Source organism: Peribacillus sp. FW305-BF15, assembly GCF_058783805.1.
The window spans coordinates 200,572-244,237 of record NZ_JBYSYV010000007.1 but is presented as its reverse complement, the minus strand read 5'-3'; the positions used below and the strand labels follow the sequence as shown (position 1 = coordinate 244,237).

The following is a 43,666-nucleotide window of genomic DNA, read 5'->3' as shown; positions in this document are numbered from 1 at the left end:
AAATCAACGTCCAAATTTGTACAAGCCAAAAAAAATGTAGACAAACTCGATTTTCATCGAGTTTGTCTACAGTCTGAATCGGGCTTCTTTTTAAGAGCCCGATTTTTTATTTAGCATCAATAAGTCCATTTTTTAAGGAATTCCTTCGTACACTGCCTGCCTTTATTGATCAATTCACCCTTTTTTTCATCATTCAGATTAAAATCCATTGCAGAAATTCCCTTCATCGGGATGAATACAATATTATGGACGTGTTTCTTGGAAATATACCTAGCATCATGGGCATCTTTCATCGTTTTGAATAGTGCGGAGAACAATTCGACCGCATTATCCACCTCATGCGGTTTCCATATCTCATCGACGCTTAACCGCAGGCCAATGACCGGTCTTTCCTTTCTAACATGATCTGAATTGAATAACCACATTGGAAAATTGCTTAACACACCTCCATCAACAAAAAGGAACTTGCTTTTTCCGACATTAAGTTTGACTGGCTCAAAGAAATACGGAATGCTGCAACTCATTCTTACTGCCTTTGCCACTGGAAAAGCGCTCGGGTCTATTCCATAGTTAGGCAAATCATCAGGCAGTACGACCAATTTCCCATTTGAAATGTCAGAGGTTATGATACGGAGTGATTTCGGCCGAACATCCTTAAAGGTAACTACATTCCTTTCGGCAAGTTTACCGGCGACCCATGCTTCCAAGGCGTTGCCTTTATAAAGGCCCAGTTTCCAGTATAAAAGAAGCCATTTGGCAAATGGGATAGGCAAAAGACCACGCCTTTTATCCAGCAGGCCGCTTAAATCTATATCAAGAAAAAACTTTTCCATTTCTTTTCCCGTGTACCCAGCCGCTACGAATGCTGCAATTATGGATCCTGCACTCGTCCCTGCTGTTCGATGGAATTCAAATCCCTTTTCTTCTAATTCCTGCAGGGCTCCCACTAAACCATAGCCTTTAATCCCGCCTCCGGAAAAAACGCCGTCAATAATCATAGCTGCCCTCCCCTAATCCGGTCTTTACATTTCTAAGCAGGATTAGAGCGATTTATGACAGTTTCAAAAAGAAAATTGCCTTGATTCAGGTAAAATACTGAATTTCCGCTTTCGGGAAAAATTCCGCTATATACCCACGAATGGTCGTTTCCAGTTCTGCCGCTTCCTCGTTTTGATAAACATATTTACCAATTCCATATCGGCCCCATTTATATTTACGCTTCGTTTCGTCCAGTTCCAATTTTGTTTTCGGATAGTTTTTATGAATCACTTTTTTTGCTGGACCAGTGAAACGATGCTGGATTAATTCGAAAGTCAAGTCAGGGATATCCACCCCTTTTAAGGCCTCACTCAACCGTTCGAATAATTCATGGTAGCCCTCCTTCCATGCTTCATGACGGTATATTGGAGCTACGATAAAACCCAGGGGATATCCAGCACCTGCCACTTTACGTGCCGCTTCCATCCTTTCTTCGAAGCTCGAAGTCCCGGGTTCGAAATTCTTTATCACATAACGTGAGTTTATACTGAAGCGAAATCTCGTTTTTCCATTATGTTCAGCATCCAACAGATGATCGACATGATGGAATTTAGTGACGAACCTAAGAACCCCATATTCACTTTTCCCAAAATACTCTATGGCCCTTTTTAACGAATGTGTCAAATGATCAATTCCGACGATATCCGATGTACAGGCTGCCTCAAAACGAGTAATTTCAGGCTTTCTCTCATTTATATATTTTTCGGCTGCCTCGAAAATCTCGTCAAGATTCACATATGTCCGAATATATGGCTTTGATCCGAGTGTCGTCTGTAAATAACAATAGTGACAATGCCCCATGCACCCTGTAGCAAGAGGGATGGCATATTCAGCAGATGGCTTTGAAGAATCGAATTTCAATGTTTTTCTGATTCCTATCACGAGTGTCGATTTGGCGACACGATATTTTTGCAGATCATTTTCTCCAGGAAGATCCCTAATTTGGTTATGCGATGTGGTCTCACGGATTTCAATGTTCAAATCTTCGAATTTCTTCTTCAATTCCCGGCCAAGCGGGTATTCCAATGCCCTTGGCTCGATATATACTAACTGTGGCATAAATGGTTTCATTTCGATCTCCATTCTTTTTTCGATTTGTTCATACTTTCAATCGAACTACACAATCTAATTGATAAGGATAGTTTTTCTTTATTCTTTTATCCTCATGATTGTTTTTACTTGGAAATTCAAAATGAAGGAGATGCAATATGGCTAATAAACGAGACTTCTTGACAAATGGAAGGGGAAAACAAACGATCACCGTTCAAACAGATAATAAATTTCCAAATCCAAGGAATATACCGGGAGACTCTGTCGATGAATTTTCGGTATTGAAAGATGGCAACCAATATCTAGCCGAAAAGGAAATAGGGCAGCAAAATGAAAATGGTTGATTGAACGTGAAAAGAAGACCGAATTTACGATTATTCGGTCTTCACCTATTGGTATATATCACTGCCCTGGATTAATGACTCTAAAAAAAGCCGTTAAGATAGCTTTGCAGCATACTTAACGACTTCCTTTGCATCAGCTTATAGCCCGCATTTCAATTGCGCTCCGCAATTCGTGCACGTATTGCATCCGCCCATTTCCTGAACTTCACCCTTACGGCATACAGGGCAAGTGTTACCCACTTCCGAACCAATTGTAACATTCGTCGAACGCAGCTCATTTATCGTATCGACCAATACAACTTTTTTCTTTTCTTCCACATTTGTCAATTCATCCATTTCAAGCTGCTCGTCCATTTGGTTTTCTTCCGCTTTGAGCGTAAGGACCTGACTGTCACGGCTGCCATCCACATATACCGTTCCGCCTTTTGCTCCGCCTTTGTAAAGACGTTCATATACCTTTTCAACTTGTTCGACAGTATATCCTTTTGGGGCATTGACCGTCTTGCTGATCGAGCTGTCAATCCAGCGTTGAATGATGCATTGAACATCAGCATGTGCTTCTGGAGCTAATTCCATAGCGGAAATGAACCATTTTGGAAGCTCTTCTGTATCGGCTTCTGGATGGCGATCCAAGTATTCCTGTACAATGTCAGCCTTAACTTCAATGAATTTACCAAGACGGCCGCTGCGGAAATACGTGAAGGAGAAATATGGTTCAAGACCTGTTGATACCCCAACCATCGTTCCTGTACTTCCCGTAGGAGCCACTGTCAATAAATGAGAGTTACGGATACCATGTGCAGCAACACTTTCCCTGATATCTTCCGGCATTTTTTCCATAAATCCGGTTTGTGTGAAACGTGTTCTAAGCTCATTGGTTTCTTTGTCCGTTGACCCGATCAGGAACGGGAAACTGCCTTTTTCTTTAGCAAGTTCCACCGAAGCCCTGTAAGCTGTGGTCGCAATCGTTTCAAACACCTTGTCAACCAGGATATTTCCTTCTTCAGAGCCATATTCCGTTTCACAGTAGATCAACAGGTCATGCAGACCCATTACACCTAGTCCAACCCGTCGCTCGCCCAGTGCCTGTTTTTTGTTTTCATCCAAGAAATAAGGAGTTGCGTCAATGACATTGTCCTGCATGCGCACACCGACTTCAACTGTCTGCTTAAGTTTCTCGAAATTAACCGTTTTGCTTTCTTTATCAGCCATTTCAGCCAGATTGACAGCAGCAAGGTTACATACTGAATATGGGGCCAATGGCTGTTCTCCACAAGGGTTCGTGGCTACAACCTGTTGACCGTATGCTTTGGCATTCGTCATTTCATTAGCATTATCGATAAAGAAAATACCTGGTTCAGCAGAATATGTTGCACAAATGTTTATTAAGTTCCAAAGCTCTTTAGCCCGGATTTTACGGTAAACACGGACTTTATGACCCATTTTCCCCCATTCGCGAACATCGCCGACATTATGCCATTCTTTATTGTAAATGGCCATTTCTTCGGCATTATAGCTTTCAACATCAGGAAAACGCAATTCATATTCCGCATCTTGTTCAGCCGCTTCCATAAATTCCTTGGTCAGGCAAATGGAGATATTGGCTCCAGTCAAGAAATCCGAATTATGGACACTGTATGTTCCGCCTGTACGGATCTTTTCCTCTGCATCCCTAATGATTTTCTCGCTGAACCCGCCTTGGCCAGGAATCTCCTTATAATTGATGATCCCTTGATACATAGCCGTTTCCTGTTCCGTGTGCGGCGTGAATTTCAATTTATCCGTGGCATATTTCTTGATTGCTTCATCTTTGGTGTTTTCCACTAGGTAACGCAAAATCCTTGGATTTTGCATTTTGGAAATGATGAACTCTGCAATATCGGGATGCCAATCAGCAAGCATGATCATTTGCGCGCCTCGTCTGCTGCCGCCCTGTTCAACAAGATGCGTCAGTTTTGCAATATCGTCAAGCCATGACACTGAACCCGAGGATTTTCCATTCACCCCTTTTGCCAGAGTGTTTCTTGGACGCAGTGTCGATCCGTTCGTACCCACTCCGCCGCCGCGGCTCATGATTTCCATCACTTGTTTCCTATGTTCTGAAATACCTTCACGTGAATCCGGTACGAATGGCATTACATAGCAGTTGAAATAAGTAACATCCGTATTGGAACCTGCACCGTATAATACTCGGCCTGCCGGGACGAAATTAAGGTTCTTTAATTCTTCATAGAATTTATTGAACCATTCCGTTCTTTTTTCTTCCGTGGTTTCCACTGATGCCAATCCCGTTGCATTACGTTTCGCAATTTGTTCATAGTATATTTCAAGAGGCTTTTCGATTATATCCAACGGACGGTTTACAATTCCCGTCTCGACTTCTTCCGGATTATCCAATACGCCACGGAATTCTTCATCCACCAATACCTTGGCTTTTTTGGTTTCCCAATCAATTTCAACGATGTAACCGAGACCCCTTGCCGGGAATTTCGGATCTTCCTTAATCGTCAACACGACGAAATCGCCTGCCGAGAGTGTGATTTTTTCAGTATCCTTAAAAGAATAGCGGTCAAGCATGACTAGACGGGACACTCCCTTATGCGCCATTTTCATATCAGCAGTTACAGGGTGAACCTGGGGAAATAAAGAAATATCCTTATTCAACCTTTCTAGATCAACCTTTAAAGCTTCTTTTATTACAACCGACATAATTCCCTCTCCTTTATATGTTTCATGATCCGTTCTTGCTGCCGCAAAAATCCTTATGTAGCCTTACATGTCCGTTTCGCTTAACAAGTACCCTAAATTTATCATAGCGAAACTCAAAAATCAACATATAGTGTCGCATTAAATATTTCAACTACTATATATTGTGTTTGTTTTGAATAACTTTTAATTTTGTCAAACGTTAAATCAATTAATATAGTTAGCAAAAGGGAGGAAAATGTCGATTTATAATAATTTTTCATCAGATTTCAATTAATTTGGACCTTGCTTTTTCCCCATCCCTTTTAGGGCTTATCCCTGCAAGGGATGTGTTATTCGGTCAAACAAATCTGAAAAAACTTTTTATTATCCACTCTAATTATGCTTCCTCTATCTCATGAAATTCCATTCATCGCTTTCATATTTGCTTTCTGCTATTGCCTTCACTTCCAGCAATTGCTTTTCGGTGAGGACATATGGCTCTAAATCGACCGAAAGTCCTTCGGCAAAACCTTTTTCGAAAGCTTCTTTCGCTTCAGGGATGGTTATCTTTCTCCCGGCAATGTCATTCATGGCCACAGCTTTGTTTTTTAAGTTTTTTTGCATTCTCTCTTTAACCCTGTCATTTGAGAATTTAAATACGCTAAAGAGCTTATCATCATCAAGCTCAAGCAAAATGGACCCGTGCTGAAGGATGACGCCTTTTTGCCTGGTTTGAGCGCTGCCAGCGACCTTCCTGCCCTCAACGACCAGTTCATACCAGCTAGGTGCATCAAAGCAGACGGAAGACCTGGGCGATTTTAAAGCCGCTTTTTCCTGTTCGCTTCGAGGCACGGCAAAATAAGCATCCAATCCAAGATTCCTGAACCCCATCAATATTCCTTCAGAAATGACACGATAAGCTTCAGTAACGGTTGTTGGCATTCCCGGATAGGATTCTGGAACGATTACACTATAAGTCAATTCATGTTCGTGCAGTACCGCTCGTCCTCCTGTCGGCCTGCGAACAAAACCAAGGCCCTGCCTTTTGACCTCTTCCAGATCAATCTCCGCTTCTGCCTTTTGAAAATAACCGATCGACAATGTCGCTGGATCCCAGCCGTAAAAGCGTATGATCGGCGGAATTTCCCCTTTGCTTTGCCAGTTTAACAGGGCTTCGTCCAGCGCCATATTAAAAGCCGGTGAACAATACCCCGAATCTATAAAACCCCATTTTTCTTTAGTCATCCTTACCCCTCGTTTCGATAGACGTTTTTCAATCCCCCACAAAAAACTCACATGTAGTAGTTTAACAGACTTTAACACTCTAAAAAAGAAAGTGCTATCAAGTCATGAAGAATTTGTGAAAATTCTTTTTGATTATTGGGTAAAGCAATTATATAATAAAGATTGTCTGTATTCGTTAAGGTAGAAGGGAGTTTTTATGTTTGGAAATATTATATACACTGCTCATCATCCTCGGAGTGGTTATTGCGTATTCACTTTTTAATTGGTACCGCCAGCGTAAAATCGTTAAAACACTAACACAGGACGAATTTATCGCCAACTACAGAAAAGTGCAGCTAATTGATGTGCGGGAACCGAATGATTTCGAAAATGGGCATATCTTAGGCGCAAGAAACATCCCTATGACTCAAATGAAAACCCGCTTGGTCGAAATTAGGCCGGACAAGCCTGTATATTTGTACGCTCAAAGCGAAATCATCAGCGGCAGAGCTGCAGCCATGCTATACAAAAAGGGCTACAGGGAACTTTTTCACTTAAAGGGCGGTTTCAAGATGTGGACCGGGAAAATCAAAGCAAAGAAATAAGACCCATCTCGGCATGGGCTCTTTTTAATTCCATAGCTCAAGTAAAAGAAAGTCAACAGTTGGACTTTAATGGAATCTTACATAAACATGAAAAATCCCCGCCGGAAGGCAGGGATTTTTTTCTGTAAGCTACTAATCTAGGCTTGATAACGCAAAATGGGTTTTCTTGCAGCAAGAGTTTCATCAAGCCGCTTTATAACGGTTGTATGCGGAGCTTCCTGAACGATTTCCGGAGTTTCTTCCGCTTCCTTGGCAATCTGGATCATCGCATCGATGAACGCATCCAGCGTTTCTTTTGACTCGGTTTCAGTCGGTTCTATCATCATTCCTTCTTCCACGTTCAACGGGAAGTAAATGGTTGGAGGATGATACCCGAAATCCAGCAATCTTTTAGCTATATCGAGAGTCCTTACCCCCAATTTCTTTTGCCGGCGTCCGCTTAATACGAATTCATGCTTACAATGACGATTATATGGTAAGTCAAAATAAGGTTCCAACTTGCGCATCATATAATTGGCATTGATGACCGCGTTCTCTGTGACGGCTTTAAGGCCATCAGGACCCATTGAACGAATGTACGTATATGCCCTCACGTTTATTCCGAAATTACCATAATAAGGTTTTACCCTGCCAATGGATTGCGGACGATCATAATCAAGGACGAATTGCTCGCCTTGCTTGACTATAAGAGGTTTAGGCAAGTAAGGAATCAAGTCGGACTTCACACCTACAGGACCAGAACCCGGGCCGCCGCCTCCATGCGGGCCTGTGAATGTTTTATGAAGATTTAAATGAACCACATCAAAGCCCATGTCACCCGGTCGTGCTTTTGATAGGACTGCATTCAGATTCGCTCCATCATAATAAAGCTTCCCACCTGCATCATGGACAAGTTGTGCCATTTCCAAAATATTCTCTTCAAACAATCCCAATGTATTGGGGTTCGTCAGCATCAAGGCCGCCGTATCAGGTCCGACAACACGTTTTAAATCTTCAAGGTCGACTAACCCATTTTCATCGGACTTCACTGTAATCGTTTCTAGTCCGGCAACAGTCGCAGAGGCAGGATTCGTACCATGGGCCGAATCAGGTACAATCACTTTCGTCCGTTCTGTATCGCCATTCGCTTCGTGAAAAGCGCGAATCATCATCAATCCTGTCCATTCACCGTGGGCACCTGCTGCAGGCTGTAATGTCACTTGGTCCATCCCGGTGATTTCCGTTAAGTGTTCCTGCAAATCAAATAATAGTCCCAATGCTCCTTGTACAGTAGCGGGATCTTGATATGGATGGATATGGGCAAAACCGTTGAAACGTGCCACATTTTCATTTATTTTCGGATTATATTTCATCGTGCATGAACCCAGCGGATAAAAACCCGAATCCACCCCATGATTCCGTTTGGAAAGTGCAGTATAGTGACGCATGATATCCAGTTCGGACACCTCAGGAAGCTTTGCCTCTTCTTCACGGATGTAGTCGGCAGGAAGAATTTCTTCGAGCGGAATAGTTGCAACATCCATTTCTGGCAGACTGTACCCGATCCGGCCGGAAGTACTGATTTCAAAAATGAGTGATTGATCTTGATTATTCATGTTGATCCCCCAATTCCTGCGCAAGTGCATCAATTTCTTCTTTTGTTCTTAGTTCAGTTACCGCAACCAGCATATGGTCTTTCAATTCAGGATAAACCGTCCCTAAATCAAAGCCGCCGATCATCCCTTTTTCAAAAAGGTTTTTATTGACCTCTGAAAACGGAGCAGGCAGTTTAATGACAAATTCATTAAACGAAGGACCGTCGAAAATCACTTCCACCCCTTTTGCCATAATTGCTTTTTTCGCATAATGTGCTTTTTGAATATTTTGCACGGCCATTTCTTTGACACCCTTTTTCCCAAGCGCGGTCATTGCAACAGAAGCGGCCAAGGCATTCAAAGCTTGATTGGAACAAATGTTGGATGTGGCTTTGTCACGGCGAATGTGCTGTTCACGAGCTTGAAGCGTCAGGACAAACCCTCTTTTTCCATTCTCATCGACCGTTTGACCGACGAGTCTGCCCGGAACTTTCCGTACAAGTTTATTAGTAACCGCAAAATATCCACAATGAGGGCCACCGAATGCCGCTGGAATGCCGAATGGCTGAGCATCCCCCGTTACGATATCTGCACCGAGTGCACCAGGGGATGTCAAAGCTCCCAATGCAAGCGGATTACTGGAAACGATAAACATGGACTTGACGCCATGAATGATTTCTTCCATTTCTTTCAATGGCTCGATCCGGCCAAAAAAGTTCGGGTATTGCACGATCACTCCTGCAATGTCATCATTCGCCAATTCCCTTAAAGCAGCTAAGTCCGTCACACCGTCTTTATGAGGAATTTCGATCACTTCCACGCGTTGCCCTTTTGCATATGTCTTCACAACTTCTCTTGATTCAGGATGAACGGTTCCTGAAATGAGAATCTTCTTCCGCCTTGTCTGTCCTGAAGCAAGCATCGCTGCTTCAGCCAGCGCCGTCCCGCCGTCATACATGGAGGAGTTAGCCACATCCATACCCGTCAATTCACATATCATCGTTTGATATTCAAAGATTGCTTGAAGTTCGCCCTGTGAAATTTCAGGCTGATACGGTGTATACGCCGTATAAAACTCAGAACGGGAAAGAACATGATCGACGATGACCGGCGCATAATGGTCATAGACACCCGCACCAAGGAAGGAAGCATAATTTTTAAGGTCCGCATTCTTTGCAGCAAGCCTTGATAATTCTTTCATTAATGCAGGTTCCGATTTAGCAGGCTTGATATCGTATTCTCCTTGAAAACGAACGCTTTCAGGGATATCATTGAAAAGTTCTTCAGCAGCGGATACCCCTATCGCTTCCAGCATTTCTTGTTTATCTTGCTCTGTCATGGGTAAATAACGATGTTTCATCTAATGACCATTCCCCTCTATTTACGTGGTTTTTTATAAAAAGGTGTTTGTATTATAGCGGCTTTCAAACGTTTGGAACGGATTTCCACTTCGACTTCCGCATCCAGCACCGAAAATTCCTTATCGATAAGTACCAATCCAACGTTTTTCTTCAATGTTGGCGATTGGGTACCAGTCGTGACCTCGCCAATGACTTCATCACCGCTGTAGACCTTATACCCATGACGTGGAATGCCACGGTCAATCATTTCAATTCCCACAAGCTTCCGGGGAGCCCCTTTCTCCTTTTGCTCAGCAAGAACGGCTTTCCCGAAAAAATCAACTTCCTTATCCACTTTTACTGCAAAACCAATCCCGGCTTCTATCGGGGTGATGTCCGCCGAAAGCTCCTGCCCATACAGCGGCAGTTTCGCTTCAAAACGCAGGGTATCACGAGCGCCTAAACCAATCGGCTGAACCCCCTCTTCCTTACCGGCATCCATAATCGCCTTCCAAAGGGCAGGGCCATTTTTACTGTCGCTATATATTTCAAAACCATCTTCACCAGTGTATCCAGTACGGGATACCAGCGTGGAGATACCGTTAATCATGACATTATCCTTGAACCTGAAAAATCCAATTTCACTTAAGTCAGTACTTCCCGATAGTTTTTGTAATATCTTCTCTGCAGCTGGTCCTTGAAGTGCCAGCTGTGTATAGTCACTTGATACATTCGTAATTTGGGCATCTTCCGTTAAATTCGCTTGAAGCCAATTGAAATCTTTTTCTGTATTCGCTGCATTGACCACGAGCAGATAGTCGTCCTCAGCCCTTTTATACACGATAAGATCATCAACCGTGCCTCCGTTTTCATAACACATGGCGGTATATTGGGCCCCACCCTGTTGCAGCTTTGATATATCATTGGTCAGCATCTTCTGTAAAAAGGAAAGGCTCCCAGGCCCCTTAACATCGACTTCCCCCATATGGGAAACATCAAATAACCCCGCTTTTGTCCGTACGGCTTCATGTTCATCCTTTATACCCGAAAATTGGACAGGAAGTTCCCAGCCGCCAAAATCAATCGTTTTACCTCCGTATTCACGATAAACCTCAAATAGTGGTGTTCTTTTTAAATTGGTCAAAAAATGACCCCCTTCAGATTTTTTTAAAAATTAATTGGCTTCATTATCAAAAGCTTCTTGTCATTACGCATCAGATACAAGCTGATTCATGATGTGAAAAAAGCACAAAAAAGGACAGAGAAAGCCCGTTTGAGCTTTTTCTCTGTCCTGAAACCTGAAAGTTTACCTATGTAATAGGTTTTCCCCTTTGGTGGCCGTCCCATAACGGGCGGCGCTCTCCAGAGTTGCGTCCAATAAGAGTTCTTTTGCCTGAGAGATTCACTGCTAAGTTTGCTCCTTCGGCGCTACATCCGTAGTCTCTCCCCTTATCTTCACCCGCATATAAATGGTCTACCATTGAAAGGAAGCGAATAAGCCCCAAGCATCGGTAAAACCTTTTAGCATAAATGGAATGCATTCTCTGCCAATTCTCCTAAAACTTCAGAAACCGTTTGACTGATCTCCTTCAGTAATCTTGGATAAATTAGGAGCCTATAGCCCATACTAAGAAAACGCGAACTGCATAATCGATGTACAAACATTCTTTGTAGCGTTTGGAAATTGGAATTTTCTAAATATACTTATATCCTACCCTAAGAAACTTATCTCTGCAATATCTTTTGAAGAGAAATATTTTTCTTACTTCACATATGAAATGTTCGGGTTTTGACCTTATATTAAGGAAATTATGATTTAAGAGGGAGTTATTTCTATGAAAATCAATATATCCTTCAATTCTGAATGGAATGACGAGTTTCTGCAAAAGATGGAAAATGACGGTCCATGGGGAAATTGGGAGCTTTATAAGTTGGCGGTTCAAATGGAGGAAAACCTTATCATCCCTGATTTTGAAGGTTTACAGGCGCCCAAGCACCTTCCTCAGTTAACCCCGCTTCCCCATCAATTGGAAGCGGCGAAGCAAGTAGTGGAAAAAATGAATGGAAAAGCCATTTTGGCTGATGAGGTAGGGCTGGGAAAAACAATTGAAGCAGGCTTGATCCTAAAAGAGTATATGATTAGGGGCCTTGTAAAAAAAGTATTGATCCTTGTTCCGGCTTCCCTTGTCACACAATGGGCATTTGAATTGAATACCAAGTTTCATATTCCGGCAGTCGTTCAGAGAAAAAGTTATGTCTGGGACTCCTGTGATGTGGTCATTTCATCCATTGATACAGCGAAACGCGCTCCACATCGAGATATCATCTTTACTCAGGAATATGACTTCATCATTATTGATGAAGCTCATAAACTTAAAAATAATAAGACGAAGAACTATGAATTCGTCCAAAATCTGAAAAAGAAATTTTGTTTACTCCTGACAGCCACTCCGATTCAAAATAAAGTCGAGGAGATATTCCACCTCGTTTCGTTATTGAAACCGGGCCACTTGGGAAATGCTTCGCTCTTTTCGGAAAAGTATAAAGGGAAAGGCCGGAACATCATTGAAGATGAACACCTAAAGGAACTGGTCAACACTGTCATGATTCGAAACCGGAGGGCCGATACTGGCATTGAATGGACAAAACGGCATGTAGAAACCATCACCATTGAATTTTCTCCAACGGAACAAGCATTGTATGATGCTGTTTCCAAATTCAAGCCAATTTCGGATGGATCAAAAGGAAGCGCTTTTTCGGCTCTCACTCTCCAAAGGGAAGCATGCAGCAGCAGAGAGGCTGTCTTTTATACATTAAAGAATATGAGAGATAAATACGATCAGCCTTCCCCTGATTTTTTGGCAAAGCTTGATGATTTATTTACTAAAGTGAATGAAACGGTCCAGAACTCAAAGGCTGAAAAAGCTTTGGAACTGATCAAGAAAATTGATGACAAAGTGATTATCTTTACGGAATATAGGGCGACTCAACTATATCTCCAATGGTACCTACAGCAGAATGGAATTTCTTCTGTACCTTTCCGAGGCGGTTTTAAGCGCGGAAAGAAAGACTGGATGCGTGAATTATTCCAAAAGAATATTCAGGTATTAATCGCAACAGAAGCTGGCGGGGAAGGAATAAACCTTCAGTTTTGCCATCACTTGATTAATTTTGACCTGCCCTGGAACCCAATGAGGCTTGAACAGAGAATTGGACGGATTCACCGCCTTGGTCAGGAAGAAGATGTGATGATTTATAACTTTTCCACGAAAAATACAGTTGAAGAACATATACTGAAGTTACTATACGAAAAAATAAATTTATTTGAAAAAGTAATCGGTGAATTGGATGATATTTTATCCAAACTGGATATTAACAACATTGAAGAATATTTAATTGATGTGGTCGGCGAGTCCAAAACAGAAGGCGAAATGAAAATCAAGATGGATAATTTTTCATCGTTGATCCAATTCGCTCAATCAATGAAGGAAGGTGAGGTTCATGCAGCAACGGGAAATTCATGATTTTTTAATCACTTTCTTTAAGGCCAATGATTGTGAAATACTGGATAATGCACCAACCCACCTTACAGTGCAATTGACGATTGAGATGGATAAAGAATTAATGAACAGACCCTTTTATTGGCATTATCTAGAAAAAACAGGAGGTGTTCCGAACCCGGCACAAATCACTTTCATTACCGATCCAGGACAAGCTCCATCCGATTTAAAGGGAGAAATGATTCATTTTGGCTCCCCTCGTCTTCACCAGATTATTCAATCAACCAAAAAGCTGGCAGGGTATACTAGACTTTTTGAGAATACGCCTCCATCAAAAGGCAGAAATAATCCTTTGTTTCCTTGGCTGACCCTGAATGTGAAAATATCCTATCAATGCGACCGCAAAAAAGATACTTTCATGTCAATCGGATTGAATTTAATCTCGGGTGAAATAATGGAAGGGTTTCACCATCGGGTTTTACCGATTAACGTCACCCCGAAAATACCGGATTACTCCTTTACGCTTTCACCTCTGATCATGCCCAAGAGTGGATTGGCAAGACTTGATACATACATCAGAACCAGTTTCGAGGATGATGACCATTCCTGGGCGGAGGAAGCAATGCTGCGCTGGCAGAATGACTTGAATTTATTGGAGCATTTTTACAAGGATATGGACGAAAAAAGTGAGAGCTATTATACCGAAAAAGAAGCACTAAAAGCACAATATGAACCCAACATCAGAATATCCATCATCAACGGAGGATTATTTTACCTTTCAGATAGGGCGTTGGGATAAGTAAAGAACAAAAAAACAGATGTCCAAGTTCAGGACATCTGTTTTACTTTTTGATCGTTTTCCTTATAAACATCGACAAAGCAAAAGGGACAATGCCAAACCAATGTGACATACCCTGGTTTTTATCCTCTTTTCTGTGAAGGCGTTTTTCTTTTCGTTCTTTTTTCGTCAGATTGAAATACTCGACAAGCTGCTGCGTCAGATATTTAATATAAGCGTTTGTAGACATATAAAATCATCACCCTACGCAAAGTATGTCCGGTTTACGCTTTTTTTATTCCTTTCCTTGCTCCCTTCACCGTAAACCTGTCGCGTTCCCTAATAAAATGGTGTTGATTTTGCTATTACACAGCTTGCTTCTCCAACCATTCTTTCACTTCCCCCGCTTCTTTATCGTATTGAATGATGACCCTGCCCTCTCGATCATTTTTAGTTTTGGAAGAAAACTCGATATAGACGTAAGGACCTTCTTGCTTCATTAAGGAATATCGCACCACACCATTGGGATATGATATTTCCCCCTGGATGATTTTCGGAATCTCTTCGCCCCACTCTGCCGTCACATCCTTGATGGCTAGATGGACAAGATGGTCGGCCACAAGCGACTCTTCCACTTCTTTATAAAACTTTTTATCAATGATAAACTGGTCGATCATTAGTATCGTGAACATGATGAAAACACTCGCCACAATCATGACCATCGGGAAAACGACTCCTTTTTGATTATTCATCAATTTTCGTATCATTCCTAAAGAAAGGATGAAATCTTCGACTGAAAGTAGTCCCTGCTTTATCCGTTATATTTATAACAATGACACTGCCATCCTTATTGACCTGGAATTCCGAAATGTTCTGCAAGATGACCTCATGCCCCATACCATCCACTCGTCTTCGGACCTTATCTTCATATTGTTCCAGCGATGCTAATTGTTCACCTGAAAGCAAATATAATTTATTTCCCATTACATCTTGTGCTTTGGAACTCCGGACCTCCTGCTTCATTTGCATGGTAAAGACCTCCCACTCCTTAGGATGCAATTTATCAACGGACCTCATCTGGGTGTGAATGATCGAGAAGAGCTGCAGAACAAAAAGCGACGTCGTCATTAAAATCAATAAAGAAAAAAGCAATTCAATCATCGTAAAGCCATCATTTTTTCGCAGCATCACAAATGGATTCCCAATTACCCGTTTCATGTTCATAGCGTACACACCCTTCAATCATTCCCGGGAAATCCCCATGGTCCTTCCAAAACAATTCAAAGCTTCTTTTTTTGTAAATGATCTCCTGACCAACTGCTTGAATCTCCCCATCCATGAACGCCGTCAATCTTTCATATAATAAATGGTGGGCTTCGGTCCTTATGGGAATATCTTTCCGCTGCGTCAATACCTCTTCAAGGATTGGTAAAATGGCAAGGGCCAATAATATACAAATAGAAAATGCGGCCATCAGCTCAAGGTAGACGTACCCTTTACAATTTCTCAATCCGGAACCTCCCTTTACCGATATTGAGGACCAGCTTGTACTTTCCCTTTGAGGTATCAATCATAATCGTTCCGGCTTTGGATGCATTTCCATATTGATTAAAATGAAAGCTGAACCCCAAAGTGCCGCTTAAAAACTGGATATCCTCTGGTATGCTTCTCTCTAAAACGATCCCCTCCTTATAAGACGAAACGGTATAAATCTTTTCGGTATTATCAATATGGAGGTAAATCAAGCTCTTATGACTGATGGCATACTGTTGAGCATAGAAAAGATCTTCATGAAATTGTGAAAGAAAAAGCCTATTTTCCATTCCTTTAGTGAAGCTGGGATATAGATTAGGACCGATGGAAATTAGGAGTACAAAAATAGCGAGGACAATAAGGGTTTCAGATAGTGTATACCCACCATCGGAATGCCGTATATTCACTTCTCTCCTACTCAACGACCGTTATCTTTCCTTTACTATCCAAACTAATTTCATCCCCATTAGGGCAGGATGTCTGTTTGAGATAGCCTTGACTTTCCAATTCACCGATACTTCCGGGCAGTTTAGCATTATCGATTTCATAAGCCTGCACCTGTGCTTGGGCCATCTTAACGAAAGCTTCACATCCTTTAGACTGGATTGTGGATTGGTTTTTCGTGATATTGGGGATTGTTATAATCAAAAGGATGGATATCACCAGTAAAACAATAAGCATTTCTATTAGGGTAAAACCACGTTCATTCATCACTTTCTTCAACATATCATCATGCTCCTAAAAGATCTGAATACCAGATGACCTTCGGGCATTTTCACCTCCGGAATACAAAAATGAAATCCTATAAACCTTCGAGCAGTGAGAACATCGGCAGCAAAACCGCCAAATAAATGGACACGATCAAAAGACCTATCAGTGAAAACATTAGAGGCTGAATGATTTTCAAGATTGCATTCATTCTCTCTTCAATTTTCTCCAGTATAAAACGACTGTAATGAAGTAACTCGGCATCAAGTCTGCCGTATTTTTGACCATTTGCAGCGACCACCGGTAAATTCCCATCAAAATATGGGAGCTCCCGAAAAATCATTTCAAGTGATCTGCCCTCGATCAGATCATCCTTGATGATATTGCAAAGTTTTTGGTAAAAAGGCTGCTGTTGATTTATCGAGAATAATTTGATGCTATCGTTAATCGATAGTCCTCCGGAAAGCAAGCCACTGAATTGGCTTGCAAAAAAATATGTTTCGTATAATTTGATGAACGTCCCGAATATCGGAATTCCCATCAAAATCCTTCGCTGCCTTAATGGGCATAATCCATTGAACCAAAATCGTTTGAGTGCATACAAGAATAGGAGCAATCCGAGTAATAAAAAGGGTAGGGCTGGAAGAATGAACGTGGAGGCTGACATTAATCTTAAGAGAATATGCTGATCGACATCCATCGTGAAATAGATGGTCTGGAATTGGGGAAGGAGAACACTCTGAAGAATATAAAAAACGATGCTTACAAAAAAGACTAAGAATACGGGATACACCATTAACTTTTTTACTTTATCCATATCCTCGATTCTTTTCTTCCAATATCGCCCTCCTTCTTTCAACGCCCGTTCCAGGTCGCCATATTGTTCTCCATAAAATATATAACTTACAAGCTGCGGATGAAAATTAAGATGGATCAGCACCATGTGCAACGGGTAGCCGTTCCTTAAATCGGCTATAGCCTGAGTGAAGTCTTCCGCTTTCTTCTTTGATTCCTGAAACTCAAGAAAATGTAAAGCTTCCGCCAAAGGATAACCATGATTCAATAATTCACCTAGCTTCGAAATAAAGACCGCCTGCTCTTTTACCTTCCATTTACTTTTTGGTTTCATGGTAGACCAGCCGTTCATATTCCTGAGATCCCACATAGCCCATCGCAACCGCTTTTCCGATTTCATCCTTTAATTGGCGGTAGCTGACCGTTGCCATTTCTTTTTCATCTCCCATTATCCGGAGAACTTCAGCCAGACTTTTTCCATATAGCAATTCATATACACTTGCCCTTTTATTCCTTGCAGTCATTTTGCAAGCTAAAGCACAGTCCCCTTTACACGGAAGACATCGCAATTCAACCAGCCGCTGCGCTGTCACGCCAATCAAAGTCTGTTCAACCTCAAGTAAGCTGACACCAAATTCCAGTAATCTGGAGATGGCGCCCTGGGCGTCCCTCGTATGCATGGTCGTTAGTATCAAATGACCGGTTAATGCGGCACGGACTGCGATTTTGGCAGTTTCTGCATCCCGGACTTCCCCAACCATGATCACGTCCGGGTCATGCCTCAGAGCAGCTTTTAGGCCGACTGAATACGTAATGCCCGCCTTTTCATTGATTTGGACTTGCAATACCTTTTCGGATACATTTTCAATGGGATCTTCAAGTGTAATGATATTTCGATTGATCATCTCATGGGCGTGGTGAAGCAGGGAATATAGTGTCGTGGTTTTCCCACTGCCGGTCGGGCCGGTAAATATGAGCATGCCATGGGAATGCTTCAAGAGTGCAATCAATTTTTGAACGGTGTTTGGAAATAAGGATAACTGTTCTAGAGGAAGGATATTCTGTTGGGGTATTAAGCGGATGACCAAACTTTCGAGATGGGCAGTGGGTAAAGTGGAAAGGCGGAGTCCGACCACCTGGTTAGCCAAATTGATGGTGATGGCACCACTCTGGGGCCTCCTTTTCTCCCCTATATCCATCGAGGCAAGGAACTTCAAATGGGCGATCAGCCTTTCAGCTTCAAAGAATGATAATGTTTCCTGGGGAACAAGCTTATTGTCTATCCTGAATTGGATGTGAGGCCCCTCTCCGCGAAAAAAAATGTGGATATCCGATGCCGATTCCACGATGGCACGGGTTAGTATTTTTTCTGCAGTCTTTTCAATCGATATCAATTCATTCATCACCTCCTATGTTTCTTGTTTTATTGATTCGACAATCCACGACAAATTCCTGCTTCAGAATAAAAAAAATTCCCGAAAAACTTCGAGAATCATCTCACATGCTTATTTTCAAATCAAGTCTCCGGGAAACCAAATTTCTTAATGCATCTACATTATGGCCAATCACCAGTTTTTCCCCGTCTATGAGAATGGGCCTTCTTAATAACTTCGGTTCTTTTGTTAATAATTGGATGACATCAGAAAGCATCATTTCGTCAATATTAACTTGTAAGTCTTTGTAAGCTTCACTTCTTGTCGCCAAGACTTCATCAAGTCCCTCCGATGTCAATTCAAGAATTTTTTTTAACTCCGCTACAGTTGGAGTCTCTCTGAATAAATGTCGCTCATCGAAGGAAACTTGATTGGCGCTTAACCATTTTTTTGTTTTGCGGCAAGATGTACAGCTTGGATACGAAAAGAAAGTTAACTGTGCCATACTAATCACTCCCCGTTCACATTTTGTATACATTTATAGTTTATACAATTATTGTACAATGTTTGTATAATTAATGTATACATATTTGCTTTATAAAACCGTTTTAAATGTGAACGTTTTTTAAACTAAAGAGTGTTTGCCCTTTCCCTTATTCCATTTTTTTCTGCCTGCATTATAATGGACATAGGTAAACTATGGAATAGCAGGAGGGTGTAATGGAACAAACGTTAAAAATAACAAACGTGTTAGCTGATCCCACCAGATATTATATATATCAGCATATAGTGAACAACCATGGTGATGTATCGGTACAGGAAATCGCCGATTCATTCAACATCCATCCAAATGTTGCCCGTCTACATTTGTCAAAACTTGAGGATATCGATATGTTGACCTCGATTTCCCGAAAGACCGGGAAAGGCGGCCGCCCAAGCAGACTTTATCGATTATCTGACAAAGTCATACAGCTTCATTTTCCATATAGGAACTATCAGCTGCTTGCAAAGATTGCCGTCCAGTCGATGATGACATTAGGGGAACAAGGAAAACAGGCTCTTTATGCAACGGGAAAAGTATTCGGGGAGGAATTGATCAATCAGCAACTTGCCCTGAACTCGACATCGATCGATCGGCTTGCTTTTGCGGAAAAAGTCAACATGCTTAAAAATGCAGCTACCATTGCAGGGTTATCTCCTGAAATACAAGCAAGCGAAGAAGAAAATAAAATATCCTTCCGTATCTTCAATTGCCCGTTTAAGGAAGTTACTGAAGTCGAGCCAGGAACAATCTGTTCCATGCATAATTCATTTTTAAAAGGTATTTTCGAAGCCTTGTTTGAGAATGTCACTATTGTGGAAATAGAAAATATGATGTCCAATTGTGCAGCATGCTCATACCAGGCTTCGGTTCTCACATAGAAACAAAAGGCATCCTTTACATTACCTTACAATTTCATTTATAATTATTTAGAATGTACACGACTAGACATAAGGAGGGATTCGGATGGAACGCATGTTCAGAGTATGTGGATTTTGGACAGGAATTATGGCCATTTTCTTTTATCTTGGCCATATGCATCAAACGTCTTTGCTTTTCTTTGCACAAACGATCTTTTTTGTACTTTTAAGTTATTTGAAATTATCCGAGCGCATGTATATCTATGTTTTCGGCGCCTATCTTACCGTTTTCTTTGCAGGATTTTCCTACTGGAGCGTATTTATGATGACTCCGGGTGCTGCTCATTAAGAACAAGCAATATTACATAACCCATGAATTTGGATTCATGGGTTTTTACTTGTCACCATTCAGGAAAGATCCTTACACCATCTGCTAAATTCTTCGATTGAAGCAACACTTTGAAATGTTCACTAAATCCCCCAGGAACGATCAGCCCCCGGATTGCCCGATTACGCTTTGCCGTTTTCGAGAATGGATCAGTTCCTTGATGGTCCTTCAATTCCTCTAGTATCCCTGCTTTAAGCAAGAATTCATTTTGAAGAAAAAGCCCTCGATTGGAAAGATCCTTTCTTTTTCCAATCTCGATTAATGTGTCAAAATGGATATGTGTCGTCAGATCCATATCACCAGGATACATAAGTGCATCTTTAATCATTTGATGCCGATAATAGCCCCTCAAGCTCCCTTGAAGATGAGCAGGCTCCTTCCATTCCCTATCGGTATAGCCATAATCAATTGTAAGGAGAATACCCATTTCGATACAGGAAACGATCTTTTCATATTCACGGATCATGTTTAGCGGAACTTCGTATCGTTGTTTTTCATTTAAGGTGATTTTTCGTTCAGTAAGGTAAGAAAGAATGTCAGGGTTGTCCAAAGGTTCTCTCTCTTCTACCAAATCTCCTTCCTTTTCAGTGACGAATACCTCTACCAAGGCTCCCTTATACTTTTCAATGACATACACAGGCAACGCGTCGAAAAGTTCGTTTGAAAAGACGATTCCATTTACATTCGTCCATTTATCTAAACTGGCAGCAGAAACTGCCTGTTTGAATATCCCTAAACGTTCGTGCTGAATCTTTCTATGAAATGGACTGCCATCCACAAGAACATAAGTTAAAGAGTCCCATATCTCCGGTTCCGTTTCTTTTATGTAAACGAGGATGTCATACGCCAGTTTACCGTCGCCTGCGCCGACCTCGATGATTCTTGGTGAAACTCCGCATCTTTTTATCAAATATACGAACCATCTCGCCAGTGATCTCCCAAATGCATCCCCAACATTGCCGGACGTATAAAAATCCCCTCTTGGGCCAATCTTCTCTTTTGCGCGTGCATAGTAGCCTATTTTTGGCGTATATAAAACAGCATCCATATAGTCATTATAGGAGATTCTTTTTTGCGGGCTTCCTGCAATCAATTCCTTTAAATGATTTTTCAACACAACAGCCTCCATCTCCATGATTTTCCACCTAACATAGTAAATAAGTTTTTTTAACGACATTTATACATGAACACAAATTTAAAGTTCACAAAATGTTCAAATTTTTATCTCGCAGTTATAACAGTGCATCCACTGAATGAATTTAATAATAGGCATCTTACTTCAGAGGAGGTTCAAAAACATTGGGGTAGACCCTGTTTTTTTATATTCAGTATAGTTCCGGATTTGAACCATTTCAATATTTTTACATAATTAAGAACTTAAAAAACAGGTGCCATAGCGGCACCTGTATAAGTAATTATCTCAAAAAGGGATTGGTATTCTTTTCATCCAGAATCGTTGTGACAGGGCCATGACCTGGAAAAACGATAGCATCATCAGAAAGTGTCAGCAGCTTCGTTTCAATGCTATTTAAGAGCACTGACTCGCTTCCGCCTATTAAATCGGTTCTGCCAACGCTTCCTTGGAACAAAACGTCCCCAGAAAAGAGGAGACGTTCGTCCTTCACATAATACGAAACGCTCCCTGGTGAGTGTCCAGGGGTTTCGAATACTTCGAAAGTGAATCCTCCAATCGTAAGCTCTTGCTCATTTGCCAAGATGTGATCGGCAGGCTTCATTCGCATTGGATTTTCAGGGAACCAGTTTTGAGAACCATTCAATGCTGGATCAAGTAGCCACTTGGCCTCTTTTTCATGAATATATGCAGGGATTCCATAATGATCCCGAATAGCATCCAGAGCACCGATATGGTCAAAATGTGCATGTGTCAATAAAATCGCTAAAGGCTTTAAATTTTTTGTTTGTATGTACTGTATGATTTTCTGTGGCTCTTCACCCGGATCGAAAATGATGCAATCCTGTCCATCGGAAACTACATAACAATTCGTTTGCAGCGGGCCTAGAGGAATTTGTGTCCATTTCATTTCCATCAACTCCAATATGATTTTCTATCTTTATCTTACACTAATTAAGCTGCTAATGTTAATCCAGTTTACTCATGTCATAGAAGTGTCACCTATTAAGCCTCGACAAATAATTGAAAAAATATTAAGATATTAACAAATGCAATCTTTTCTACATATTTTTGGTAGTTGCTTTATTCTCTGGGTATATTATTAGGGATTAGGTATTCATTACGAAAAAAGGGGGTTTTGACATGATATTAATGGTTGTTTTCGGACTTGTGGCTATATTAGGAGTAGCAGCTGTGTTTACCTCATTAAAAAAGAGAAACTTCTTAGGATTCATTTTTGCAGCCGGCAGTGCAGTCGTGTTTGGCTGGTTCACTGTCATGACTGTCATCAACAGCGGTTTTCCTGTTGCCCATTGAAGAAAAAAGCTCGCCATCCGGCGAGCTTTTGTTTTAGGTTATCATGTTTGTTTGAACAATCTTTGTATTTGATGGGTTTTCATATCAATGATTTTCTCAAATTGATATCCATATAAGCAGAAGTTGCCATCAAGCGAACAGCTTAATGGTTCATTTTCCATGTCCTTCATCAATTCTTCTTGTGTGCCTTTTTCCCAATTAAATTTAGTTAAGGTAAACCTTCCCTCATATTGGTCCGCATCTTTTGATTCATTAGGAATAAACGTTATGAATTCCTTGTTTTTTTCAATGAAATCATAGGATGGAATGACCCAATCTGAAAAGCTTTTCAATAGTGGCACGGAAAAAGAGTGGATCGGCTTGTTTGTTGGATCATAAAATGCATATGTACCCCGATCTTGTTTTTCTGTCTCCACTTGAATCGTCATCAGCGCTTGCTTCATTTTTTTAAAGTGAATGACATCGAGCATAAGGCTGTCTGCCCCATCCCCATGCAGCGCTTTTCTTTCTAGGGGAGCCGTCAAAGCAGGTTCTTCTTTGTCCCAATCCAAAAACATCAAGTCATTTTCACTTGCCCATTGAGCAAAGGGCTGTGGAAAGTCCAGGGTTTCCAAAGTTTGTTCATCTGGATTCAATACATAACTGCTGTATGTCCAATCTTCATAAAAGCTCGATACAAACAACCGGCCATCTTTAAATGAATTCCACTCATAAGCTAATTCATAGGCTGGGATTGCCACGGAATACAATGGATTCCCCGTTTTATCGAGTATTGTGATTGATGCTTTATCCGAAGAGGTAAAGGACGACAACAAAATATGCGTACCAGACGGACTGATCGATACTTCAGAAAACGCAAAAGCCGGCTGATAGAAAACGGAAGTTTCATTCGTTTCCAAATTCCATGCCATCAACTGGGATAATTCATTACCATCCCGCTTCACAGAATATAAAATGGTTTTTGAATCCAGCCATCCAAAAATGGCTTCGATTTTTTCCGTTTCTGCGGTCGGGACCTTTAAATTGCTTACTGAAGTTTCCTGGTTAGATTGGGAGTGTTCTTTTTCCGTATCATTTACGGGTTTACTAAGGTCCTTGGAAGGCTCACAAGCCGAGATAAGAAGGATAGTGGAGATAAATAATGGGACGAAACACAACATCTTACAAATGGAAAGCCGCATACAAAGTGCTGCTTTGGATACTTTAATCTCCACACACCTCCCACTTCAAAACTAAAACGCCTGGCATATGTGAGCGAGACATTAGAAAGAGAGTAAGGATTAACCAATCGAGTCCTTACTCTCTTTCATTATAAAGTAAAAAAGAGAAAATGTGGCGGATAATGATCTTATATTTTTTTGGAAGTATATTCCTTAGGGGGAATGCATCACATATATAGGCCTGCCATCAAAATCTTGACGGAATCTTCATATATACCAGGCAAATGGGATAGCGGAAGCGGATTGATGCCCTTTCCCAGTTCGATTGTGAATCCCTCGCGTTTGAATTCCTGAATGAACCAATCTTTAAACCCAGCATGGCTGTCAACGTATTTTACGGCCCGATATCCGCTGCGCTCCTCAAACTCCCTCGCAACATTCGCTGCCTGTTCAGGTTCATGTCCCTCATATCCCCAATAGAATTCTTTTCCCTGGGTGTGAAGTGCAAGCACTCTTTCAAAATTCCGTCTTATTGCCAGCTCCTTCATGGCCAATGCTTCTGGTTCTGATAACGCGGTTTCTCCTGGAAAATCCCTCGGTGCAGGGGCTTTTGGAATCTTTCTGCGCTTTTCAACCTCCCAGTTAGCAGGATATTGGTTATTCAGGTCTACACCGCGTATATTGGCTTTCCAAGCATAAAAGGCAGGATTGCCATTATTTATTTTTAAAACATCAACCTTCCCCTCTGCCGCCTCCTCCCCCTTTAGGACAAGGTCGACTCCATCCGGATTCACCATTGGAACGATCGAAATGGACATATCCCGGTAGTACGGCATACAGTCCATTCCGCAAAGTGTACGATCATTCGTTACTGCCAGCAGAAAATCATTCAGCCATTTCATCAAAACAGCCGTAGTGATCCATTCATTAGCGTGGAATGAACCGTTATAATGTATGATCTTTTCACCTTGACCGATTCTTACCTCAAGGAGTTCTTTTCCCAGCACACTCTTTCCGACCGATTCAACCTTAATAAAGGGGTAATGACAAGATAGAACATCAAGATCGTCAAGAAGTGATTGATATTCGTAGGGCTTGTCGGTGACTATCACGGGATTCATCACCCGGACGGGTACCGAAAAAGGCTTTTGTCCATCTTGATTCAATAATACTATCCCATCGATTGGCAGGTGATATTGTAAAGCGATTTCAGCAAAATCGATATCTAACCGGGACTCTTGCTGAACAATGTATCCAGGTATCTGTACTTCGATGCCATTTGGCAAAACTCCGCCAGTAATGGCCGGATTGGCATCCTCAATCAAAACCCGGGGAATTTGGAACAATTGACTGTAATATGCCAAATCATCCCCGCTTCTGCTCACAACTTTCATTCAGCCTCCGCCCCTTTCATTGTTTTATCTTTATGAAGGGAAAAACAGAAAGATGTTCAGGAAGTCTCTTGTTTCATAATTGTAAGGGGTACTGATTTCCCTGAAAAAGCGAAAAAACCTGGATTGCGCCAGGTTTCAGGTTGTAGACAAAAGGTTAAGAGATTTGGGCTCTTAGAGCCACTATGTTATGCCATTGTAGGACCTTGCCATGTCCACGTGGCCATCTTCTTTAAATTAATGGCAGCGAAAGTAAGCATCACTTGCAACGATAATTTTTTAAGTCCCCTTAAAGTGGTCCAACGCAAAGTTGAGAAATGAAGGTATTTTATCATGAAAACCATAGCCTAAGAACCAACGTTAAGCCATATTTGTTTCCGTTTTAAAACAAAAAAGTCTGTAGGCAAAAGAAGTTCTATCCAGATTTTTAAACATAGTTGATTGGAACGGAGGGTGCGAGATTCCTGCGGGAATAGCGAGTCCAAGGGAGACCCCACAGGCGCAAGGTGCGCCGAGGAGGCTCCCGGACCGCCCGCGGAAAGCGAGTGCCTGAAGTGGAAATCAACGTCCAAATTTGTACAAGCAAAAAAACTGTAGACAAACTCGATTTTCATCAAGTTTGTCTACAGTCTGAAACCTGGATTGCGCCAGGTTTCCTTTTTCAAGGCTGCTCATAAAATCGGAGCAAATCCCCGTAAATGATTTTGTCGGAGTAATCAAGCTCCTGCTTTGCCTTTTCCAAATACTTCTCACATGAATCCTTTGCAGTCGCCGCGCCGGTGTTTTTATCATAGCAGGTATCCATCGTATAGAGGTAATCCTTCGTGATGAAACTGCTATCGCGAAGAACCGTGAACTCTAATTTCTCTTCGGAAAATAGATCTTTGCCGAATTCAATATAATCATCATTTTCAATTCCCAATAAATGAAGGAGAGTCGGCCTTACATCAATTTGGCCGGAAACGGTGGAAATCGTTTTTCCCTTCTGCCCGGGGACATGTATGATGAGCGGGACACGCTGAAGCTGGATCGATTCGAAAGGCGTAATTTCCTTCCCAAGGAACTGGCTCATGGCAGAGTTGTGATTTTCAGAAATTCCATAATGGTCTCCGTATAGAACAATGATGGAATCCTCATATAATCCATTACGTTTCAAATCGCCGATAAACTGTTTCAAGGATTCGTCGGTATAACGTACGGTCGGAAAATACTGATTCAATGTTTTGGAATTCGAATCGTAAGGTTCCAATGTCCGGTCTTCTTCATTCAAAGTGAATGGAAAATGATTGGTTAACGTTATGAACTTGGCATAAAAAGGCTCAGGCATCCTCTTCAAGTGAGAAATTGATTGCTTGAAGAACGATTTATCATTCAAACCCCAATTGATGGAATTCCCTTCAGACACTTTGTATTCATTACTATCATAAAACCGTTGGTACCCAAGAGAATCGTACATTATATCACGATTCCAAAAGCTTTTATTATTGGCATGCAAGGAAGCCGTATAGTACCCTTTTTCCGTTAAGATTTCAGGTGTGGCTTTGTATTCATTTTGGGCATGAGTGAAAAATACTGCACCTCTACCTAAAGGATAGAGGGAATTCTCAATAATGAATTCTGAATCGGATGTTTTTCCCTGGCCGGTTTGGTGATAAAAGTTATTGAAATAATAGCTATCTTTAATGAATTGGTTCAGAAAAGGAGTGATTTCTTCCCCGTTGACAGTTTTATTGATGACAAAGCTTTGAGTGGATTCCAATGATATAAGAATCACATTTTTGCCTTTTGCCAGCCCATAAAGTTCATCATTAACTTCTTTTTGATTGGCACGGACATAATTTTCAATTTCCGACAATTCACTGCCATCGGCAAGTGCACGTTGAGCTGATGATTTCGTCTGTAATATAGCATCATAGAGGTGATAATGGTACGTACCGATATTCTTAACGAGGATTTCGCGGTCAAACGTTCTTGTCAGGAGTTCAGGACGCGCCGCTTCCGCTAAAGCTAAGTTAAAAAATGTCACTCCTAAAGCCATTAACAAATAGAATTTACGGTCCTGGGGATTGTAACGACTTTCATGGAATGTTTTTGGTTTGTATTTCAGCAGAAGCATCAAGCACAGAATATCGGCAAAATACAATAGATCACTCGGATTGATCAATTCATGTACACTGCTTCCAAGGTCGTTCATATTGCTCGTTTGAAAAAGAACGGGAATGGTTAAAAAATCATTGAAAAAGCGAAAAAAAACAAGATTGGCAAAGAGGACGAAGGTGATGAAAAAACTCATGATCAATAAGTATGCAGTCCGTCTATTTTCTTTTAAAAATAGATTCACGCCAAGTGTAAGTAAAAGGAAACTGACAGGATTGATGAATAGTATGAACTCCTGGATCCAATTATCAATATCTATCTCAAAACTTGTTTTATAGGCGATATATGTTTTAAGCCAAAGTGAAATCAATACGACCCAAAACAATGAATATCCCTGTTTTTTGAAGACCCTTTTCAATCCTGGTCCCTCCTCATCGAAGAAGCGCTGGATCTGCGATCCAGAGCGCTTCAATAATGGGTCATGGTTCTCCCCCTCAAAAAGGGGGAACTATCTTTGAAGATTCCATCTTTTTTTCTTATAACCCCAGATTGCCAGAGGGCAGCATGGAATCACGTATTCATTTGGCTTTTAATGAGCCATGCAGCACCTATTACCCCTGCATCATTGCCTAGGGTGGCCAGGCTGATTTTCGTTGATTTACTAACCCGTTTGAATGCATACTTTCCGAATGCAGAACGGACAGTATCAAGCAAAATGTCTCCCGCTTGTGAAACGCCGCCGCCAATGACGATTTTATCTGGATTCATGACATTCCCAACATGTGATAGTGCCAGCCCCAAGTAATTGCCTACCTTATCCACCACAGCTTTGGACAAGGGATCACCTGCTTCGGCGCATTGGAATAACAGTTTGGAAGTAACCGTATTCCCCTCTTCTACTTTCTGCTGAAGCAATGACTTTTCATCGGCGGCATTCAAGGCTTCTAAAGCCATACGGACGATTCCCGTTGCCGAAGCAACCGTTTCCAAACAACCAGTCTTGCCGCAATTGCATGGTGCCCCTCCGTCCGTTACGACCGTTATATGGCCTACTTCCCCAGCAGCTCCACTGGTACCATGGACGATTTGGCCATTATGGATGATTCCGCCTCCTACACCCGTTCCCAAAGTGACACAAACGAGGTCTTTGGCTCCATTACCGGCACCTTTCCACATTTCTCCCAAAGCTGCCATATTGGCATCATTATCGATCACAGCTGGAAGCGCTGTCTCCACCTCCAATAAATCTTTTAAAGGATAGTCCTTCCAGCCAAGATTGACTGCTTCATATATGGAACCGTTAACAAATTTCACAGGACCGGGAGCACCCATTCCTATCCCAACTATCTTACTCTTCGGTTCATTAAGTTCCACGAGCTTCGCATCAATTGCTTTGGCTATGTTAATCGTAATGTATTTTCCCTTTTCGGAGATGTCCGTGCTGATTTCCCATTTATGAATGATTTCTCCGTACAAATTGATTAAAGCCAGTTTGGTAGTTGTACCGCCTAAATCCACACCCATCAGCCACTTTTCCATCATTCTCACCTTTTTTATCAATTTTTTTTCTGTTTTTCCCTTTCAAGAGACGATTGCTGCCTGATTAAAAGAATCGCCATTTGATAATCTTTCGTATCCATCATCTGCATACGGTGGAGTTCCCTTATTTCGGCCTCCATCAGTTCAAGCTCGGCTAAGCGATCGCCAATATAGATAAATGTACCAAATCTTTTTAAGTATTGTTGAAGATCATAATATGTTTTCATAGTAAACCTCTTTACTCTTTTCTTTAGGAAAGTATATCGAATCAGCACCTTTGTAACAAGCGCCCATTTCCTCTTTTGATAATTTCCCCATCCCCCTCATACATGTCCAACTGTATTCATATGATGAAATATCAAGAATGTGGACTCCTTTGATTGATTTAACAGCTTAATGTTTTTAAACCATTCATCACGCGTGAAAACGGAGGGGAAAAATGAAAGTACAATTGAAGTATACCGTCTTTTTGGTTTTAACCACCATTTTTGTCATCCTTTATTTATCAAATCATAAACGGACAGAGGAAACCATCATTTTTTTTCCCATCGATTCCTCGCTCCATTTTGAACATGCTTCCACCCATCTGACACCAAAGGGAACCGGGGATTCCACCTATACCATCACTTGGAGGGTGGATTCTACGTTGGACCAGCCTGCTTACTTACGTCAGGACGTATCGCTTTTATACAAAAATGGAAAATTGGCAGGGGCTTTAAAAAATTGGCGCCAAAATAAACAAGAACTCTCTCAAAAAGCGAAATATAAAGAATCCGAGAGTGGGCGTTATGAAGCTGTAACGTTTCATTATGCCGAGGTTCATCCAAGTGACACCATTTTCACCAGTGCCCAGCAGCTCAGTAAAGATAAACTCTATACAGTAACGACACCGGTTTTTCAATTTTTCCACCGCCCCCTTTCAGAAGAACAGATTCAGTGGAAAAAAACGCTGGACGGCTTGACAGATCAAACGGTTCGAAATGGTTTGGAGAAAGCCGGGCAAGCCTTTCAGGTCAATCTTGATCAGTACAAAATCATTTCTTTAACAGATCTGCCTTCAAAGAAAAATCAATGGCTTGCTGCCTTCCCCCAATTCAAACGGGAAGAAATTGTGGGAAAACTATGGGAAGGACTATACAAAAATTATGTGTTGGGAGTAAAAAAGGAGGATGGCTCCACTGTGAGTCCACAAGGTAGCACCATCCCCCTATTGCTTATGGCGAAGAATCAAAGGGAAATACTTGTCTTGTTTACCCTGAAAGACGGTACTCCAATCATGCTGCGTCAAGAGTTATAGTTGCTTTTCAATTTCTTCCAGTAGTTTAGTGTATGACTTATTATCCGGGGCAAGCTCAATAGCCTTATCAGCTTGCTCTTTAGCTTGGTCGAATGATTTGAGATTCATGTAGACCAAAGCAAGATTGTAATGGGCTTCATGCAAATCCGGGTTACTTTCAATCGCTTTTTCATAATAATCCTTTGCCTTGTATATGTCCTTTTTATCAAAAGATAAATTTCCGAGCATAAAGAGCGATAGCGGTGCATCAGGATTTGAATCCACATATTTGAATAGCATCTCTTCCGCCTTATCCTCTTCATCATCATCAATATACTTTTGGGCCATCATTGCCATGGTATTATCATCGATAGCTGCACTTTCCTGATGATTGAAACCAAATTGCAGCAGGGAATAGGTCAGTATTACCGTCCCGATCAGAAAAGCCAGCTGCCGAAGGATATTCTTGGATTTTGGCAGATGGACCACTCCAGCAGCCAAGAACCCACCGATTAAACCTCCGATATGCCCTGCATTGTCAATTCCCGAAACGCTGAAACCATATATTAAGTTAATGATGATCAACACGATCACCGATGAGCCCATCGAGCGCATGAATAATTTCGGATAGACGATGCCAAAGTACAAAAGTGCCCCAAAACAGCCAAAAATGGCTCCGCTCGCTCCTGCGGAAAGGTTCGGGGTCATGATGAAGCTGCCTAGAGTTCCAGCGAAACCAGCGAATATATAGATGAAAAGAAACCTGGCATTACCGTAAATCCTTTCAACTTCAGCACCAATCAAATACAGCGAAAATGTATTCATCAGTAAATGAATGAACCCAATATGGACGATCATCGGTGTAAAGAACCGCCACCATTCCCCTTGGATGATATAAGGGGAAAATTTAGCGCCAAACTCAATCAAAGTCTTGGAATTGGTGCTGCCCCCATTAAACTCCATCAAGATGAACACTGCTATTTGTACCGCCATGAATATATATGTAAAGAATGGCTTATTGGCATTTTGAAATACCTTCTGTTCGGCCTTAGCCTTTTTGACTGACTCGGAGATGGCGTTCTTCTTTACTTCAAGAACCTTTTCCTCATCTATTTCATTTTCCTCAAGAACTTGAATTGAAAGTGGTTTTTTCAAAACATGTTCAAGGTTTTGCAACGAATCATGAAAGTTCTCACAAGTTAGAAGGAACGTGTTGACATCCGTCTTTTTAAAGGAGGCCACCCGTGAACTAAAGTCATGATCATCGACCGGGGCGAATTTACTAACATAGATACTTAAAATGTTTATGGGCTTTTTGTATAATTTCCTTCTGATTCTTTCCCCATTCTGCAATGTTCGCTCGATATCGCGTTTCAGCCAATTAGCCCAATCCAAATCATGGCGGATGAGTCTTATGACTGGAAACTCCTTATTCTTATCGCTCTCAAGCCAAATCTCCTGATGGTTTTCCGTGACTGTGATCATTCGATAATCGTAATGGGCAGACAACTCCCTTATGGTTTCCCAAAAAAAATAATCCTCTTTAAATCCCAATGCCTTCCCCACTTTCCAATGAAACTTAAGCTTCTAAAATTCCTGTTCTTTAATTAAAACTATAGACGAAATCATGTAAAAAGTAAAAAAGGAGACTGTTTTCCCGCTCCTAAAAATAAAAAAAGGAACCCTAAGTCAGGTTCCCTTTTCAAGATGCCGGCATCCTCATTTGGTCTGAGTGAACATGCTCTGCATCATTTTATCCCTGAACATTGGCATATCCAAGGATTTAGTCACTAGAAATCTTCTCAGTATGCCGTTGGACAGCGCAACATTAATCAGGCGGTACCGGTTTTTGTAACCAGCATAAACAGCTAAACCAACCAAGAAGATTTGAATAATTAATCGAAGCATAACAATCCCTCCTATCAATAGTGTGATACAGGATAGGATTTTTATGAGCTAAAAGTGATAATTAATGAACTTCTTCTTAATGTGCGTACGTGCGTATAACCTTGGATGGGGTAATGAGTTTGCCCACCGCTAGATCATGTACCTCTATCGGGAGTTCATCCATTAATTGGAACTCGTATGTAAGGGCCAATGTATCTCCTCGGTAATTAGATAGGAAACGGTCATAATAACCCCCTCCAAAGCCTAGGCGATACCCTTCCTTGGTAAAAGCAAGTCCGGGTACGATCAATGCGTCTAATTCCTCTTTGCTGGCCTTGGCTGTTTCAGCCACTGGTTCCAGCAATCCATAATAAACAGACTCGAGCTGATTGAAGGACGAAATTTTTTTGAATTCCATTGTCTTTTTTTCGGGATCACATTTTGGTACAGCCACTACTTTTCCTTCGCCCCATGCTTGTTCGATGATCCGTACCGTTGGGACTTCAGGTGGAATGGAGATGGTGATGCCAATGGTATCAGCATTTTTCCATTCTTCCAAAGCGAATAAGTTTTCAGCGATTCTGGTGGATAGTTCTTCATGTTCCTCTTTAGTCAGCTGCATTAAACGGGACCTAACTTCTTGACGGAGCTTATTCTTGTTTTCTCTCATCTCTTCCGACTCCTTTAGTCTACTTCTATCATTATCTCATAATATTTGTCCATTTACGAAAATACGGTGTCGGAAATCGCTGAATCATTCGTGCATTCTGGTGAAAATATTCACTAAAGGAAAGAGAGAAAAGAGGGCCTTAAAAAAATGCATAAAAAAAACAACAGGAAAAATCCTGTTGCTTACTTTGTTTCACGGTGAGTCGTGCTGCGTTTTTCTCTTGAGCAGTATTTTTTAAGCTCAAGACGGTCTGGATTGTTACGTTTATTTTTTTTAGAAATATAGTTACGGTCTCCACATTCAGTGCAAGCTAATGTAATATTTACGCGCATTGTGTATTTCCCTCCAAACATATTGACATTTTCACATAGGACTTTTCTATAATATCATTATTCAATGCGAATTGCTAGTATGTTTTTCGGGAAATCCAACATTACTTTTTCGTATTCTTAATTGTTTACGTTTTGCATCGTCAGGAGGAGTTGATTATTTATAACTTTCGCTTCTTCTTTCGTATCAGCATGAATGACCCAAGCCACAGCTTCCACACATTCTTTCGGTAAGATTTCCGTTTCTAGCGTAAACACACTGGTAACTTCCCCTTTGGCGAGCGGTGAATAAGCCAGGAGACCTTCTTTCAATGATTTGAAGCATCCTTCTTGATAAAGGCTTCCCTTACCTTGGATGCAATATTGAGAGATGCTTTTCCCTTTCACCAATCCCCCCAATAAGGCAATCGATTGAGGGGCTACATGTAAAATCGCCCGTTCATTCGGGCTGTAAAAAGCCACCGCCTGCCTTTCGAAAGCGTTTTCATAGTGAAAAAACACTTTTGGCCGCTTGGTCTCGAATGAGGTATTCCTGATCGTGAACTTCGAAAAGGTCACCTGCCCTTGGGTATACGTCTGTGAAAGTGTCCGGATCTCTCCATTAGGATGACTCATCATATCCTCCTCAGGATACCAATCAAAACTCTCATCCATCCATAATCCAGCCTTTAATCCCTTACGAAATAATTCCTGGTTATCCTGTGGCATATACGCGGATAGCGAATTCATATAATCATCCCTTCCCCTTCTTTTATCTTTATATTACTTATCGTTAGGCGCTGACAGTGAAACTATCCACTTTAAATTCTGCACACCATTTTCTTATAGGATCATTGATTTTTAATAATTCAAAATATTTTGTTTTTTCGATTTATTCTATCTTTATGTTAGCACTGAATTGGCTGATGGACAATAAACACATTTTGTCGAATTTTATGTACGTTATCTTTCAAAGGTTTTTTTCCCATTTTCATGCCTAATTTTTTTCCATCAACGACGGTCACATCGCTTTTCGACAATATTTGAAAAAAAACAGACAATAAATGAAGTTTACTGCCTACTTCCGAAAATATAAAAATATGAAAATCCCCAATTTTTTTCGAATATGTTTAAACTATAAGTATATTGTCGAAAATTATCTTCTGAGGTGAAAACATGGAAACACTTATCGTCCTTCTCATCATTTCCTTTTTCGGTAAGGCTGTTTTCACATACTTTGTTGCTATTTACCAGGTAGTGAGTTGTGGTTGATTTCCCCTCCAGATGCTCGCTTTCCTTGGTGCGGGCGGTGAGCCTCCTCGGCGTAAACGCCTGTGGGGTCTCACCTGTCCCGCTGCTCCCGCAGGAGTCTCGCACTTCCGATCCAATCAACCTTAAATAGTTTCGTTTAAAAACAACAATCTTTACGAAAAGAGCCTTCGGTAAAGATAAAGTTGCCAAATTAGAAGAAGATTTAGAACAGATGACACTAACGTATATGCAGGATATCTACCAATTAAAGAAGAAGGTGAAGATTCTTGAAGAGGAATTCGTTATCCAGGACGACCCTGTTCCCTCTGTAAAGGATCAATCAACTGTCACTTCCAATGGTATCGAACCCATACATGAGATTCTAAAAAGCCAGGTTCTATCTTTATATAGTCAAGGTCTCACTTTGGACCAGATCGCTAGTCAATCCTCGTTAACGAAGGAACAAACCATTTCAGTGATTGAGCAGCAAAGATTGCGGGGTGAATGAACATGAATAAAGCAAGACTGCAAGGTCTTTCCGCCGGCATCATTTTTACAACAACAATCTTTGCTGCCTTTTATTATGGCACCGATAAGTTCGAAGGCACCACTCCCACTGCGGAGGAAGCTAAGGAATTGCTCGTAAAGAAGGGATTCGTCTTGAAGCTTACATGAATGACCGGGATTTCTCGAAAAAAATACAAATCGGCGAGTTTGTTGTTACGAATAATATGACATATAGACAATTGGCCAATACATTGACACATTAATGAATAAGAGAGACTTTTAAATGGACTATGTCCGAGAAAAAGCCTCTCTTTTTTCAATTAGGATAGGTTCATTCATTCCTGCTGATATATCTCCCTCTTACAAGGAAGTAAATATTCTCTGCGATATTCGTTGTATGGTCCGCTGTCCTTTCCAAATATCGAGCAATTAGGGAAAGCTGCGTAACCTGCTGAAGGTTTTTTTCATCTGAAAGGCGTAGGAGACTTCGAATCATTTCTCCATAAAAGCGATCAACCTCATCATCCATTTCAATGATTTCTCTTGAAAGAACAACATCTTCCTTCTCAAATGCTTCTATTGAAAGTTCAATCATCTTTAATGTAATATCATGCATCTGCTTTAATGGTGTTAATGGCAGAATAAATGGCTGGTCACCGATTCGGATCGCCGATTTGGCGATATTCACACCAAAGTCTGCCATCCTTTCTATATCCGAGGCGATTTTTATGGCAGCAATGATACGCCTTAAATCAATCGCAACCGGCTGTTGCTTAGCAATCAGTAAAATCGCAAAGTCATTTATTTCCTCTTCCAGTAAATCAGCTATTGTATCATCATCAATAACTTCAAGAGCCTCATCTACATTATTGCTTTCCAGTGCGGCATATGATTTTGATATGGCACCTGAAGCTAAATTAGCCAACTTCACGATTTTCTCTTGCAGCTCTTTCAATTGAAGCTCGAAATTTTCACGAACGATCATTATCGCATCTCCTTTTCTCTTAACCGAAACGTCCGGTAATGTAATCTTCTGTTCTTTTATCATTCGGATTAGAGAAGATGGTATTTGTATCAGAATATTCGATGACTTCCCCATTTAAGAAGAAGGCTGTTCTATCAGAGATCCGTGCTGCCTGCTGCATGTTATGAGTAACGATGATGATGCTGAAATCCTTTTTCAGTTCCTGGACCAATTCTTCTATTTTCAACGTTGATATCGGATCAAGGGCAGAAGTAGGTTCATCCATTAGAATGACATCTGGTTCGATTGCCAAACATCTGGCAATACAAAGGCGCTGTTGCTGTCCACCTGAAAGTCCATATGCATTTTCATGCAGACGGTCTTTCACTTCATCCCAAATCGCTGCCCCTTTTAAACTCTTTTCGACAATCTCATCAAGAATTTTTTTATTTTTAATTCCATGGATCTTTGGTCCATATACAACATTTTCATAAATGGATTTAGGAAAGGGATTAGGCTTTTGGAAGACCATCCCCACCTGTGTCCTTAAATCTTCCACCTTATAGGACTGATCGAGGATATTTCTGTTCCTATATTTAATCTGGCCTGTCGTTTTCACATCCGGAACTAGCTCAATCATTCGGTTCAATGTTTTGATGTATGTGGATTTCCCACATCCTGAAGGCCCGATAATGGCAGTCACTTCATTTTGGTGCATATCCAGGTTAATATTTTTTAAAGCATGGTTTTCTCCATACCATAAATTGAGATTTGACGTTTCATACACCTTTTCCGACAAGGCAGCTGATCCGACATTATCGATTTCGATAGCCGGTGACACTTTTTCTCTCGTTAAGGTCATATTCATGCTTCCTTCCTCCTATCAGTATCTTTTCTGGAATTTATTTCGAATTATAACGGCTATTGAATTCATGATTATTAACAGGATGAGTAAAACGATGATTCCCGCTGCAGCAACCTGCTGGAATTCCTCCTGCGGACGAGATGTCCAATTATAGATTTGCATTGGCAGCACTGTAAATGTATCCATGACCGTTTGAGGTAAGAAGGCGATGAACATTGGAATGCCAACCACCACCAATGGCGCCGTTTCACCGATTGCCCGTGACAAAGCAAGTATTCCTCCAGTTAAAATGCCAGGTATCGCAGCAGGCAGGACCACTTTCAAAATGGTTTGCCACTTTGTTGCACCCATTCCAAACGAAGCTTCCCTTAAATCACGAGGTACGGCACGTATGGCCTCCTGGGCAGCGACTATGATGACCGGGAGAACGAGGAGGCTCATGGTCAGGCCCGCTGCCAATATGGACCGGTCCAAGGCAAGAGCACGAACGAAAACCGTTAAGCCCAATAGTCCAAATACAATTGACGGGACACCTGCCAGATTGGAAATATTCACTTTGATAAAAGTGGTGATCCAATTCTTCCTCGCATATTCCTCTAAATAAATGGCCGTTCCAACACCGAGCAGCAGGGAAACCGGGGCCACCACTACCATCAACCATATTGAACCGATCAGCGCAGCCTTTATACCAGCCTCTTCAGGTTTCCTGGAAGCGAAATTCTGAAGGAAATCCCCATTCAGACTACCAATTCCTTGAGTGAATATCCGATAAAATAAGATGGCCAATACGAGGAGGCCAACCAATGTTGCCAAGAAGAATAATCCTTTACAAATCGTGTTAACAGCAAGCCTAGCAGGCATTTTTTTTGCAACATGACTTTTGTTTATCAGTTTCATGACTTAATATTCCTCCCTGAACTTGCGAGAGATGAACTGCGCCAGTAAATTCATGACAAGCGTAAAGACGAACAGTGTCATTCCAACCGCATATATGCTGTAGTAAATCGTTGTCCCATACCCTGCATCTCCCGAACTGACCTGAACGATATAAGCGGTCATCGTTTGAATCGATGAAGTGACATCCATGCTCATATTTGGGGTCGAGCCACCGGCAACACTCACAATCATGGTTTCCCCGATCGCTCTGGATAAAGCAAGAACGATGGATGCCACAATTCCAGAAATGGCTGCTGGCAATACCACTTTAATTGTCGTTTCAAGTTTCGTTGCTCCTAAAGCATACGCACCTTCGCGAATCGACTTCGGCACTGATACCAGGGCATCTTCCGACAAAGAAGCTATCATCGGCATGATCATGATACCTACGACGATTCCAGGACTCAGGGCATTGAACATGTCAAGGGAAGGAAATAAATCCCGCAAAACCGGTGTTACAAAAGTTAAGGCAAAAAAGCCATAAACGATAGTAGGAATCCCAGCTAAAACTTCTAAAATCGGCTTGATGATTCTCCGTGTTTTCTCTGATGCATATTCACTCAAGAAAATGGCTGTTGCAAGTCCTACTGGAACTGCAACCACCGCTGCTATGACTGTTATCTTCAACGTTCCAACAATAAGGGGCATAATCCCATAGGAAGGTGCAGATGCAAATGGCAGCCATTTAGCTTCCGTAAAAAATTCGACGATGGATACTCTGTCAAAAAAGATGAATGTTTCAAATATAAGGGTCAGGATGATCCCGATTGTAGTAAAAACGGAAATTGCCGCCGTAAGGAACAAAAGTTTAGGCATGACTTTTTCCAAATTGATTTTTTTCTTACTTTTCTTTTCCAGAATCATTTGCTGTACAGAATAGGTTTCTGTTTTTCTAAGTTCCAACTTGCATCCTCCATTTCAGACACGCAATATTTGGATTTACAAGCTGTTACCCCCGCCTCAATCGAGTCAAGGCGGGATTTCAATAGCCTGTAATATCGTTTATTTTTCCAATTCTTTTAATTTATCAAGATCTTTCTGGTACTCTTCTTCCGGCAGGCTGATATAACCCACTTCTTCTGCAAGCTCTCCTGCATTTTCAATGATGAATTGAGTATAATCTGCAACTTGTTCTTTTTCAGCTACCGACTTATTAGCTACATATGTGTAAAGTGGACGTGACAATGGTGCATACTCCCCACTTTTAATTGTTTCATGCGTTGGCTCTACAGCACCTTTGCCGTTGTCGATGGAAATGATCTTTAACTTATCTTTATTTTCAGAGTAGTAGGCATAACCGAAGAATCCAATCGCATTTTTATCGCCTTCTACACCTTGTACAAGAACGTTATCGTCTTCTGAAAGCGTAGCATTTTCCACCATTGGTTTTTCTTCAAGGATCACTTCATTGAAATAATCATATGTTCCAGAATCTGTTCCCGGAGAGTAGAATTTAATTTCTTCGTTCGGCCATTCAGGACGTATATCAGACCATTTCTTCACCTTTCCATTATCAATCCACAGTTTTTGAAGTTCTTCAACTGTTAGTGAATCGATGAAATCATTATCTTTATTGGCAACGATTGAAATACCGTCAAATGCCAGTTTCAATTCTGTATATTTAACACCCTTTTCATCAAGTAAGGCACTTTCTTCTTCTTTCACCGGGCGGGATGCATTGGCTAGGTCCGTATCACCAGCGATGAATTTCTTGAATCCCCCACCTGTTCCTGACGATCCCACTGAAACCTTCACATCAGGCTGTGTAGCCATATATTCTTCCGCAACTGCCTCCATGATCGGAAAGACCGTTGAAGAACCATCCGTAATAACTTCTCCCTTGAGTTGATCTGAAGCCGCTTCATTTCCTTTACCGCTGTTTGAAGTATCATTAGATCCACATCCAGCTGCCACTGCGATTACTCCACCCATTACTGCGGTCATAGCCATAAATTTGAAACGTCTCATTTGTAAATCCCCCTAAGAATTTTATATGAATATTTTGTCCTACTCCCACATCATACTTTCAGACTGTAAATTCCGTTTAAAGCATTTGTAAATATTGAGTAAATAATTGTGTGCTTATTGTAAAGATGTAAGAACAGTGCTGATCCCTTTCTTAAAATGCAAAAAAACACGTTTCCGGTTTTACCCAAAAACGTGTTTTTAACCTTTTATTATTCATTTTCCTGGCTTTTTCTAATTTCAGCCTGGTCCTTTTGAACGTCTTTACCATTCTCAACCTTCAAATCGGTCGAGGTTTCGGTATTTTCCTTCTTAGCCCGTTCTTTTTTCAGTTTGAAATAGGTATCCATAATTTCTTCACCTATCTCTTTACTCATGCTATGGCCTGAATGTCCTTGGTATGCCCACGGAACAACGACCGCAAAAGCGACCTCAGGATTTTTGGCTGGGGCATAGCCAACAAGCGTGATGTTCATCGTTTCTTGGGGCTCGCTATAATTCATCCGGTTCGGGCCGTCATAGAATGCTTCCGCCGTCCCGGTTTTAGCTGCCACTGTATACGGTTTATTCCCAAAATACTTATAAGCCGTTCCGCCTTGTTCCATCGCAACTTTATCGAAACCGCTCTGAACACGTTCAATCCACTCTTCCTTCATATCAAGACGATTAAGGACAGTCGGTGAAACGTCTTCGGCAACAGGTCCCAATTGCTCATTATTATCAACAGGATCACGGATTTCCTTAACCATATGCGGCTTCATGCGGTTACCGCCATTTGCGATGGCTGAAACATATTGCGCGAGCTGCATTGGAGTGTACGTATCATACTGTCCGATAGCAAGGTCAAGCAGCTTACCTGGAGATGTTTCGGAACCTTTGAACCCGCTCATTTCATTCGGGAGATCAATCCCTGTACGGACTCCCAAGCCAAACTGGGCAAATGAATTCCGCATGGTCGAAAAGGCGCTAGAACTAATATTCAATGGCTCATTCGGCACATAATGCGCACCTGCAATATTAATGGCCGTCCTGAACATATAAACGTTCGAAGATACTTTCAATGCTGTCAAATCATTTATGTTCCCGAAGTTGCTATATGAACCTTTGGGTTTTGTTCCCTTGATCTTGAGCTTTGTATCATAAAAGTACGTACCCGGCTGGATCGCACCTTGCTGATAACCGGTTAAAACGGTAGCACCTTTGACCGCAGAACCCATCGTATAGGAAGTCGTAATATTTCCTAATGCGAAGTCCTCAATCGAGGATTTCCCCGTTTTTGGGTCTTTCTCATATTTCTTGCCAGCCATCGTCAATACTTCTCCTGTATCGGGATCCATCATGACGACAAAGGCCCTGTCCAAGAATTTGGTGTTACCCATTTTTTTCTTGGCAATCAATTGCTTTTCAATGATTTCCTCTGTTGCAAGCTGTAAATCCATATCAACTGTCAATATAAGATCTTTTCCCCGTGAACCTTCGGTAACCACTTCGGAATCGACGACATTTCCTGATTTATCGGTCACATTCCTTACTTTCGCTTTCTGCCCTTGAAGGATATCTTCATATTGCGCCTCAATATAGCTCTTTCCTACACGGTCATTCCGGCTGTAATCACGCGCGAGGTAGTAGTTCAGGCTTTCACTAGGCAACCCTTCTTCGGATGAGGAAACTTTACCCAATACAGATTTAAGTGTTTTATTATATGTATAAAAACGATCCCAATCTGTAGATATATCGACCCCTGGGAGCGAATCAAGGTTTTCACTCACCTTGGCGAATTCTTCTTTTGTTACTTTCTTGTTTTTCACAATTTGCGGGGTAAGGGCATATCCGCTTGCAAATTCCCTGTAGATGGCAAGGACTTCCAGATCATTTTCCGAAAGCTTTGTTTCTTCATCAGTAATCCGATCAAGCTGAAGCTTATAAAGATCACTTTCTTCCATCTCGCCCTCTTCCACTTTTTTCCGTTCTTTATCCGTAATCTTTTTCTCGGCCAGCTTCGGATTCTTCAAAATCCAAAAATCCTTTTTATCGCGCTCAGTCACTTTGTTTGGTTCCTTTTCGATTAACTTCGCGAGTTTCTCAGCCGTTTCCACCATTTCTGTTTGTTTCGTACCTTGCTTTCGTGTATATGTAATTGCATCCAGTGGTTGGTTATCGACCATTAGTTTTAAATTACGGTCATACATTTTCCCACGGGGCACCGAATTATTCACGGTCACTTCCTCTGTTCTTTCAATCTCACGCCGGTAATCATCACCATAAACAATCTGTACAACACCCAAGCGTAAAATTAAAGCGGAAAACAAAACAAACACTAAAAAGAAAAGAATATTCAATCTGAAAGGCACATGCGTCTTTTTCTTTTTCTTTTTATTCACACTAAGCCACACATCCTTTTTACATAGTCATAATAGGTCCTATACCATTCTATAGAACATTTATATTTTTTTCTACCTTAGTGTTCTAGAAATATTAAACATCTAACGAACTTTACATAAAAAGTGACTTACGGCTCATATATCCTAAATCCGTAAGTCATGTATATTGAAAAAAGGCCTATAAGGCCTCTTTTCAATCTTGGTCAATGATATCGATTTTCCGTACAAACCAATATATCACAGTATGCCCTGCCCCGACGATTAACAGATAAACCGGCAGTAATTGCTTTAGGTCGAATAACATGACGGAAAGTATGAACCCTGATATGGATACAATCCTTCCAATATGAACGAACAATTCCCGGACAACGATATATTCAATCCTCATTTCCGCTGCTTTCCAAGCCCGGCCTATAATATCATAAGTCAGAGATATATATGGGACCAAAAGAATTGGATATGCGGTAGCGACAATTGCCCCATAAATGAGAAGCTTCCCGAATGTGATATCAAATGCAATCAATAAGACCCCTGCATACAACAGGATTCCTCCAATAAGTATCGCCTTTTTGCGCATCGGCTGTTTTATATATCGTGAAGCAAAAAAATACGCAACGAATGATATGGCCGAATTTAACAGACCATAGCTCCCTAAGGCAAGTTCACTATCCGTCTGAATGAAAACGGTAATCGAAATGATGAACATGAATGTGCCCTCTCGTATCCCTTGAAAAAAGTGAGCACGAGTGATCAAGAGCCAATTCCGATTATTTTTCCGTTCCTGCAATATCCTAAAGAAGCAGTACCTGCCATGAGCCGGACGTCTTTTTAACGAAAAACTAAGAAAAACCGCAATGGAAAACAATAGCAAAGACAGCCCGAATACAATGGAATATCCCGTGAATTTCTCAAGCCTCGAAATGATGAACCCTGAAAGAATCGGACCGACCATTCCCCCAATGGATGATAAAATCCCTAAAAATCCATTGAAGAAATCCCTGGTTTCCGGTTCAGTTATTTCAAAAGTCAAGACATTATAGGCAAGCCAATAAAACCCATAACCGATTCCTAACAGCCCACCAAGCAACCAAAGGAAATCCGTTGCCCGTGTGCCGACCAATAGGACAGATAAATAAAACAGGGCCAAAAAGATAACACCCAGACGCAAAACAATGATTCGGTCAACCTTTTTCGCGAGCCTGCCGGCAAAGACAAAAGTAAGAGGTTGAAAAAGCACCACGGTTAGATTATATACGGCAATATCAACAATTTGACCGGATTGTTTCCACAAGTACACATTAACGAATGTATTGGATAAAGCAATACTTAGGCTGTACAGCCCGCCAATAAACAAAAGGAGGTGCAAATCCTTCTTCCCGCCCGCTTCACCCAACCATCTCTCTAAAATACCCATTGTTTTAACTCTCCTTTAAATTCCACTCTAGTGTTTGAAAAAACAAAAGAATTTATGTAAAAAAAGGTAAAGAAAACTCTTCGATTGGCGAGCCAGGATGGCGATGACAGAGAAGTAGTTGCCCTTATACTGTTTTCCTTAAAAGCTCTCTCAAATAAAATTAAGAACAGTATAAAGAAAACTCTTCGACTGGCGAGCCAGGATGGCGATGACAAAGAAGTAGTTTCCCTTATACTGTTTCCCTTAAAAGCTCTCTCAAATAAAATC

The 43,666-nt window shown here is 41.3% G+C and carries 46 protein-coding genes, 1 pseudogene and 2 riboswitches; of the genes and pseudogenes, 11 read left to right on the top strand and 36 right to left on the bottom strand.

Annotated features, from left to right (window positions below):
* Positions 1-116 precede the first annotated feature (116 nt).
* The gene (locus tag AC3WLU_RS09950; protein ID WP_328097952.1) at positions 117-998 is read right to left on the bottom strand and encodes a patatin-like phospholipase family protein; all 882 of its coding nucleotides are present in this window, start codon (positions 996-998) and stop codon (positions 117-119) included.
* An 85-nt stretch (positions 999-1,083) separates the two neighbouring features.
* Positions 1,084-2,109: a spore photoproduct lyase gene (gene splB / locus AC3WLU_RS09945; protein ID WP_413003764.1), complete on the bottom strand. Its 1,026-nt coding sequence runs from the start codon at positions 2,107-2,109 to the stop codon at positions 1,084-1,086.
* Positions 2,110-2,246: 137 nt separating this feature from the next.
* On the opposite strand from splB, the gene AC3WLU_RS09940 reads away from it, so the two are divergent.
* Entirely contained in the window at positions 2,247-2,432 is a 186-nt protein-coding gene (locus tag AC3WLU_RS09940; protein ID WP_413003766.1) for a hypothetical protein, read from the top strand.
* 138 nt (positions 2,433-2,570) lie between these two features.
* Here AC3WLU_RS09940 and AC3WLU_RS09935 read toward each other — a convergent pair whose 3' ends face one another.
* Both AC3WLU_RS09935 and AC3WLU_RS09930 read right to left on the bottom strand, forming a co-directional pair.
* Complete coding sequence (locus tag AC3WLU_RS09935) at positions 2,571-5,141, bottom strand: vitamin B12-dependent ribonucleotide reductase (protein ID WP_492597209.1); 2,571 nt, start codon at positions 5,139-5,141, stop codon at positions 2,571-2,573.
* A 387-nt stretch (positions 5,142-5,528) separates the two neighbouring features.
* Positions 5,529-6,365, bottom strand: a complete 837-nt coding sequence (locus tag AC3WLU_RS09930) for a lipoate--protein ligase family protein (RefSeq protein ID WP_048688324.1) — start codon at positions 6,363-6,365, stop codon at positions 5,529-5,531.
* A gap of 200 nt (positions 6,366-6,565) precedes the next feature.
* Here AC3WLU_RS09930 and AC3WLU_RS09925 point away from each other — a divergent pair, with 200 nt between their 5' ends.
* On the top strand, positions 6,566-6,949 hold the full coding sequence (locus AC3WLU_RS09925) for a rhodanese-like domain-containing protein (RefSeq protein WP_034308355.1): 384 nt from the start codon (positions 6,566-6,568) through the stop codon (positions 6,947-6,949).
* A 137-nt stretch (positions 6,950-7,086) separates the two neighbouring features.
* Here the strand turns inward: AC3WLU_RS09925 and gcvPB are convergent, their stop codons facing one another.
* From gcvPB to gcvT, 3 genes are read right to left on the bottom strand one after another with little or no spacing between them, the layout of a single operon-like run.
* A complete protein-coding gene (gcvPB, locus tag AC3WLU_RS09920; RefSeq protein ID WP_057278806.1) occupies positions 7,087-8,544 on the bottom strand; it encodes an aminomethyl-transferring glycine dehydrogenase subunit GcvPB in 1,458 nt (485 codons plus the stop codon).
* On the bottom strand, positions 8,537-9,883 hold the full coding sequence (gcvPA, locus tag AC3WLU_RS09915) for an aminomethyl-transferring glycine dehydrogenase subunit GcvPA (RefSeq protein WP_057278807.1): 1,347 nt from the start codon (positions 9,881-9,883) through the stop codon (positions 8,537-8,539). The genes gcvPB and gcvPA overlap by 8 nt, the downstream gene beginning before the upstream one ends.
* A gap of 17 nt (positions 9,884-9,900) precedes the next feature.
* A complete protein-coding gene (gene gcvT, locus AC3WLU_RS09910; protein ID WP_492597208.1) occupies positions 9,901-11,007 on the bottom strand; it encodes a glycine cleavage system aminomethyltransferase GcvT in 1,107 nt (368 codons plus the stop codon).
* Between the two features lie 140 nt (positions 11,008-11,147).
* A riboswitch (glycine riboswitch) is annotated at positions 11,148-11,231 on the bottom strand.
* Between the two features lie 3 nt (positions 11,232-11,234).
* Positions 11,235-11,322, bottom strand: a riboswitch (glycine riboswitch).
* Positions 11,323-11,698: 376 nt separating this feature from the next.
* Here gcvT and AC3WLU_RS09905 point away from each other — a divergent pair.
* Together AC3WLU_RS09905 and AC3WLU_RS09900 are read left to right on the top strand one after the other, a co-directional pair.
* Positions 11,699-13,387, top strand: coding sequence for a DEAD/DEAH box helicase (locus AC3WLU_RS09905; protein ID WP_492597207.1), 1,689 nt, complete (start codon positions 11,699-11,701; stop codon positions 13,385-13,387).
* Entirely contained in the window at positions 13,365-14,162 is a 798-nt protein-coding gene (locus tag AC3WLU_RS09900) for a YqhG family protein (protein ID WP_492597206.1), read from the top strand. Before AC3WLU_RS09905 ends, AC3WLU_RS09900 begins: the two co-directional genes overlap by 23 nt.
* A 43-nt stretch (positions 14,163-14,205) precedes the next feature.
* Here the strand turns inward: AC3WLU_RS09900 and AC3WLU_RS09895 are convergent, their stop codons facing one another.
* The 9 genes from AC3WLU_RS09895 to AC3WLU_RS09855 form a co-directional block, all read right to left on the bottom strand.
* Complete coding sequence (locus AC3WLU_RS09895; RefSeq protein WP_057278811.1) at positions 14,206-14,391, bottom strand: YqzE family protein; 186 nt, start codon at positions 14,389-14,391, stop codon at positions 14,206-14,208.
* Between the two features lie 115 nt (positions 14,392-14,506).
* Complete coding sequence (gene comGG / locus AC3WLU_RS09890; RefSeq protein WP_053535692.1) at positions 14,507-14,893, bottom strand: competence type IV pilus minor pilin ComGG; 387 nt, start codon at positions 14,891-14,893, stop codon at positions 14,507-14,509.
* Entirely contained in the window at positions 14,886-15,365 is a 480-nt protein-coding gene (gene comGF, locus AC3WLU_RS09885; protein WP_262869649.1) for a competence type IV pilus minor pilin ComGF, read from the bottom strand. Before comGF ends, comGG begins: the two co-directional genes overlap by 8 nt.
* Complete coding sequence (locus AC3WLU_RS09880) at positions 15,313-15,651, bottom strand: hypothetical protein (protein ID WP_492597205.1); 339 nt, start codon at positions 15,649-15,651, stop codon at positions 15,313-15,315. The genes comGF and AC3WLU_RS09880 overlap by 53 nt, the downstream gene beginning before the upstream one ends.
* Entirely contained in the window at positions 15,638-16,081 is a 444-nt protein-coding gene (comGD, locus tag AC3WLU_RS09875) for a competence type IV pilus minor pilin ComGD (protein ID WP_034308382.1), read from the bottom strand. The genes AC3WLU_RS09880 and comGD overlap by 14 nt, the downstream gene beginning before the upstream one ends.
* 7 nt (positions 16,082-16,088) lie before the next feature.
* The gene (comGC, locus tag AC3WLU_RS09870) at positions 16,089-16,400 is read right to left on the bottom strand and encodes a competence type IV pilus major pilin ComGC (protein ID WP_283778890.1); all 312 of its coding nucleotides are present in this window, start codon (positions 16,398-16,400) and stop codon (positions 16,089-16,091) included.
* A gap of 76 nt (positions 16,401-16,476) precedes the next feature.
* Positions 16,477-17,511 (bottom strand): competence type IV pilus assembly protein ComGB, encoded by a 1,035-nt coding sequence (gene comGB / locus AC3WLU_RS09865; protein ID WP_492597204.1) that lies wholly within the window; start codon positions 17,509-17,511, stop codon positions 16,477-16,479.
* Positions 17,495-18,580 (bottom strand): competence type IV pilus ATPase ComGA, encoded by a 1,086-nt coding sequence (comGA, locus tag AC3WLU_RS09860; RefSeq protein WP_403188788.1) that lies wholly within the window; start codon positions 18,578-18,580, stop codon positions 17,495-17,497. The genes comGB and comGA overlap by 17 nt, the downstream gene beginning before the upstream one ends.
* Before the next feature lie 94 nt (positions 18,581-18,674).
* Entirely contained in the window at positions 18,675-19,055 is a 381-nt protein-coding gene (locus AC3WLU_RS09855; protein WP_492597203.1) for a Spx/MgsR family RNA polymerase-binding regulatory protein, read from the bottom strand.
* 215 nt (positions 19,056-19,270) lie between these two features.
* On the opposite strand from AC3WLU_RS09855, the gene AC3WLU_RS09850 reads away from it, so the two are divergent.
* Positions 19,271-19,972 (top strand): helix-turn-helix transcriptional regulator, encoded by a 702-nt coding sequence (locus AC3WLU_RS09850; protein ID WP_492597202.1) that lies wholly within the window; start codon positions 19,271-19,273, stop codon positions 19,970-19,972.
* 85 nt (positions 19,973-20,057) lie between these two features.
* Positions 20,058-20,300, top strand: a complete 243-nt coding sequence (locus AC3WLU_RS09845) for a DUF2626 domain-containing protein (RefSeq protein WP_034308393.1) — start codon at positions 20,058-20,060, stop codon at positions 20,298-20,300.
* A gap of 52 nt (positions 20,301-20,352) precedes the next feature.
* Here the strand turns inward: AC3WLU_RS09845 and AC3WLU_RS09840 are convergent, their stop codons facing one another.
* On the bottom strand, positions 20,353-21,474 hold the full coding sequence (locus AC3WLU_RS09840) for a class I SAM-dependent methyltransferase (RefSeq protein WP_492597201.1): 1,122 nt from the start codon (positions 21,472-21,474) through the stop codon (positions 20,353-20,355).
* 280 nt (positions 21,475-21,754) lie between these two features.
* A complete protein-coding gene (locus tag AC3WLU_RS09835; protein WP_057278817.1) occupies positions 21,755-22,381 on the bottom strand; it encodes an MBL fold metallo-hydrolase in 627 nt (208 codons plus the stop codon).
* A 233-nt stretch (positions 22,382-22,614) separates the two neighbouring features.
* Between AC3WLU_RS09835 and AC3WLU_RS09830 the strand changes: the two genes are divergently transcribed.
* A complete protein-coding gene (locus AC3WLU_RS09830; RefSeq protein WP_034308396.1) occupies positions 22,615-22,788 on the top strand; it encodes a DUF2759 domain-containing protein in 174 nt (57 codons plus the stop codon).
* A gap of 41 nt (positions 22,789-22,829) precedes the next feature.
* Here the strand turns inward: AC3WLU_RS09830 and AC3WLU_RS09825 are convergent, their stop codons facing one another.
* The 6 genes and pseudogenes from AC3WLU_RS09825 to AC3WLU_RS09800 form a co-directional block, all read right to left on the bottom strand.
* The gene (locus AC3WLU_RS09825) at positions 22,830-24,002 is read right to left on the bottom strand and encodes a YqgU-like beta propeller domain-containing protein (RefSeq protein WP_098866517.1); all 1,173 of its coding nucleotides are present in this window, start codon (positions 24,000-24,002) and stop codon (positions 22,830-22,832) included.
* Positions 24,003-24,175: 173 nt separating this feature from the next.
* On the bottom strand, positions 24,176-25,342 hold the full coding sequence (locus AC3WLU_RS09820) for a M14 family metallopeptidase (protein ID WP_492597200.1): 1,167 nt from the start codon (positions 25,340-25,342) through the stop codon (positions 24,176-24,178).
* Between the two features lie 185 nt (positions 25,343-25,527).
* Positions 25,528-25,647, bottom strand: a pseudogene (locus tag AC3WLU_RS09815) (transposase); the annotation flags it as partial.
* Between the two features lie 353 nt (positions 25,648-26,000).
* Entirely contained in the window at positions 26,001-27,854 is a 1,854-nt protein-coding gene (locus AC3WLU_RS09810; RefSeq protein ID WP_492597199.1) for an LTA synthase family protein, read from the bottom strand.
* Between the two features lie 152 nt (positions 27,855-28,006).
* On the bottom strand, positions 28,007-28,978 hold the full coding sequence (locus tag AC3WLU_RS09805) for an ROK family glucokinase (protein ID WP_413011581.1): 972 nt from the start codon (positions 28,976-28,978) through the stop codon (positions 28,007-28,009).
* A 14-nt stretch (positions 28,979-28,992) separates the two neighbouring features.
* On the bottom strand, positions 28,993-29,202 hold the full coding sequence (locus tag AC3WLU_RS09800) for a YqgQ family protein (RefSeq protein ID WP_034308407.1): 210 nt from the start codon (positions 29,200-29,202) through the stop codon (positions 28,993-28,995).
* A gap of 212 nt (positions 29,203-29,414) precedes the next feature.
* Here AC3WLU_RS09800 and AC3WLU_RS09795 point away from each other — a divergent pair, with 212 nt between their 5' ends.
* Positions 29,415-30,272: a hypothetical protein gene (locus AC3WLU_RS09795; protein WP_034308408.1), complete on the top strand. Its 858-nt coding sequence runs from the start codon at positions 29,415-29,417 to the stop codon at positions 30,270-30,272.
* Here the strand turns inward: AC3WLU_RS09795 and AC3WLU_RS09790 are convergent.
* From AC3WLU_RS09790 to AC3WLU_RS09770, 5 genes are all read right to left on the bottom strand, one after another.
* Positions 30,267-31,805: a rhomboid family intramembrane serine protease gene (locus AC3WLU_RS09790; RefSeq protein WP_492597198.1), complete on the bottom strand. Its 1,539-nt coding sequence runs from the start codon at positions 31,803-31,805 to the stop codon at positions 30,267-30,269. The genes AC3WLU_RS09795 and AC3WLU_RS09790 overlap by 6 nt on opposite strands.
* A 165-nt stretch (positions 31,806-31,970) precedes the next feature.
* Positions 31,971-32,159 carry a protein YqgO gene (gene yqgO / locus AC3WLU_RS09785; protein ID WP_034308414.1) on the bottom strand — a complete coding sequence of 63 codons (189 nt, stop codon included), beginning with the start codon at positions 32,157-32,159 and terminating at the stop codon, positions 31,971-31,973.
* A 76-nt stretch (positions 32,160-32,235) separates the two neighbouring features.
* The gene (locus AC3WLU_RS09780) at positions 32,236-32,808 is read right to left on the bottom strand and encodes a 5-formyltetrahydrofolate cyclo-ligase (protein ID WP_400448321.1); all 573 of its coding nucleotides are present in this window, start codon (positions 32,806-32,808) and stop codon (positions 32,236-32,238) included.
* Positions 32,809-32,990: 182 nt separating this feature from the next.
* Positions 32,991-33,140 (bottom strand): 50S ribosomal protein L33, encoded by a 150-nt coding sequence (rpmG, locus tag AC3WLU_RS09775; protein WP_028391797.1) that lies wholly within the window; start codon positions 33,138-33,140, stop codon positions 32,991-32,993.
* A gap of 117 nt (positions 33,141-33,257) precedes the next feature.
* Positions 33,258-33,866: a hypothetical protein gene (locus AC3WLU_RS09770; RefSeq protein WP_057278825.1), complete on the bottom strand. Its 609-nt coding sequence runs from the start codon at positions 33,864-33,866 to the stop codon at positions 33,258-33,260.
* 733 nt (positions 33,867-34,599) lie between these two features.
* On the opposite strand from AC3WLU_RS09770, the gene AC3WLU_RS09765 reads away from it, so the two are divergent.
* Positions 34,600-34,875 (top strand): hypothetical protein, encoded by a 276-nt coding sequence (locus AC3WLU_RS09765; RefSeq protein WP_492597197.1) that lies wholly within the window; start codon positions 34,600-34,602, stop codon positions 34,873-34,875.
* Between the two features lie 2 nt (positions 34,876-34,877).
* A complete protein-coding gene (locus AC3WLU_RS09760; RefSeq protein ID WP_440438890.1) occupies positions 34,878-35,042 on the top strand; it encodes a hypothetical protein in 165 nt (54 codons plus the stop codon).
* Between the two features lie 163 nt (positions 35,043-35,205).
* On the opposite strand, the gene phoU is transcribed toward AC3WLU_RS09760, so the two are convergent.
* The 7 genes from phoU to AC3WLU_RS09725 form a co-directional block, all read right to left on the bottom strand.
* Positions 35,206-35,859 (bottom strand): phosphate signaling complex protein PhoU, encoded by a 654-nt coding sequence (phoU, locus tag AC3WLU_RS09755; RefSeq protein ID WP_492597196.1) that lies wholly within the window; start codon positions 35,857-35,859, stop codon positions 35,206-35,208.
* 19 nt (positions 35,860-35,878) lie between these two features.
* Positions 35,879-36,706, bottom strand: a complete 828-nt coding sequence (gene pstB, locus AC3WLU_RS09750) for a phosphate ABC transporter ATP-binding protein PstB (protein ID WP_082609445.1) — start codon at positions 36,704-36,706, stop codon at positions 35,879-35,881.
* Positions 36,707-36,721: 15 nt separating this feature from the next.
* Positions 36,722-37,600 carry a phosphate ABC transporter permease PstA gene (gene pstA, locus AC3WLU_RS09745; RefSeq protein WP_034308427.1) on the bottom strand — a complete coding sequence of 293 codons (879 nt, stop codon included), beginning with the start codon at positions 37,598-37,600 and terminating at the stop codon, positions 36,722-36,724.
* Between the two features lie 3 nt (positions 37,601-37,603).
* Positions 37,604-38,503 carry a phosphate ABC transporter permease subunit PstC gene (gene pstC, locus AC3WLU_RS09740; protein WP_063577668.1) on the bottom strand — a complete coding sequence of 300 codons (900 nt, stop codon included), beginning with the start codon at positions 38,501-38,503 and terminating at the stop codon, positions 37,604-37,606.
* Positions 38,504-38,641: 138 nt separating this feature from the next.
* Entirely contained in the window at positions 38,642-39,607 is a 966-nt protein-coding gene (locus AC3WLU_RS09735; protein WP_492597195.1) for a PstS family phosphate ABC transporter substrate-binding protein, read from the bottom strand.
* Between the two features lie 209 nt (positions 39,608-39,816).
* Positions 39,817-41,985, bottom strand: coding sequence for a peptidoglycan D,D-transpeptidase FtsI family protein (locus AC3WLU_RS09730; RefSeq protein WP_492597194.1), 2,169 nt, complete (start codon positions 41,983-41,985; stop codon positions 39,817-39,819).
* A 193-nt stretch (positions 41,986-42,178) separates the two neighbouring features.
* A complete protein-coding gene (locus tag AC3WLU_RS09725; RefSeq protein ID WP_063575671.1) occupies positions 42,179-43,399 on the bottom strand; it encodes an MFS transporter in 1,221 nt (406 codons plus the stop codon).
* An 84-nt stretch (positions 43,400-43,483) separates the two neighbouring features.
* Between AC3WLU_RS09725 and AC3WLU_RS09720 the strand changes: the two genes are divergently transcribed.
* On the top strand, positions 43,484-43,666 hold a 183-nt coding region (locus AC3WLU_RS09720; RefSeq protein ID WP_492597193.1), incomplete at its 3' end, for a hypothetical protein.

Coding starts and splice junctions, on each gene's coding strand:
- AC3WLU_RS09795 (WP_034308408.1), top strand. CDS start 29,415: ATGAAAGTACAATTGAAGTATACCGTCTTTTTGGTTTTAACCACCATT.
- AC3WLU_RS09850 (WP_492597202.1), top strand. CDS start 19,271: ATGGAACAAACGTTAAAAATAACAAACGTGTTAGCTGATCCCACCAGA.
- comGB (WP_492597204.1), bottom strand. CDS start 17,511: ATGAAACCAAAAAGTAAATGGAAGGTAAAAGAGCAGGCGGTCTTTATT.
- pstB (WP_082609445.1), bottom strand. CDS start 36,706: ATGAATATGACCTTAACGAGAGAAAAAGTGTCACCGGCTATCGAAATC.
- AC3WLU_RS09935 (WP_492597209.1), bottom strand. CDS start 5,141: ATGTCGGTTGTAATAAAAGAAGCTTTAAAGGTTGATCTAGAAAGGTTG.
- AC3WLU_RS09735 (WP_492597195.1), bottom strand. CDS start 39,607: ATGAGACGTTTCAAATTTATGGCTATGACCGCAGTAATGGGTGGAGTA.
- AC3WLU_RS09770 (WP_057278825.1), bottom strand. CDS start 33,866: ATGAATTCGCTATCCGCGTATATGCCACAGGATAACCAGGAATTATTT.
- phoU (WP_492597196.1), bottom strand. CDS start 35,859: ATGATCGTTCGTGAAAATTTCGAGCTTCAATTGAAAGAGCTGCAAGAG.
- comGC (WP_283778890.1), bottom strand. CDS start 16,400: ATGTTGAAGAAAGTGATGAATGAACGTGGTTTTACCCTAATAGAAATG.
- pstA (WP_034308427.1), bottom strand. CDS start 37,600: ATGAAACTGATAAACAAAAGTCATGTTGCAAAAAAAATGCCTGCTAGG.
- AC3WLU_RS09765 (WP_492597197.1), top strand. CDS start 34,600: ATGACACTAACGTATATGCAGGATATCTACCAATTAAAGAAGAAGGTG.
- comGA (WP_403188788.1), bottom strand. CDS start 18,580: ATGAATGAATTGATATCGATTGAAAAGACTGCAGAAAAAATACTAACC.
- AC3WLU_RS09940 (WP_413003766.1), top strand. CDS start 2,247: ATGGCTAATAAACGAGACTTCTTGACAAATGGAAGGGGAAAACAAACG.
- AC3WLU_RS09820 (WP_492597200.1), bottom strand. CDS start 25,342: ATGAAAGTTGTGAGCAGAAGCGGGGATGATTTGGCATATTACAGTCAA.
- gcvPA (WP_057278807.1), bottom strand. CDS start 9,883: ATGAAACATCGTTATTTACCCATGACAGAGCAAGATAAACAAGAAATG.
- AC3WLU_RS09845 (WP_034308393.1), top strand. CDS start 20,058: ATGGAACGCATGTTCAGAGTATGTGGATTTTGGACAGGAATTATGGCC.
- AC3WLU_RS09855 (WP_492597203.1), bottom strand. CDS start 19,055: ATGGCACAGTTAACTTTCTTTTCGTATCCAAGCTGTACATCTTGCCGC.
- AC3WLU_RS09805 (WP_413011581.1), bottom strand. CDS start 28,978: ATGATGGAAAAGTGGCTGATGGGTGTGGATTTAGGCGGTACAACTACC.
- AC3WLU_RS09780 (WP_400448321.1), bottom strand. CDS start 32,808: ATGAGAGAAAACAAGAATAAGCTCCGTCAAGAAGTTAGGTCCCGTTTA.
- AC3WLU_RS09930 (WP_048688324.1), bottom strand. CDS start 6,365: ATGACTAAAGAAAAATGGGGTTTTATAGATTCGGGGTATTGTTCACCG.
- rpmG (WP_028391797.1), bottom strand. CDS start 33,140: ATGCGCGTAAATATTACATTAGCTTGCACTGAATGTGGAGACCGTAAC.
- pstC (WP_063577668.1), bottom strand. CDS start 38,503: ATGATTCTGGAAAAGAAAAGTAAGAAAAAAATCAATTTGGAAAAAGTC.
- yqgO (WP_034308414.1), bottom strand. CDS start 32,159: ATGCTTCGATTAATTATTCAAATCTTCTTGGTTGGTTTAGCTGTTTAT.
- comGG (WP_053535692.1), bottom strand. CDS start 14,893: ATGAATAATCAAAAAGGAGTCGTTTTCCCGATGGTCATGATTGTGGCG.
- AC3WLU_RS09840 (WP_492597201.1), bottom strand. CDS start 21,474: ATGGAGATGGAGGCTGTTGTGTTGAAAAATCATTTAAAGGAATTGATT.
- AC3WLU_RS09950 (WP_328097952.1), bottom strand. CDS start 998: ATGATTATTGACGGCGTTTTTTCCGGAGGCGGGATTAAAGGCTATGGT.
- AC3WLU_RS09905 (WP_492597207.1), top strand. CDS start 11,699: ATGAAAATCAATATATCCTTCAATTCTGAATGGAATGACGAGTTTCTG.
- AC3WLU_RS09725 (WP_063575671.1), bottom strand. CDS start 43,399: ATGGGTATTTTAGAGAGATGGTTGGGTGAAGCGGGCGGGAAGAAGGAT.
- AC3WLU_RS09895 (WP_057278811.1), bottom strand. CDS start 14,391: ATGTCTACAAACGCTTATATTAAATATCTGACGCAGCAGCTTGTCGAG.
- AC3WLU_RS09760 (WP_440438890.1), top strand. CDS start 34,878: ATGAATAAAGCAAGACTGCAAGGTCTTTCCGCCGGCATCATTTTTACA.
- AC3WLU_RS09830 (WP_034308396.1), top strand. CDS start 22,615: ATGATATTAATGGTTGTTTTCGGACTTGTGGCTATATTAGGAGTAGCA.
- AC3WLU_RS09900 (WP_492597206.1), top strand. CDS start 13,365: ATGCAGCAACGGGAAATTCATGATTTTTTAATCACTTTCTTTAAGGCC.
- AC3WLU_RS09835 (WP_057278817.1), bottom strand. CDS start 22,381: ATGAAATGGACACAAATTCCTCTAGGCCCGCTGCAAACGAATTGTTAT.
- gcvPB (WP_057278806.1), bottom strand. CDS start 8,544: ATGAATAATCAAGATCAATCACTCATTTTTGAAATCAGTACTTCCGGC.
- comGF (WP_262869649.1), bottom strand. CDS start 15,365: ATGAACATGAAACGGGTAATTGGGAATCCATTTGTGATGCTGCGAAAA.
- splB (WP_413003764.1), bottom strand. CDS start 2,109: ATGAAACCATTTATGCCACAGTTAGTATATATCGAGCCAAGGGCATTG.
- AC3WLU_RS09800 (WP_034308407.1), bottom strand. CDS start 29,202: ATGAAAACATATTATGATCTTCAACAATACTTAAAAAGATTTGGTACA.